Raw genomic sequence first — 44661 nt, forward strand, 5'->3', positions numbered from 1 at the left:
CTCCACCCTCGAACGCGGCATCCGCCGAGACGACGACCTCGCCCACGCCTACCGCGACTGGCTCCAAGCCGCTTGACAGGCAATAGGAGCATCAGTGCCGAACCCCGATCCGCGCTTTGTGTCGGTGTTGCAACACTCCGCGCACGTACCGGGGTCCGGGACAGCCGACGGCGGGTTCAGGCCAGCCCCGCCTCTCTCATCTGGCGCAGCTCCTTCTTCATCTCGGAGACCTCGTCGCGCAGCCGGGCCGCGATCTCGAACTGCAGGTCAGCGGCGGCGGCACGCATGCGCTCCGTCATCTCCTCGATCTGCCCGGAGAGTTCGGCCGCCGGGTGGTCCGTCGGCACCACGTCCTTGGCCTTGGCCTTGCCCTTGGCGGGCTTGGCGGACTTCGCGCCCTTGGCCGCCTTGTCACCGAGCGACGGGACCGGGGCCTTGGCGCCCTTGCCGTCCTTCAACTTGCGGTATCCGGTGCCGAGAAGCTGCTCGGTGTCGACCTCCTCGCGGGCGATCTGCGCGACGATGTCGTTGATCTTCTTGCGCAGCGGCTGTGGGTCGATGCCGTTGGCCTTGTTGAAGGCGACCTGCTTCTCGCGGCGCCGGTTGGTCTCGTCGATGGCCCGCTCCATCGCCGGGGTGATCTTGTCGGCGTACATGTGGACCTGACCGGAGACATTGCGCGCCGCGCGGCCGATGGTCTGGATCAGGGATGTCCCCGAGCGCAGGAAGCCCTCCTTGTCGGCGTCGAGGATCGCCACGAGGGAGACCTCGGGCAGGTCCAGGCCCTCGCGCAGGAGGTTGATGCCGACCAGGACGTCGAACTCGCCGGAGCGCAGTTCGCGCAGCAGCTCGACGCGGCGCAGGGTGTCGACGTCGCTGTGCAGATAGCGGACCTGGATGCCGAGTTCCAGGAAGTAGTCCGTAAGGTCCTCGGCCATCTTCTTGGTGAGCGTCGTCACCAGGACACGCTCGTCCTTCTCGGTTCGCTTGCGGATCTCGTGCACGAGGTCGTCGATCTGGCCCTCGGTGGGCTTGACCACGACCTCCGGGTCGACCAGGCCGGTGGGGCGGATGATCTGCTCCACGACCCCGTCGGAGCGGGACAGCTCGTAGGCGCCCGGAGTGGCGGACAGGTAGACGGTCTGCCCGATGCGCTCCTGGAACTCCTCCCACTTCAGCGGGCGGTTGTCCAGCGCGGAGGGCAGGCGGAAGCCGTGCTCCACGAGGGTGCGCTTGCGGGAGGCGTCGCCCTCGTACATGGCGCCGATCTGCGGGACGGTGACATGCGACTCGTCGATCACGAGCAGGAAGTCGTCCGGGAAGTAGTCCAGCAGGGTGTTGGGCGGGGAGCCGGGCAAGCGGCCGTCGAAGTGCATCGAGTAGTTCTCCACGCCGGAGCAGGTGCCGATCTGGCGGAGCATTTCGATGTCGTACGTGGTGCGCATCCGCAGCCGCTGGGCCTCCAGGAGCTTGCCCTGCTTCTCCAGCTCGGCCAGACGCTCCGCCAGCTCCTTCTCGATGTCGTTGACGGCCCGCTCCATGCGCTCGGGACCGGCGATGTAGTGCGAGGCGGGGAAGACGTACAGCTGCTGGTCGTCGCTGATGATCTCGCCGGTGAGCGGATGGAGCGTGGACAGCGCCTCGATCTCGTCGCCGAACATCTCGATGCGGACGGCCAGTTCCTCGTACACCGGGAAGATCTCGATGGTGTCGCCTCGGACCCGGAAGGTGCCGCGGGCGAACGCCATGTCGTTGCGCGTGTACTGGATGTCCACGAAGCGGCGCAGCAGATCGTCGCGGTCGATCTCGTCGCCCACCCGGAGGGGGACCATCCGGTCCACGTACTCCTGTGGCGTGCCGAGGCCGTAGATGCAGGAGACCGAGGCGACCACGACGACGTCGCGGCGGGTGAGCAGGGAGTTGGTCGCGGAGTGCCGCAGGCGCTCCACCTCCTCGTTGATCGAGGAGTCCTTCTCGATGTAGGTGTCCGACTGCGGGACGTAGGCCTCGGGCTGGTAGTAGTCGTAGTACGAGACGAAGTACTCGACCGCGTTGTTCGGGAGCAGTTCACGGAACTCGTTGGCCAGCTGGGCGGCCAGTGTCTTGTTCGGCGCCATCACGAGTGTGGGGCGCTGAAGCTGCTCGATCATCCACGCCGTGGTGGCGGACTTGCCGGTGCCGGTCGCGCCCAGCAGGACGACGTCCTTCTCACCGGCCCCGATGCGCTTGGCCAGGTCGGCGATGGCCGTCGGCTGGTCGCCGCTGGGCTGGTAGGGGCTGACGACCTCGAAGGGCGCCACCGTGCGTTCGATGTGGGAAACGGGCCGCATGCCATCCACGGTACGACCCCGCACTGACAACGGGCTCCGGTCAGCGGTTCTGCGGGGTGCGTGAGCTGTGGTGTCCCGGCTGTTCGGCCCTCTGGTGGATGCGCTGCGGGCCGGCCGGGACCTCCGGGCGGCGGCGCGGATGCGGGGCGACCGCACCAGCGGGGACACCGGGTTTGCGCTCCTGCGGGGGCCGGGCGGGCCTGCCCGCGATCATCAGCGGGTCGACCATCACGACGACGCCCGCGAGCAGGAGGAAGGCGAGAGGTCCGATCAGCATGGGCGCGAGCAGGACCGCGGACGAGGAATCCCCGGAGGCCGTGGCGGAGCCGTGCAGGTGGACGGTGAGGGCGGCCATGCCGGTGTAGTGCATGCCGCTGACCGCGAGTCCCATGACGAGGCTGGCGCCCACGCTCCACAGGAAGCCGCGGACCTGTCCCGCGGCCCACAGGGCGGTGGTAGCGGCCACGACCGCTATCACGACGGAGGCGGCTACGGTGACGGTGTTGTACTCCAGTCTCCCGTGCAGGCGCAGGCCCGCCATGCCGAGGTAGTGCATCGAGGCGATGCCCAGGCCGGTGATCGTTCCGCCGGTGAACAGTGCCGTTCCGGTGGCGCCGCGGTAGCCGACGATGAAGATCCCGACGCCCACCATGACGATGGCGATGCCGAGGCTGGCGTATGTGATCGGTCTGTCGAAGCGGACCGGGGTCTCCGCGACGCTGAATCCCATCATGGCGACGAAGTGCATGGTCCAGATGCCGGAGCCGATGGCGGCGGCGCCCAGGGCGAGCCAGGCGGGGCGCCTGGAGTGGGACACCAGCAGGGACCGGGTCGTGCAGCGCAGGCCGAGGGCGCCGCCGAGGCAGGCCATCAGGAAGGCCACCAACGGGGTGACGGCCCCGTAACTGAAGTCGTCGACCGTGCCCTGCATGCGCGGCTGCCCTTCCGCCTTCTCGCGTCCCGGATGATCTGCTCTGCGCCCCCGTCCCAGGACCGCTCGGGCGGTCAGGGTTGTCGCAGAGAGTATGACCCCCACCGGAACGGACGAACGATTTTCCGGCAAAGAAACACGCCCTTGCCCCACTTGTGCGGCACCGGTGAGCAGCCACGGGCATCTCGGTCCAAACTGTGCTCATCCTGTATCGCGCCGCTGTCCGCTCTCTGCTGTCACCCTAGTGCTGTCCGTATTCGCCCGTCGCGAGGAGCACGTATGCACGCGCGCGTCATTGCCGTCACGGCCGTCGCGCTCCTGGGGGCCGCCGCCCTGGTGACGCCCACGCGCGACGCCCGGGCCGGCGGCGCCGGCGGCCAGATCACGATCGTCGCCCACCGGGGCGCCTCGGCCCACGCCCCGGAGAACACGCTGCCCGCCGTCGACGAGGCGGCCCGCAGAGGCCTCACCTGGGTCGAGAACGATGTGCAGCGGACGAAGGACGGCGAACTGGTCGTCATCCACGACGACAGCCTGGCCCGCACCACGAACGCGGAGGAGGTGTTCCCGGACCGCGCGCCCTGGAAGGTGAAGGACTTCACCGCGGCCGAAATCGCCCGCCTGGACGCGGGCAGCTGGTTCGGACCCGCGTACGCGGGCACGCGCGTGCCGACGCTCAAGGAGTACATGCGCCGGGTCGACCGCCACCACGAGAAGCTGCTCCTGGAGATCAAGAGTCCGCAGCTGTATCCGGGCATCGAGCGGGAGACCCTGAAGCTCCTCGGCAACGAGGGCTGGCTGGACCGGCAGCACCTCGGCCGGCTCGTCGTGCAGAGCTTCAGCGCGGACAGCCTGAGGATCGTGCACGACCTGAAGCCGGGCCTCACGACCGGCTACCTCGGCACGCCACCGGCGGCGGCCCTGGGCGCCTACGCCGGCTTCACGGACCTGATCAACCCGTCCTACGCGTCCGTCTCCAGGAAATACGTCGCCACCGTGCACTCCTACGACGGGCCGCACGGCAGGCCGCTCGGGGTGTTCGCCTGGACCGTCGACGACGCGCCGACCGCGCGGAAAGTCGCCGGGTACGGCGTCGACGGCGTCATCACGAACCAGCCCGAGGTGGTGCGGCAGGCGCTGAGCGCGCCCTGAGTCCGCTCGGCGGAACGGCCCGGACGGACCGATGGCGGGGCGTTGTCAGTGGCGGGTCGTACGGTGGGGCGCATGGACAGCCATGGGCAGGACGAGCAGCGGGTGGTGTGGGCCGTCGTGGGCACCGACATCGGTCCGCTGCTGCTGGCGGCGACCGGAAACGGCCTGGTCAACGTCGTGTTCCATGCGACCGACGGGGTGCGCGACCGGGCACTGGAGCGGCTGGCGGCCCGGCTGGGCACCGAGCCCGTCGAGGCACCCGGTTCCCCGCTGCTGGCCGAGGCGATACGCCAGATCGAGGCGTACTTCGCGGGGAGACGGCATGACTTCGAGCTGCCGCTGGACTGGTCGCTGATCTCCGGCTTCAACCGGCAGGTGCTGCGCGAACTGGCGTCCGGCGTCCCGTACGGCACGGTGGTCGGATACGGCGATCTGGCCGGGCGGGTCGGCCAGCCGGGGGCGGCGCAGGCGGTGGGCATGGCCATGGGCTCCAATCCGCTGCCGGTCGTCGTGCCCTGTCACCGTGTCGTGGAGAGCGACGGCGGGATCGGCGGGTTCGGAGGCGGTCTGGAGACCAAGCGGAGGCTGCTCGCCCTGGAGGGCGTGCTGCCCGAGCCCCTGTTCTGACGGTCCTGCGCCACGGTCGGTGCGCCCTTGTGCGGGCACAGCGAGGGGCGGCCGGGGCCGGCGCGGTGCCGTCCTCTCCAGCACGCCGGGGGTTCCGGAAGCAGAAGGTGCGCCGAGCCTTGCCGCGAGCGCCGTCGAAGTCGTGTCTCTCCAGACTCGTGGCGGCCCTCGCAGGGCCGCGAGCGTTTAGCCCGCCGCGCGGCTCGCCAGGGATGAGGCAGGGACCGAGTGACAGGAGGCAGGCGCGTGGTGCTGGTGGTGGCGGAAGAAGTACGGGAGGCGATCGCCGCGCGTCGTCCCGTGGTGGCCCTGGAGTCCACGATCATCGCGCACGGGCTGCCGCGCCCACGCAATCTCCGGGTGGCGCGGGAGCTGGAGGAGGTGGTACGGCGAGAGGGTGCCGTGCCCGCCACGATCGCCGTGCTGGACGGGCGTCCCCATGTGGGGCTGGACAAGGAGCAGTTGGAGCGGATCGCGAACGAGGAGGGCCTGCGCAAGCTGGGCCATCGCGACCTGTCGCTGGCCGTGGCGGCGGGGGCGAGCGGGGCGACCACGGTGTCGGCGACCGCGCTGCTGGCGGCACATGCCGGCGTCCGGGTGTTCGCGACGGGCGGGCTGGGCGGCGTACACCGGCAGTGGACGGTGACGCAGGACGAATCCGCGGACCTGGGCCTGCTGGCGCGTACCCGGATCACGGTGGTGTGCGCGGGGGTGAAGTCGATCCTGGACGTGCCGGCCACCCTGCAGCGGCTGGAGACGCTGGGGGTCGCGGTCGCCGGGTACGGCACGGACCGGTTCCCCGGCTTCTATCTGTCCGACTCCGGACACCCCGTCGACTGGACGGTGCGCAGCCCGCAGGAGGTGGCGCGGGTCATGCGCGCCCAGGACGCGCTGGACGGTCCGGAGTCGGCGTTGATCGTCGCGAATCCCGTGCCGGAGACGGAGCAACTGGATCCCGCGACGCACGCGCGGGTGCTCGCCGACGCGCTGCGCGCCTGCGAGCTGGAGGGGATCACCGGCCAGGCGGTCACGCCGTTCCTGCTGGACTACCTGGTCCGGCACACCGACGGCGCCTCGCTGAGCGCCAATCTGGCGGCCGTCCGCGGCAATGTGCGGCTGGCGGCACGGATCGCGGCGGCGTGGGCCCGGGGGTGACGGCGGGGCGGACGGGGGCGCTGCTGGTCGTCGGGGACGTCGTCACCGATGTCGTCGCCCGGCACCGGGGCCCGCTCGCGGCCGGCACCGACACGGCGGCGGCGATCCGGACGCTGCCCGGCGGGGCGGGCGCCAATGTGGCCTGCTGGGCCGCTGCGGAGGGCTGCGCCGATGTGCGGCTGCTGGGACGGGTGGGTGCGGACGCCGCGGCATGGCACGAGCGGGAGCTGGTGTCGGCCGGAGTGCGTCCGCGGCTCGTGCTCGACGCGGAGGCGGCGACCGCGACGGTGATCTGTCTCGTGGACGCGGGCGCCGCGGCCGAGCGCACCTTCCTCACGGACAGCGGCGCGTCGCTGCGGCTCGAACCGGCCGACTGGTCGGACGCGCTGCTCGACGGGGTGGCCCGGCTCCATCTGTCCGGCTATCTGCTGTTCTCCGAGCCGAGCCGGGCGCTGGCGGCGGTGGCCCTGCGGGCGGCACGCGCGCGCGGGGTGCCGGTGAGCCTGGATCCGGCATCGGCGGGGTTCCTCCGGGACCTGGGGGTGGACCGCTTCCTGGCGTTCGCCGAGGGGCTGGACGTCCTGCTGCCCAGCCGGGACGAGGCGTGTCTGCTGACGGGCCTGTCCGATCCGGCGGACGCCGCGGCCAAGCTGAGCCGTCTCATCCCGCTGGTGGTGGCCAAGCTCGGTGCCGACGGGGCGTTGGTGGCCCGGTACGGCGAGGTGCTGGCCCGGGTTCCGGCCGCGCCGGTGACGCCCCGGGACACGACGGGCGCGGGTGACGCGTTCACCGGCGCCTTCCTGGCCGCTCTCCTCGCGGGTTCGGGTGCCGAGGACGCGGTGGCGCGGGGCTGCCGGGCGGGCGCCCGTGCGGTGGAGCGGGTGGGCGGCCGGCCACCGGCACGTGAATGACCGCGACGCGGTCTTGAGCGCGGCAGGTTCCTGGCGGCGGCGCGGACCGGCCGTGGCGCGGTGGTGTATGCGAAACGACGAACCCGCCGGACCCCCCTGCGGCTCGGGGCGAGATCAGTGACCGGCGGGAGAGGCGCGACAGCGCGGGGGCGTGGGGCACGGAGGGCCATGCCGTCGGCGCGGCGCGGCAGGCGTGCGTTTCGTGCGGCGCGGCAGACACCGACGGCGGCTCAGGGCGGTTCGGTGTCGCGGACGGGCGGATACAGCGGTCGTCGGGTGCGGCAGGGCGGGTCGGTTCCGTCTATGCCTTGCTCTGTGCCTTGCGTCCCCACGCCGAGATCATCGGTGCCGTGGCCAGGTCCATGCCGCCCGCGGCGACGTTGGCGAGGTGCTGGTCGATGTCCTCGTCGGTGGCCAGTCCCGTGGCGACGAGCCGGTCCCGGATCTGCCGCACGGTGGCGGACTCCAGCGCCGCGCAGGCGGGCGAGGTGAGCGGAAAGTACGCGTCGGCCTGCACGTCGCGCAGACCGGCCTCGCGCAGCAGGCGCGGGAGCCTGCGGCCGTAGGACAGGTCGGCGCCGCGCTCGGCGAGCAAGCGGCGAAAGCCCTTGCGCAGCCGGTTGGCGAGCTGCTGCTCGGGTGCGTACTCGTCCGGGCAGATGAGGGGCTGGAGCGCCGGGTCGGCGTCCTCGATCAGGAGCCGTCCGCCGGGCCGCAGCGCCTGGATCATCGAGCGCAGCGCCCGGTCCCGGTCCGGGACATGTACGAGGACCAGACGGGCGTGCACCAGGTCGAACCCCTCCCCCGGCGGCTCCTGTGCGCCGACGTCGTGCACGCGCACCTCGACGGGCGGACGGGCGGCCGGCAGGAGCAGCGAGGTGTCGATGTCGGTGGCGACGACCTTGCCGGTCGGGCCGACCGTCTTGGCCAGCCAGGACACCACCGAGGTACCGCCGGCGCCGACCTCCCAGCAGCGCTGGCCTGGCCCCAGCCCGAGGTCGGTCAGGTGCCGGAACGTGGTGGGGTCGAAGAGGGTGGCGAAGGCGTCGAAGCGCTGCCCCGCCTCGTTCTGCCGGTTGTCGAGGAGATAACCGTCGGATTGTGTCATGCTGCGATCATCCCAGCCGGCCCGCCGGTCGAGGATGGTGGACGCTCCGGCGCGACGACCGGCCCGCCACGGCCGTGACGGCTTGTCCACAGGCGGGAACCAAGCGGAATGCATCGTTCCCACAGGCTTGCCCGCGTATCGCGCCGGGCTGGCAGACTTTCTGGTCACGGCGCAACAGCACGGCGCGAGGAGTACCAGGCAGGGGGATCCGGATGTCCATGGCAGGGAATCTGCGCAAGGTCAGGGACCTGGGCGGGATGGGCCGCCTGCGCAAGGTCGCGCGGCTGGCCCGGAGACGACCGCGCGTCGATCTGAGCCATCCCGCCCGGTCGCCCCTGGGCTCCTCGGTGGTCAACTGCGTGACATACCGGGACGGCACCCGGCTCTCCGGCGGCGGCGACCTGGTCGACACCGTGGAGCGGATGCGCAAGAGCGGCGACGGATTCGTCTGGCTCGGGCTGCACGAGCCGACGGACGCCGAGTTCGCCGGCATCGCCGAACTGTTCGACCTGCATCCGCTGGCGGTCGAGGACGCGGTGGAGGCCCACCAGCGCCCGAAGCTGGAGCGGTACGGGGAGACGCTGTTCGTGGTGTTCAAGACGGTCTGCTACGTCGAGCACGAGGAGCTGACGGCGACGAGCGAGGTGGTGGACACCGGCGAGATCATGGTGTTCCTCGGCCAGGACTTCGTGATCACGGTGCGGCACGGCCGGCATGGCTCGCTGGGACCGCTGCGCGAGGAACTGGAGTCGCAGCCCCGGCAGCTGGCCAAGGGCCCGGCGGCGGTGCTGCACGCCATCGCGGACCATGTGGTGGACGAGTATCTGACCGTGACGGACGCGCTGCAGTCCGACATCGACCAGGTCGAGACGGATGTGTTCGCGGAGAACGGGGCGCGGGTCGACCCCGGCCGTATCTACCAGCTGAAGCGTGAACTCCTCGAACTGAAGCGGGCGGTGGTGCCGCTCGCCCGTCCGGTCGAGGACCTGGCCACACGGCCGATCCGGGTGGTCGACCTGGAGATACAGGCCTACTTCCGGGACGTCCTCGACCACTTGATACGGGCGAAGGAGCAGATCGCCTCCTTCGACGAACTGCTCAACTCGATCCTCCAGGCCCATCTGGCACAGGTGACGGTCGCGCAGAACGAGGACATGCGGAAGATCACGGCCTGGGCCGCGATCATCGCCGTACCGACGATGGTGTGCGGGGTCTACGGCATGAACTTCGACCACATGCCGGAGCTGCGCTGGCGATTCGGCTATCCGCTGGTCATCGGGGTGATATCCATCGCGTGTCTGACGCTGTACCGAGGGTTCAGGCGCAACGGCTGGCTGTGACCGGCCCGGGGCCGGATCCGGGCGTCAGTGACCGGGCGGCGTGGTCCGGGCGTAGACGCTCTCGGTGAAGGCGGCGATCTGGTCCTCCCCCAGGTGTTCGGCGAGGTCGGCCTCGCTGATCATGCCGACCAGACGCTTGTTCTCGATGACGGGCAGGCGGCGGATCTGGTGCCCCCGCATCTCCTGGAGCACTTCACCGACGTCGGCGCTCGCCTCGATCCAGCGGGGCGTGCCGTGGGCCATCTGCCCTGCGGTGATCTCGGCGGGGTCGTGGCCCATGGCCACACAGCCGACCACGATGTCGCGGTCGGTGAGAATGCCGCAGAGCCGTTCGTTCTCGTCGCTGATGGGCAGCGCCCCGACGTTCAGCTCGCGCATCAACTGGGCGGCGCGGTCCAGGGTCTCGTGGGCGGGGATCCACTGGGCGCCATGGTGCATGATGTCTCCGGCGGTGGTCATGGTGCACCTCCCGGTACCGGACTGGCCGGCGCGGCGCGGGAAACACCGCTGGTCCCGGCGGCCTTCATTCTCCCGCGCACGGCCCGGTCTCCGCACCCGCAGACGCGAGCCGCGCTCTCCCTCGGCCCGGAGCGCGGGCCGCGCCCGCCGCGGGAGAAGGTCCACGCGGGGAGGCCGTACGCGAAAGGGCCGTACCCGGCGGTGCGCGCCGGGGCCGGGCGGCGGGATGTCCAGCCGTGCGGGAAGGCCCGTGCGGGGAAGGCCGTACGCGGAAGGGCCGTGCGGGAAGGCCCACACGAGGAAAGCCGTGGGCAGAAGGCCCACGCGCGGAAGGTCCATGCAGGGCAGGCTCGTGCCCGGAAGGCCCGTGTGCGGGGTGGTTCAGCCGTTCCAGGCGGGGTGCCGGGGGTCGTCGGCGCGGACCAGGACGTCGGCCGTCGTGGCGGGGTCGGTCTCGTCCGCGTACCGCTCGAAGGCGGGCAGCGTCCAGTGGTCCGCCTCGGGGGTGCGGCGGCGCAGGGCGCCCGGTGAGAGGAGGACATGGACGGTCAGGTCGAAGGGAAACCAGTGCCGCAGAAGGAGCGGACCGTGCAGCAACAGCAGCCCGCCGGGCGGGAGTCGGACGTAGGAACTACGGGTGGCCCGGTCGGTGGCCGGGTCCCACAGGTCGGGCAGGACGCGGCCGTCGCCGCCGGGTTCGAGCGGGCCGAAGACCTCGCGCCACAGTGCCGCGGTGTCGAACCAGCCGCTGTAGTAGGACTCCAGGTCCCGGTGACCGTGTTCCAGCCGGACGGAGGCGGGGCGCAGGAATCCTTCGGCGCCCACGACGAGCGAGGGACGGCCGCGTACCCGCAGCGCCTGCGCGACCCGCTCCGCGAGGTCGCCCGGGCGGGCGGCCGAGGCGCCGTCGAAGGCGACGCGCGGCCAGGCACCGCCGTCCGCGGGCCGGACGTCGAGCAGCCGCTCGGCCAGCCGTTCGGCGAGCCGGTCCCAGGTGATCGCTTCGAGTCGCACGGGCCCATGATGCCTCGCCGGGCCGACCGCACCGGCACGGGATCGACCGGGGCCGGTCCGGCAGCCGCCCCGGGTTCCGCGGCCCGGCGGCGGAGCGGACGCCGGTGCCGGGTCCCGCGGCAGCCGCGCTCGCCGGTCGGTCCTGGCGTCCTGTCGCGAGGTCCGGCGGGCCGGGTGGGGGCCGGTGACGGTCAGGAGAGCCGTTCGTGGGCGCGTCGGGCGGCGAGGAGGGCCGGCAGATGCGCCTCGCTCCAGGCGCGGGCGGCATCGAGAAGGGGGATCAGGGTGCGACCGAGAGGAGTGAGGGCGTATTCGACACGAGGCGGGTTCTCGTCGTATGTGGTGCGGGTGAGCAGACCGTCGCGTTCCATCGCGCGCAGGGTCTCGCTGAGGACCTTGGGGGTGATCGCCCGGAGTGGGACACGGAGTTCGCCGAAGCGGCGCGGGCCGCCTTCGAGACAGCGGATCACCATGCCGGACCATTTGTCGCCGACCCGGAACGGCATCACCGAGGACGGGCAGACGGGGTCGAACATGTCGGGATCGAGCGGGACGTGGTCGAGCGGGGTGTGGTCGAGCGGGGCCGGCCGCTCGCGGTCCGTCGCTTCGGTCATCCGTCGAGGGTAGCGCCGATACCGTTGAAGTAACCGGGGTCCTGGTCCCTAACGTCCAGGTCAGCACGCGAAACCGCGGTGCGGACAGGGAGGTTGGGCATGGGCGGGAGCAGGGGCGGGATCGTCGTCTTCGGAGCCGGCGGGCGGGCCGGGCGGGCGGTCACGGCGGAGGCGCGCGGGCGCGGGTACGAGGTGACGGCGGTGGTGCGGGATCCGGCGCGGTATCCGGATCTCGCCGTGGACGGGGTGACCGTCGTGCGCGGGGATGTCACCGATCGCGGTTCGGTGGCCGGCGTCGTGGGCGGGCCGGTCGCCGCCGTGCACGCGGTGTCCCCGTTCAGCGGTCCCGAGCAGGGGTTCGACACGCTCGACCCGGAGTTCTTCGTGAAGGCGGCGGACGCGCTGCTCGGTGGCCTCGCCGCCACCGGGGTGGGCCGCCTGGTGGCCATCGGGCTGGGCGCCAATCTGCTCGGCGCGGACGGCCGACCGGTGATGGATGATCCCGGGGCGTTCCCGGCGGAGATACGGCCGTTCGCGCTGGCGCACACCGCGGGGCTCGAACGACTCCGTGAGTACCGTGCCGGGGCGGTCGACTGGGTGATGCTCACGCCGGCCGGGCACCTGGAGCACGGCGGGGTGCGGACCGGGCGGTACCGGGTCGGCGGGGAGCGGCTGCCCGACGGTGACGCCTGGTTGTCGTACGCGGACCTCGCGGTGGCGGTCGTCGACGAGATCGAGGCCCCGGCGCGGCACCGCACCCGTGTCTCGGTGTTCAACCTCCGCACCGACACCGGATCCGGCCTTGGCGGCGATGCGGGATGACGCCTCCGCACGGACCCGGACCCCGCGTTCGCCGGGGCACGGGCTCACGTCTCCACCCAGACTCGGGAGCCCACTTCCCCCGGAACGCGGGGCCACCTCTCCGCGCGGACGCGGGAGCCCACCTCCCCCGGTACACGGGGGCTCGCTGAGGCGCGGGAGAAGCGGGGGTGGGAGGGGAAGGTAGCGGGTATGGCGCGTCTTGCAGCTCAGCCAACTGACCCGTCGTCCAAGGGACTTCTCGTGATCCAGCCGCTGCGGCGGAAGCAGTGCGCCGCATGCCGTCGCGGACCGTTGTCGCTGCTCGTGTCCGAGGACGGGGCGCCACGATGCCTCGACTGTGCCGACCTCGGTCATCTGGTGTTCCTGCCGCGCGGCGACACCGCGCTGACGCGCAGGTCGCGGGAGGAGAGCGGGCTGTCGGCGGTGGTGGTGCGGTTCAACCGGCGCAGGAGCCGGTACGAGCGGCAGGGCGTGTCGTCGAGGAGGCGGCCCTGGCCCGGGCGGAGGAGCGGTGCCTGGCCGACGCGGAGGCGCGAAGACGGCGCCGGGCGCGGGACGCGCGGCGCCGGGCGGCGCAGGACGCCCGGTTCGCGCGGGCGTTCGCGGCGGAGATCCGGCGGCTGTTTCCCGGGTGCCCGGCCGAGAGGGCGGAGGCGATAGCCGGGCACGCGTCCGTGCGGGGCAGCGGGCGGGTGGGGCGTAGCGCGGCGGGGCGGTCGCTGTCCGAGGGTGCGGTGGTCTCGGCGGTCGTGGCGGCCGTGCGGCACCTGGACACGCCGTACGACCGGCTGCTGATGAGCGGGGTGCCGCGGCACGAGGCGCGGCGGCGGATCGCGGCGGCCGTGGAGACGGTGCTGCGCGGGTGGCGGGGGGCCGGGGCGGACGTGGGGTGAGTCCGAGCGGCCCTGGGCGGCTGGACGCTCGCGCATGGGCTCGCGCGTCACGGCGATGGTCGGGGTTTCGCAGGGGGAATTCACTGGGGCGACGGCGGGTGCCGGGTGGACCCGGTTCGAGGCGGGGAGTGGATGAGGACGTGATCGACGGGCCGTACTTCGTGCTGATCGTGCTGGGGGTGCTCGGTACCGGGCTGGTGGCCGGGGTGTTCTGCGGGTTCTCCACGTTCGTCATGCGCGGGCTGGGCGCGTTGCCTCCTGCGCAGGGCGTGGCCGCGATGAACGCGATCAACGTGGCCGCGGTGACGCCCGCGTTCATGCTGGTGTTCGCGGGGTCCGCGGTGCTGTGCGCGATGATCGCCGTGGTGACGTTCGTGCTGTGGCCGGACGACGGCAAGGTGGAGTTGCTGCTGGGCAGCGCGCTGTTCCTGTTCGGTTCGTTCGGGCTGACCCTGGCCGCGAACGTGCCCCGCAACGACACCCTGGCCGGGATGGAGCCGGGCAGCCCGGAGGCCGCCGCGTACTGGCCGACGTATGTGCGCGAGTGGACCATGTGGAACCACGTCCGCACGGTCGCCTCGGCCGCCGCCGCTGTGGTGTATGTGCTGGCGCTCACCTGAGTGCGTCCGGGGGCCGCCTGCGTGGGTCCGGGGGCGGGCAGGCTGCGTGGGAAGGGGCCGTCGGCGGCCCTGCGGCGGCGGCCGCAGGGACGTATCGTGGCGGCAGGAGTGCCGCCCGACGACGCTTGGCCCGTCGTACGCGTAGGCAAGGAAGACGACCATGGCCGACCCCAAGGGTTTCATGACCACGCCGCGCGAGGAGTGGCCGCGGCGGCCCGTCGAGGAACGGGTCAGGGACTGGGACGAGGTGTACGTCCCGGGGGCGCTGCTGCCCATCATCAGCAAGCAGGCCGACCGGTGCATGGACTGCGGCATACCGTTCTGCCACGAGGCCTGTCCGCTGGGGAACCTGATCCCCGAGTGGAACGACCTGGTGGCGCGCGAGGACTGGCGGGTGGCCGCCGACCGGCTGCACGCCACGAACAACTTCCCCGAGTTCACGGGCCGGTTGTGTCCGGCGCCGTGCGAGGCGGGGTGCGTGCTGGCGATCAACCAGCCGGCGGTGACCATCAAGAACGTCGAGTGCGCCATCGCCGACCGGGCCTGGCAGGAGGGCTTCACCCCGCCCCGGCCGCCGGACCGGCTGTCCGGGCGGACGGTCGCGGTGATCGGATCGGGCCCCACGGGGCTCGCCGCGGCACAGCAGCTGACCCGGGCCGGGCACACCGTCGCCGTGTATGAGCGGGACGACCGGGCGGGCGGGCTGCTGCGGTACGGCATCCCGTCCTTCAAGATGGAGAAACGCCACCTGGAGCGGCGGCTTGAGCAGATGCGCGCCGAGGGCACCAGGTTCCGTACGTCGACGCTGGTCGGGCGGGACATCGGGGCGGACGAGCTGCGGGCGCGCTACGACGCCGTGGTGATCGCCACGGGGGCCACGGCGTGGCGGGAACTTGCCGTGCCGGGGCGGGAGTTGGCGGGGATCCACCAGGCGATGGAGTATCTGCCGCTGTCCAACCGGGTGGGCGAGGGCGATCTGACGGTCTCGCCGCTGTGCGCGGCGGGGAAGCACGTCGTCATCGTGGGCGGCGGCGACACCGGTGCGGACTGTCTGGGCACGGCGGTCCGGGACGGCGCCGCGTCCGTGACCCAGCTGGACATCTACGCCCAGCCGGGCGCCGAGCGGGACGCGGACGCCGAGCCCTGGCCGACGTATCCGAAGATCTACCGGCTGTCGGCCGCGCACGAGGAGGCGCGCGACCTGGTGACGGCGCCGGCGGCCGACGCGGACGCGCGGCTGTTCGCGGCGTCGACGCTGCGCTTCACCGGGGACGAGAGCGGGCATGTGCGGTCGCTGCACCTGGTGGAGGTGGACGCGGCGCGCCGGCCGCTGCCGGGCACCGGGCGGAGGCTGCCCGCGGACCTGGTGCTGCTCGCGCTCGGTTTCTCCGGGCCCGACCGTACGGACGGGCTGATCGACCAGCTGGGGCTGGCGATGGACGCGCGCGGCACGATCGCCCGGGACGCCGGTTTCGCGACCGGCGTCCCCGGCGTGTTCGCCGCCGGGGACGCCGCGCGCGGACAGTCGCTGATCGTGTGGGCGATCGCGGAGGGCCGGGCGGTGGCCGCGGCGGTGGACCGGTATCTGACGGGGAGTTCGCGGCTGCCCGCGCCGATATCGGCGTACGACCGGCCGATGGCCGTGTGAGGGCCGGCGTGCGTCGGCCCTCACACGCTGCCTCACCGGTGCGGGCGGTACCCCCGTTCGTCGGCGGTGTGGTCGTGTTTGCCGTGGCGGTCGGGGGCACTCCGTAAGGGGCGGACGCGGTGGGTGATCAAGTCAGTGCCAGAAAAGGGAAGTCGAGTTAGCAACATCAACGTGCGGGGAGTCAGGACAGCAGGAAGTCCGCGTCACCCGCCTTCGCGCCCTGTATGAAGGCGGTCATCTCGTCCGTGGTGTAGATGAGCGCCGGCCCGTCCGGGTCGGTCGACTGACGGACGGCGATCCGGCCGTCGGAGAGCTTCATGGCCTCCAGGCAGTTACCTCCGTTGCCACCGCTCCACGGCTTGTGCCAGCCCTCGCTGCCCAGTTCGCGCGCGGGCATGCCGTTGTAGATCCGCTGGGCGCGGAGCAGCGGCTTGGCGTGGGTCTTGCTGCGTTCCATTCACAACTCCTTGCGAAGATCCCAGAGGATCTCCTTGGTGCGATGTGCCGTGGCGGCCTGAGCCGCCATGCGGTCCATGACCTCAAGGTGGGTCGCCACCTCTGAGCGCGCGTCCAGGTAGACGGCGCCGGTCAGGTACTCGCTGTAAACCATGTCCGGCAGTTCCGACACGGCGAATCGGAACAGCACGAAGGGCCCGTACGTGCCCGGATGCGGCCCGCTGGCGAACGGGGCGATCTGGAGGGTCACGTTGGGCAGCTTTGCGGCCTCAAGCAGCTTGTCGATCTGCGCGCGCATCACCTTCGGGCCGCCGACCTGGCGCAGCAGGACGGTCTCGTCCATCACCACCCAGAAACGGGGCGCGTCGGCGCGGGTGAGCAGATCCTGGCGCTGCATACGCAGCGCGACATGGCGCTCGATGTCGTCGGGCTGGGTCTGGCCTATGGCGCCGGATTCCAGGACGCCGCGCGCGTAGTCCTCGGTCTGCAGCAGGCCGGGTACGAAGTGCGGTTCGTACGAGCGGATCAGGCTGGCCGCGCCTTCGAGGCTGACGTACATCGAGAACCAGCCAGGCAGGATGTCGTGGAAGCGCTGCCACCAGCCGGGCTTGTTGGCGTCCTCGGCGAGCTGCACGAAGAGGTCGGCCTCGTCGTCGGAGACGCCGTAGGCCTTCAGGAGCAGCTGGAGGTACGGGATCTTGAGGGCGACTTCGGCCATCTCCATGCGGCGGACGGTGGCGGGGGCCACACGGAGGATGCGGGCGGCCTCCTCGCGCTTGAGCCCGGCGCGTTCCCGCAGGTCCAGCAGGCGCCGACCGAGGACGACCTGGCCCACGGTCGGCGCGGACCGCGGTTCGCTCACGCTCCACCTCCACCTCTTGAACGCGCTGGACACGCATGGATCCGGACAGCCCTGCGGCGCCGTTCGAAGGAGTCATCGGTGATCAGCTGGATCGCCGGTGATTCGAACTGGCGCCGCCGGACGTGCTGTTGCGAGCAGTGTGCCATGGCCCCCGACCGAGTCACACAGCACTCTGCAATTTTCAGAGTGACACTTGCCAAGTGTTCACGGCGGGGCGATAGTGGCAAGCGTGATTCCGTCCGCGCCCTTAGGAACAGAGGCCGCCGCAGACCGACCGGGTCTCGGCGCCGCCGCGGGAGCAGCCGCAGGTCAGGCCGCTGCCGAGCGTCGGTTCCGGTTCGAGCTGACCGCACATCCGGGCTCACCCGCCCAGGCGAGACGCCTGACACGGGCCCGGCTGTCCGGCTGGTCGGTGTGCGCGGACACCTGCGACACCGCGGCCCTGGTCATCTCGGAGCTGGTCACCAACGCGGTCGTGCACACGGCCAGCAGCCGGGTGGTGTGCGAGCTGCACGACCGCGACGACGTGCTGCGGATAGCCGTGCGTGACGAGGGGTGCGCGCCCGGTGAACCCCGGCCCTCCCCGCAGCGGGCCGAGGAGGAGCACGGGAGGGGATTGCTTCTCGTGGATGCCATGTGCCGGGCCTGGGGCGCCCAGGAGCACGGGCCTGGCCTGCTGGTCTGGGCCGAGCTGCCGCGGCAGAGCGATACCGCCCCGGAGGCCGCAGAACCGCACAGCGACCTGGGCTGGGGCACCCGCCCCAAGCCCGGCACCGGCCGGGGCACCGGCGAGGAGGAGCGGGTGCAGAAGCAGTACCGCAGGACGTCCGAGACGGAGACACGACGGTCCGGGAGGGCTGAATGGCTGTGAGCGGCGCCCCCCACGGCCCGGTGCGCGGGCTCGACACCCTGGTGCGGCTGCAGCGCGAGCAGCGTTCGCCGGGCACGACCGGGCGGCTCACGCTGCCCGATGGCATGACGACACCGCTGGGCTGCGACGCCGTCGCGGTGCCCGCCCGCTTCGGGCCGCTCGTCGTCCCCCGGCTGCCGCGGGTGGGCTGTGTGTACGCCGACGGATCGCACTGGTGGTGGATCGTCCCGTCGGACTCCGACTACGCGCTCGCATGGCCGACCCCGGCGCACTACGCGCCCGGCGCCCGGCTGCCCGCGGCCAGCCGTCTCATCCACCGGCCGGACGGCACCGTTCCGTACACCCCGCCGATTCCGCTCTATCTGGCCCTGTGCCGGGTGACGGGGACCACACCGGACTGGTCCCGGCAGCTCAGCGCGTAACCGCCGGCGGAAGGACGCGTCAGCCGGGGCCGGCCAAACGTCTCGTTGCCGGACCGCCGGTTCACGACGAGACCGCACACACGAAGCCGCCGCTTCGGCACCCTGCCGCCGTCCGCACCGTGTCGCTCGGTGCGCTACGTCCGTGTCAGGTGTCGTACTCGTCGTGGCGGCGGACCCGGTCGCTGCCCTCGGGGGTGCGGCCGAGCGCCGTCAGGTCCAGCAGGCTGGGGACGGAGCCCAGTGCGTCCAGCCCGTCCTCGTAGGCCGAGTAGGTGTGGAAGACCCGGTCGTGCTCACGCAGGAAGCAGCTGATCCCGGGCCGGTCGGCGAGCGTCCCGTCCCGTTCCAGGGTCACCTCGAAGTCCCGGTTGAAGTCGTTGCCGTGCGAAGAGAACCAGGGCAGTGCCCAGCCCATCCGCGCCTTGAACGGCAGGATCCGGGTGAACGGCGCCCGGGAGACGACCGCGAACGACGTCCCGCGCGCGTGGAGGTGCGCCAGATGCCCGATCTGGTCGAGGAACGCGGAGCAGTCGGGGCAGCCCGCGTCCCATTCGGGCGCGAACATGAAGTGGTAGACGACGAGCTGGCGCCGCCCCTCGAACAGATCGAGGAGCGTCGCCTTGCCGTCGCCGCCCTCGAACACGTACTCCGTGTCGATCTCGACCACGGGCAGCCGGCGCCGCTCGGCGTTCAGCACGTCGCGTGCGCGCCGGACCGCCTCCTCCTTGGCCAGCAACTCCGCGCGCGCCGCGCGCCACTGCTCGCGCGAGACGATCTCCGGTAACCGCATGGAGCCTCCTGTACGACGGTCACGACCCTGCGCTCTGGATGGTGACCCGCGGGCCGGGCGGAACTCATCGCCCCACGGGGGATTTTCCTCCATGTGGGGCACGGGCGCCGCAATCAGTAGGTCACAGGCAACGCGACAAGCCCCCGCGCGCGCAGCGACCGGCGCCACCGCAACCCGCCGTCGGCGAGGGCCAGATCAGGGAACCGCTCCAGCAGGGCGGTCAGGGCGATCTCGGTCTCCGCGCGGGCCAGCGGAGCGCCGAGGCAGTAGTGGATGCCGTGGCCGAGGGCGAGGTGTCCGCCGGCGTCACGGCCGAGGTCGAGGCGGTCGGGGTCGGGGAAGCGGGCGGGGTCGCGGTTGGCGGCCGCCGGTGACACCCAGACCGTCTCGCCCGCTGGCACGGTCACCCCGCCGATCGTGACGTCCTCGACCGGGAAGCGCCGGATGGCGAGCAGCGCGGGTCCCTCGTAGCGGGCGAACTCCTCGACGGCGCCCGGCAGCAGGCCCAGGTCGCGGCGCAGCGCGGCGAGCTGGTCGGGGTGGCTGAGCAGGGCGAGCACGGAGTTGCCGATGAGCTGCACCGCGTTCTCGTAGCCGGCGAACAGGATGAGGAAGGCGAGGGACATCAGTTCGTCCTCGCCGAGCCGGTCGCCGTCGTCGCGCACGGCGATCAGGTCGGAGAGCAGGTCGTCGCCCGGCTCGGCGCGCTTGTCGCGCAGCAGCCGGGTGAAGTACCCCAGCATCGCCGCCACGGCCTCCTTGCCGGCCTCGGGCCGTGCCGGGTCGGGGGCGACGAGGCTGTCCGTCCAGACCCTGAAGTCGAACCGGTGCTCGTCCGGAATGCCGAGCAGGTCGCAGATCACGGTGATCGGCAGGGGTGCGGCGTAGGCGGCTACGAGGTCGGCGCTGCCGTGCGGGCCGAGCGCGTCGAGCAGCGAGTCGGCGGTGCGCCGGATCGGCGCGCGCAACCGCTGCACGCGGCGCGGTGTGAAGGCACGGCCGACCAGGCGGCGCACGCGCGTGTGGTCGGGCGGGTCCATGTTGAGCAGGTTGGCGTCGAGGGCGAGTGGCAGCGGGAAACCCTTGTAGGTGCCCGCCGAGGCGTGCCGTTTGTCGAGCGCGAGCCGGGGGTCGGCGAGGGCTTCACGCACGTCGTCGTAGCGGGTGACGAGCCAGGCCGGGGCGCCGTCGGGGCTGGTGATGCGGTGCACCGGTGCGCTGTCGCGCAGCCGCCGGTACACGTCGTACGGGTGGTCCAGGAGGCCGTCCGCGAGATCCATGGGGCACAGCCTAGAAAGAAGCGGGTGCCTCGGGTGGCGTACTCCTGAAGGCGGCACCGTCGACAACCGGTCGGGACGGACCGGTGGGGCGGTGAAGCGGGGTGGCCGGCGGGTCAGGCGCGCGGGCGTTGATGACCTGCCACGTACGACGGTCAGGCTGTGCGTGGCAGTTCTGGGGCCGTCAGCCCGAGTTGCCGTCCGCCGCGCTCCAGTTCCGTGAGCAGTGCGTCGAGTTGCTCGGTGTGGCGCGGGCTGAGCCGTCCGGTGTCGTCGAGGTGCACGGCGCAGGCCGTGGTCGTGTCGACGAGCCGTTCCAGGACGGCCGCCACCGCGTCCGTGCCCTCGGTGTGCCGGGCGAGGGCGGGCAGTTCGGCGGCGGCGAGGGCGATGGCGGTACGGGCCGCGGCGAGGGTGCGGTAGGCCTCGCGGCGCAGCGCCCACCGCTCGGGGCGGTCCTCGGACCCGGCGAGTACATGGGTGAGGTAGGCGTGCGCGGCGCTCCCGGCCGCGGCGAGCCGGGACCGTACGCCCGCGCCCCGCTCCCCCGGCATCGGCAGATGCCCGACGACCAGGACGAGCGCGCAGGCCAGCAGCGTCTCGCCGATCCGACTGACGGACGCTTGGGGCTCTCCACCGACCATGACGAGGGCGAGCACGAGCACGGTGACGACGGCGGTCTGCGCGGCGAAGTGCCGGGTGGCGACCGGGATGAGGGCCCCGCTGACGGCGACCAGCGCGACGAGCCCCGCGGGCCGGGGCAGTACGGCGGCGAGTCCGGCGAAGACAAGGGCACCGAGAACGGTCCCGGCGGCCCGGCACAGCACCCGCGAGGCCAGCGGGCCGAGATCGGGCTTGACGAGGAAGACGGCGGTGGCGGGCAGCCAGTACCAGTGCTGGTGCTGCCCGTACCAGCGGGCGTGGTGCAGGGACTGGGCGATGGCCGCGCTCGCCCCGAAGCACAGGGCGACGCGCAGTCCGTACTCCCGTCCGCCGGTGCCCAGCGCCGTGCGGAGCGCATCCCGCGTCCGCCGCCTGCGGGTGTGCAGGTCGCCGTCCTCGCCCCGGTCGAAGACGTCGGCGGCGTGCAGGAGTGCGTCGTCGAGGGCGCGCAGGGCCGGCGCGCGGCGGCTGGGCGCGGGCAGCGGCCCGGTGGGGCGGTTGCCGCGGACGGCGGCGGCGAGCCCGCGGGGCCCTTCGCAGGCCCGGCCGGACACCGTTTCCCCGGCCCAGGCGAGCGCGGTCGCGGCCTCGGCGAGCGGCAGCGCGGCGGCGTACTGGGCGCGCAGCCGCCGCTCGGCCGCGGAGCCGACGTAGCGGCGCAGCCGGGGCCCGGCGAGGGCGTCCTGCGCGTGGTCGAGGGCGGCGGTGAGCGCGGCCCGGCGCCGGACGGCCGCGCCGGTGCCGGCGGCGTCGAGCAGGTCCGCTATGGCGTCGTACACGTCGGCCACCGCCGTCCGTTCGCCGTCGAACCGGTAGTCGCCGGTGAGGGCGCCGGGCGTGGGCAGGGCGAGCCGCAGCGCGAGCAGCCAGCCGGCTCCGGCGAGGAAGGCGAGGGCGCGCAGCCAGCCCGGTTCGGGCAGCGGCATGCCGGCCCCGATCGCGGCGGTGACGAGCAACTGCGTGCCGGCACCGGATGCGACGGGCCCGACCGCGCTCATGCCGCCGGCGACGAGTCCGAGGCCCGTCAGCAGCAGGGTCAGCGGGACGGCGCCGAGGTACCGGCCCGTGTACGTCCCGACGAGCAGCCCCGCCGCCCCGGCGAGCGCGGGCACGCCGAGCCGTGTGACCGCCGCCCGTCGGCTGCCGGGCCGGTCGTTGATCCCGGCGAGCATGGCGGCGATGGCGGCGACGACACCGAGGGAGGCGTGGCCGCCGAGGACGGCGCCGAGCAGCAGGGGGCCGGCGGCGAGCGCCCCGCGCGCGACGGCGCTCCAGGGGACGGGCCCGCGCTGGGCGCTGAGGGCGTGGGCGAGCCAGGGCGGGGCTGCGGGGAGGGCGCGGGTCACCGGGGCTCCTGTCCGAACGAGGGCGGGGTGTGCCTTCGGGCGACGGCGGCCGTGGCGGATGGGCTGTGGGTCCACGGTAGATCGCGGGACCGTACGCGATGGAGCGGTGGTGTTTCCGCCGTGTGACGGTTGACCGGAGGGGGCGTTCTTTATGAACACAACGGCGCGGCCGGACCACCGCACATCGAGCTGTGCGGACCGGACTTGACCGGCATCTCGACGCCCTGGGGCCTGGGGCCGGTCGATCCGGCGATCGACGGCCAATGCTGGGTCCGGAGCGAGAGTCTGACCTTCTCGACCCGGTCGAGGAGTTCGTTGACGCGGCGGGCCGGGTCGACTCGGGCGGGAGTTTCGCCACGGGAAGACGCCAGCAGCGTCAACTCAGCCCGTCTCGAACGGTTATTCGGCGGGCCGGGCGTCATCGGTGGCCGGGCCGGCGGTCGTGGCGCGGGCCGCGGCGACCGACTCCTCGAAAAGGGCCTCCGCGCGCTCGATCCCGGCCACCGGTCCGGCGCCGCGCAGAGCGGTCACGATGCCGTCGACGGCGCGCAGCCCCGCCCGCTCCAGCAGCCGTTTCTCGTTGGTCACCCATTCCCCGCGGGCCGCGAGCACCGCGTGGGCGGTCTGGGCGGCGGCCACGGCGAGGGCGCCGGCGACCTCGGTGAGGCGGCCGTGCGGCGCGTGATTGGCCTTGGCGTAGGCGAGGGTGGCGCGGGCGTTGCCGTGCCAGTGTTCGGGGGCGGTACGGCGCAGCTTCGGCGGGTAGCCCGCGGGGCGCGGCAGTTCTCCCCGCAGCACCCTGTTGACCGCGAGTTCCGCGACGACCAGGTAGCTGGGGATGCCGGCGAGGTGGAAGAGCAGCGGCTCCACCCGGAAGCGGCCCTCCCGCGCCTCCGCCAGTTCGTGCTCGACGACGTCCAGGTCGCGGTAGTGCACGTCGACGCGACGGCCGTCGACGGTCAGCCAGGCGCCGCCGTTGAAGACGCCGCCGCCCCAGCCGCCGATCTCGGACACCTCACCCGGCCAGCCGAGGGCGCGCAGCTCCGCGGGGTCGAAGCGGCCCCGGTAGTAGACGGCGAGGTCCCAGTCGCTGTCCGGGCGGTGGGTGCCCTGGGCCCGGGAGCCGCCGAGCGCCACGGCCCGGACGGCGGTGAGCGCGGCGAGGCGGTCGGCGGTGGTGTCCAGGAACGTCTGGTCGGGATCGGACGGCATGGGCGGCTCCGGCGAATGAACGGGATGTCGGGTGCGGTGCGGTGTGTTTCCGACGGGGATCGGCGGGAGGCGGGGATCGGCGGGATCTTATGTGCGGTGGGCCGGTCGCGCGAACCGAATAATTCGGATGCGGACACGGGACCGTGCCCCGGATGATCGGCAGCCGGACCGCCACCCGCACCAGGAGCCACCGTGATCCAGCACATCACCGCCCCCGTTCTCTTCGTCGGCCGGGGCGCCCCCGCCACGGCCGTCGTCCCCGGAGGGGTGGGCTTGTGAGGGGCGGTGGGGGTGTGGTTCTGCGGCGTGCTGCCGTGGCCGACGCGGGGGACGTCGCCGATGTCTGGCTGCGTTCGTACGATGCCGCGCTGCCGACGGTCACCCGGCCGCGGTCCGACGACGCCGTACGGGACTACTTCCGTGACGTCGTCGTACCGCTCAGGGAGACCTGGGTCGCCGAGCCGGCCGGCGGGGGCGGGATCGTGGGGATGATGGTGCTCGACGGCGCGACGCTCTCCCAGCTCTACCTCGACCCCCGGTGGCGGGGCCGCGGCATCGGTGACCGGTTCGTCGGCCTGGCCAAGGAACGCAGCCCCGAGGGCCTCACCCTGTGGACCTTCCAGGTCAACGGGCCCGCCCACCGCTTCTACGAGCGGCACGGCTTTGTCGCCGTCGAGTTCACGGACGGCGGCGCGAACGAGGAGCGGGAGCCGGACGTTCGCTATGTGTGGCGGCCCTGATCAGCCGGCGGCCGCCGCGTACTTGTCGGTCGCCGCCACCACCGCGTCCACGATGCCCGGCGCGCCCGCGTTGTGGCCGGCCTCGTCCACGACCACCAACTCGCTGCCGGGCCAGGCGTGATGGAGCCGCCAGACCATCCCGACGAGGTTGGCGAGGTCGAGGCTGCCCTGGACGAGGGTCCCCGGGATCCCCTTCAACAGGTGCGCGTCGCGCAGCACGACGCCCGTGTCGTTGCCCTCGCCCAGGAAGTGGTCGTTTCCCCAGTAGTGGGTGACCGTGCGGGCGAAGCCCATCCGGAACTCCAGGTCCTCGTACCGCTCGACCGACCGCGGCGGCGCAGGGACGATCGCCGTCTCCCAGTCGGTCCAGGCGCGCGCCGCCCGCTCCCGCACGGCCTGGTCGGGCGACTCCAGCAACCGGTGGTAGGCGGCGGCGAGGTTGCCGTCCCGCTCGCCCTCGGGCAGCCCGGCCAGGAACCGCTCGAACGCCTCGGGGAAGATCTTCCCCAACCCCCTGGTCAGCAGCGCCACTTCGGCGTCGGAGCCGGTCGCCACCCCGGCCAGCACCAGCTCGGACACGGCCTCCGGATGCGTCTGCGCGTACCGCAGTCCCAGCACCGAGCCCCACGAGATGCCCCACACCAGCCACCGCTCGATCCCGAGGTGCCTGCGCAGCAGTTCCAGGTCGGCGATCAGATGGGCCGTCGTGTTGACGCTCATGTCGGTGCCGTACGCGCTCGCCCTCGGCGTCGAGCGGCCGCTGCCGCGCTGGTCGAGCAGCACGATGCGGTACGCGGCCGGGTCGCAGTAGCGGCGCAGCTGCGGGCTGCTGCCGGAGCCCGGGCCGCCGTGCAGCATGACCGCGGGCTTGCCGTGCGGATTGCCGCAGGTCTCCCAGTGGACGAGGTTGCCGTCGCCGACGTCGAGCATGCCCTGGTCGTACGGTTCGATCTCCGGATAGAGGCCCATCGGGGCACCGTAACGACCCGGCGGCGGGCCTGTCCTGTCATTTCCGGCCCGGCAGCCCGGCGGCGTCGGCCGCCGTGCGCAGCACCTCCCGCAGCATCTCGGGCGTGAGCCGCCCGGTGAAGGTGTTGCGCTGGCTGACGTGGAAGCAACCGAAGAGGTCGAGCCCGTCGAGGGACACCCGGGCGCCGTGCGCGAAGGCCGGCCGGGGACGCGGGATCGTCCAGCCCGCCGCGGCGAAGGCGGGCAGCGCGGCCTGCCAGCCGAAGGCGCCCAGCACGACCGCGGCCCGCAGGGTGGGCCGCAGCAGCCCCAGCTCCCGCACCAGCCAGGGGCGGCAGGTGTCGCGTTCGGCGGGCGTCGGCCGGTTGGCGGGCGGGGCGCAGTGCACGGGCGAGGTGACGCGCACGCCGTACAGTTCCAGACCGTCGTCGGCGCTCACGGACGTGGGCTGCGAGGCCAGCCCGATGTCGTACAGGGCCCGGTACAGCACGTCGCCCGAGCGGTCGCCGGTGAACATGCGGCCGGTCCGGTTCCCGCCGTGCGCGGCGGGCGCCAGCCCGAGGATCAGCAGCTGGGCGTCGGGCGGTCCGTAGCCGGGCACCGGGCGGCCCCAGTACGTCCAGTCGGCGAAGGCGGCGCGCTTGGTCCGGGCCACCTCCTCGCGCCATGCCACCAGCCGCGGGCAGGCCCGGCAGCCGGCGATACGCCGGTCGAGAGCGTCGAGACCACTGCCGTCCATGCCCCCACGGTATGCCCGACCACCGGCACCCCCGCCGCCACGGACGGAAACGGCGGACGACACAGACAGCGAGCAGCCATGCGGCGGGCAGCGGGCGTGCGGCCGGGCAGACGCCCTGGGCAACGGGCGCCGCGCGGCGGGCAGCCCACGGTGGGGCACCCGACGGTGGGCAGCAGACGGCGTACGGCGGCCAACCAGCACTGGGCAGCAGGCGCCCGCGGCGGGCAGGAGGCGCTGGGCAACGGCCTCCACGCGGCGGGCAGCCGGCGGCATACCGCGGCCAACCGGTGCTGGGCAGCAGGCGCCCGCGGCGGGCAGGCGAGCGCGGGTGGGAAAACGCTGCCGTGTTCCCCGGGCCGGGGAGCTAAGGTCGGGGCATGGCTTCCGAGGATGCGGACGTGAACGCCGGCCATGGGACCGAGCCGACCGGCTCCCCGACGGGCCCCCGGACGGGTGCCCGGACCGATGCCACGGCCGAGGGCGTTCCCGCGCGGGCCGACGCCCAGTCGGGGGGCTCCTCGGACGCGCCCGCCGGCGACACCATGGACCCGAAGGTCGCCGCGGCGGTGGCCGCCGCCCAGGCGGCCGGTCCGGGGAAGGGCGAGACCGTCCGCATCGACAGCTGGATCTGGGCCGTCCGTCTGATCAAGACCCGCTCGCTCGGGGCCGCCGCCTGCCGTGGCGGGCACGTCCACGTCAACGGCGAGCGTGTGAAGCCCGCGTACTCCGTGCGCGTCGGCGACGAGGTGCGACTGCGGCACGAGGGCCGGGAGCGGATCGTCGTCGTCAAGCGCCTGATCCGCAAGCGGGTCGGCGCCCCCGTGGCGGTTCAGTGCTATGTCGACAACTCGCCGCCTCCCCCGCCTCGGGATGCCGTCGCCCCCGCGGGCGTGCGCGACCGTGGCGCCGGCCGCCCCACCAAGCGGGACCGCCGCGAACTGGAACGGCTGCGGGCCCTGCGCGGCCTCGGCAACCGCCCCCCGGGATCCCGGTGACCCAGGTCATGCCCGCCGGTGCACCAGTCGCAGCAGGTCCGTGTTGCGCCCGCGTCGGGCCCAGGCGATGAGGGTCAGGGGCACGATCAGGATGAGCGGGGTCGCCGCGTTCTCTCCGTCGAAGGCAGTGAGCTGAACGACGAACGCACCCGCCATGAGCGCGCCGAGTGCCATGGCCGCCACCGACTGCAGGACCGGTATCAGCAAGGCCACCGCCCCGGCCAGTTCGAGCGCGCCGATGATGTACATGCCGGTGGTGCCCCAGCCGATCTGATCGAAGGACTCGACGGCCGACGAGTGCGCGATCAGCTTGGGCAGGGCGCTGGCGATCGCGTAGAAGAGCGCAAGCAGCACCTGCAGGCCGAACAGGGCGGCTCGGGCGCGCCGGCCACGCGGGGTCGCGGACTCGGCGATGACCGTACCGGAGGCGGTGTCGGTGGCGGACGTGCCGGATGCACTGATCTCGGACATGGATTCTCCCGTTGAAGCGTCCTGGTCGCTGTCATGGAGGCAGACCCCCTTTCGGCGGGGAACTCATCGCCGCCCGGCGAACCCGGTGCGGTCACAAGGCAATACACCTAGGCCGTCCGGACCGCCCTGACCCACACCCGGTCCGGTGTCAGATACTCGTCCACCTCCAGTCCGGCCTCCGCCAGTGCCCCCTCGAACTGTTCCCTCGTCAGTGGCCGGGCCAGGAACGTCTGGGTCCAGACGGCGTCCGGGAACACATACTCCGCGTGCACCGAGTTCACCCCGTCGCCGACCGGCTCGGCCGAGACCATGCGCACGGTGTAGCCGCTCGGGTCGACCCGCTCCCTCGGGAGATTCGTGTGGTAGTCCTCGCCCTCCCGCTGGATCAGCACGCAGCCGCCCTCCGCGACATGCCGGGCGCAGGTGTGCAGCAGGCCGCGCCGCACCTCTGGGTCCCCGGCGTGCACCAGGAACGAGGCGAGCATCACCACGTCGAACGTCTCGCCCAGGTCCAGGTCCTCGATGGGGCTGCATATGGTGCGCGCCCCGCGGACGCGCTCCAGCATCTCCGCTGACTCGTCGACCGCGGTGACCGTGAACCCGCGCTCCAGCAGGGGGTGGGTCATGCGTCCGACGCCGCTGCCCAGCTCCAGGATGCTCGCCCCGGCCGGCACGGCCGCGGCGATGATGTCCGGCTCGTCACCGACCGACAGGCGCGAGTAGAGCTCCACCGCGCAGCCGTCCGGGGTGATCGCACCGGGTCCCGTTCCCTCGTATCCCTCTCGCATTTCAGCCGTCATGCCCGAACAACGGCCCGGCGCCGCACACCCGTTCCCATGCCGCAGCAGTTCACCCGTTCGAGTGGACGGGCCGGTGCGCTGCCCGCACCCCTGCCGGTCGGAGGGGCGGGTCGCCGCCGGTCGGCGTCCGCTGGGCGTCCCAGCCGTTGCGCCTGGTCGGCGTCCGCATCGAGGAGTACGTTGCAGAAAGGAGTGGTGATCCGATGCGTACGGGCAGTGAGCCGGCGACCGCGCGCAGTGCTCTGCGGGCGCGGTTCTGGCTGAGCGTGTGGGGAGTGGCCTGGGCGATCTTCGGAACGGCGGTGTTCGCGCTGGTGGGCCGCACGGGCTGGGCCATCGCCTGCGGGCTGCTGTGGCTGGTGGCCAGCATCGACCTCGTCATGATCGTCCGGCACATCCGGCAGGGGCCGCACTACCAGCCGGGCCGCGATGTACCGCCGTACGCTCCGCCGACGAACCCGCCGTTCTACCGCCGTCCCTCGCAGCGCCGGCCGTGGTACCGCCGTCCGCCCCAGCACCGGCACCCGTGACCGTCCGGTGGCGCCGGCGTTCGCGGCCCCGCCGGGCTCAGGAATCGAACCGCGCCGCCTTCAGATACTGCGGGTTCGGGTCGAGCGCCGCCGCCAGCCGGAAGTGCCGCTTGGCCTGGTCGCGGCGGCCCTGGCGCTCATAGGTGCGGGCGAGGGCGAAGTGCGCGAACGCGTTGTCCGGCTCTCGTTCCAGGACGATGGTGAACTCCAGCTCGGCGGGCCGTAGTTGCGCGGCGGCAAAGAAGGCACGCGCGCGGAGCAGCCGGGCGGCCGTGTTCTCGGGGTGCGCGGCGATGACTCCGTCGAGCAGTTTCACCGCGCCCCGCGGATCCCGTGCGTTGAGCAGATGCTCGGCGGCACGGAAGTCGATGACATGCGTTTCCGGAGTACGTCCGGGCGATCCGCTGGTCTCGGGCACGGCACACTCCTTCCCTCGCAGACACAGTTCAACGCCCCGTCGGGCGCATGCTATTCCCCGGCCGCCCCCGCGGTGTCCGCGCGGTGTGCCTGTTCCCTGCGGACCAGGTCGGCCCACACCTCGGCGACGCGCCGCCGCAGGGCGTCGAGGGACACGTCATTGTCGATGACGACGTCCGCGATCTCCAGGCGTTTGTCCCGGGTCGCCTGCGCCGCCATACGCGCGCGTGCGTCCTCCTCGCTCATGCCGCGCCGCCGTACGAGCCGGTCGAGCTGGGTCTCGGGGCTGGCGTCGACGACGACCACGACGTCGTAGAGGGGCGCGAGGCTGTTCTCGGCGAGGAGCGGCACGTCGTGCACGACGACGGCGTCGGCGGGCGCCGTGCTCTCCAGTTCGCGGGAGCGGGCGCCCACCAGGGGGTGCACGATCGAGTTCAGCACGGCCAGCTTCTCGGGGTCGGCGAAGACGATCGCGCCGAGCCCTGGCCGGTCCAGGCCGCCGTCGGCGGCGAGGACCCGCTCGCCGAAGGCGTCGACCACCGCCGCGAGTCCGGGGGTGCCGGGCGCGACGACCTCGCGGGCGATGCGGTCGGCGTCGATCAGCACGGCACCGTGCTGCACCAGCAGCCGCGACACCTCGCTCTTTCCGGCGCCGATGCCGCCGGTCAGGCCAACTTTCAGCATGCTCGGAAGCCTAGACGCTGCGCTTGGCCGGCGGGTGGGAGGGGCGGACGGTGGACCGGAGCCGCCCCGGTGACCCCGCCCATGGGCCTCACGACCCCTCGGACAGCTGAGGCACCCGAGCCTGGGGCGGCTCGCGTGCGGGCGGTTCGGTCAGCTCGGTCCGGGTCCGGGTCCGGGTCCGGGTCCGGGTCCGGACCCGTCTGAGCCTGGGCCTGCTTGAGCCCGGGGGGCGTGAGACCCGGCTGTCTGAGTCCGGGGCCGTGCGTGTCCGGGGCGATCCGGGTCAGGTTCGTCCGGGTTCTGGGCTGATCGAGTCCGCGGGTGTTTGGGTACGGGGATGGACCGGGCACTGGGCGGTCTGTGTCCGCAGCCGTTCGAGTCAGGGCCGTTTACCGCCGGGGCTGTCCGAGCTCGAGACCGTCTGTGTGCGGGGCCGTCTGTGTGCGGGGCCGTTTGCGTACGGGGGCGCTCGGGACCCGGCCAGCCAGGGTGAGGGCCTTCGAGTCTGGCGCCATTGGTGTGCGGAGGGCTCGGGCTTGTACTCCGTACGTCACCTGCGCGATACCCGTGGGCGCTCCGCGCGGGGCCGTGAGCGGCCCGGGGCGGCCGGGCGGCCGCCTGCCGCTTGTCCGCTGGAGAGCGGTCCGGCCTGCACTTCGTGCATCCGCTACGCAAAGGGGCCGTGAGACCGTGGGCGCTCCGCGCGGGGCTGTGAGCGGCCCGGGGCAGTCGTCTGCCGGCGCGTCCGCTGCGGCGCGCTCGGGCTTGCGCGCCGGGCGTCAGCTGCGCAAAGGGGGCAGCGATGCCCGTGGACGCTCCGCGCGGGACCGTGGGCGGCCGGGCGGATGCCTGCCGGCGCGTCCGCTGCAGCGCGCTTGGGTCTGTGCTCCGGGCACACCCGGACGTGGGCCGTCCAGGCTCCCTCGGAGTGGGAGCCGGTTCGCTTCGGGGGCTTCAGCCCTCGCCCTCCCGTTCTGCCAGGAAGCGTTCGAATTCCTGGCCGATCTCGTCCGCCGACGGGATCTCGACCGGTTCGGCGAGCATGTTGCCCCGGGTCTCGGCACCCGCCGCGGCGTCGTACTGGTGCTCAAGGCCCTGGACGAGGGCCGTCAGTTCCTCGTCGCCCTCCTGGATCTGCCGGTCGATCTCGGTCTGCGTGCGGTACGCGTCCGTGCGCAGCGCGTGTGCGATGCCCGGCAGGACCAGGCCGGTGGCGGCCGTGATGGCCTCCAGGACGGTCAGCGCCGCGTCCGGGTACGCGGAACGGGCGATGTAGTGCGGAACGTGCGCGGCGACGCCCAGAACGTCATGTCCGGCCTCCATGAGGCGGTACTCCAGAAGCGACTCGGCGCTGCCGGGCACCTGGGCCTCTTCGAAGGGGCTGCGGCCAGGTACGAGGTCGGTGCGGTTGCCGTGCGGCGTGACGCCCACGGGGCGGGTGTGCGGGACGCCCATGGGGATGCCGTGGAAGTTCACGGACAGGCGGACGCCGAGCCGTTCCACGATCTGCCGTACGGCGGTGGCGAAGCGCTCCCACTCCACGTCGGGCTCAGGGCCGGACAGCAGCAGGAAGGGCGCTCCGGTGGCGTCCTGGACGAGGCGGACCTCGATGGCCGGGACCTCGTAGTCGGTCCAGCGGTCCCGTTTGAACGTCAGTAGCGGGCGCCGGGCCCGGTAGTCCACGAGCCGGTCGTGGTCGAAACGGGCCACGAGTTGGTGGGGCAGCGAGTCGAGCAGCCGGTCGACGATCTGGTCGCCGGTCTCGCCCGCGTCGATGTATCCGTCGAAGTGGTAGAGCATGACAAGGCCGGCCGACTCCTGGGCGAGCGCCATGTCGACGACGGCCAGCCCCTTCGGCTCCCATGCGTACAAACCCTGCGGATCAAGCACTGTGACCGCTCCTCCTCTGTTCCCAACGGATCAACGTCCGCGGGGACGCGGGCATTCCCGCATCCCCGGACCGGTCGCGGCGGCGCCGCGCGGTGCCGGGACCGCGTGGAGCCGCCGCGCCGGACGGGGTCAGGAGGCGAGGACGCGCCGGTGCAGCTCGGTGACGACCTTGCGGGCGGAGGTGATCGCGCCGTGCTGCCAGGCGTCCAGGTAGCTGAGGTAGTCGCCGGCGAAGTACACGTTGCCCTGCGCCCGGTTGAGCGGCGCGTACGCCGGGGCGTCGGGGCCGCCGGGCATGGAGTGCCAGGCGCCTTCCAGGTAGGGGGCGAGCTTCCACTGGTGCGAGAACGACGCGGCCAGTTCGGTGCGGTACTTCTCGCCGTGGATCCGGACGCCCTGGGCCACGGCGCGCTCCAGGCGCCCGGCGGGGGTGAGCGCCGAGTACGCCTCGGAGTGTGCGCCGGTGTTGTAGTAGCCGATGATCACCCCTCGGTCGCCGAGGTGGCCGTAGGACGGGTACCAGATGTGGTCCAGGTCCAGGTCGGTCTCGGTGATGCCGCCGAAGATCCTGAAGTCCCGCTCCCACCAACGGCTCCTGTACTCAAGGCCGATCTTGGACGCGTGGGAGGGCCGCACGGCGAGGAGCGCGGTCTGCACCGCGGAGCCGAGGTTGTGCGCGGTCTTCGCGAGGATGTGCGGTGCCAGTGTGGCGATGCAGTAGTCGGCCTCGATGGTGCGGGTGCGGCCGTGCTGGGTGTAGGTGACGACGACGCCGTCGCCGGTGTTCTTGATGTCGGTGACGGGCGCGCCGGTGCGGATCCGCTTCTCCCCTATGGCGCGTGCGAACGCTGCGGGTATCCGGTCCATGCCGCCGACCGGCTGGAACATCAGCATCGCCTGGTCGTAGCCGAACTCGAAGGAGAAGTAGCGGCCGACGTTGGAGGCGAAGACCTCGGAGAGCGAGGGTACGTCGCCGAGTTCGTTCCCGGGTGTGCCCGAGGCGCCGGGGTCGACGGTGAAGCCGCGGTGCTCGGTGCCGGTGTAGGTGTAGTCGGCGCCGAGGGAGCCGTAGCCCTTGAGGAAGGCGAGCAGCCGTTCCCTGTCGTCGGCGGTCAGTTCGGCGTCGAGGGCGCCGGTGTTGGTGGCCTTCGCGAGCAGTTCGGAGACGTAGCCGTAGACGTCGGCCTTCGCGGTCCGGTACTGGACCGGCGCTTTCATGCCGGCGCCCGGGTTGTAGATGAGCGCGCCGGCGTTGGAGTTGGTGAAGACCTCTATGGGGACGCCGAGTTCGCGACAGTAGTCGAGGGTGACCATCCACTGGGCGAGGCGTGCGGGGCCGGCGTTCATGTACTGGCCCTTGCTGAATCCGGCCGTCTGCCGCACACCGTTGATGTCCGTGAGCGTGTCGCCGCCGCGGACGGTGAGGTTGCGGCCGCCGACGCGGTCGCGGGCTTCCAGGACGGTGCAGTCGTAGCCGGCCTTGCCCAGTTCGTACGCGGAGGTGAGGCCGGCGATGCCGGCTCCGATGACGACGACCTTGGCAGGTTTGCCGGTGCGGCCCTGGAGGGTGAAGTCGCTGCGGCGGGGCGGCTGGAACGGCGTCTCCTTCTCGGCCGCGTAGGCGGCGGTGGGGGCGAGGCCGAGCGCCCCCATGGTGGCGAACATCGCTCCCGCTCCGCCGGCGACGCCGACGCTGCGCAGGAATGTACGGCGGCTCGTTCCCGACCCGGGCTGAGGCAGTGCCATGGCGGAGGCTCCCATCTCGATCATGAACGACCGAGGAAGCCTCCCAATGGCCGGTTACGGGCCATCGGCTCTTGGTGTGTCCCGCACGTTTCTACAAGGCCGAGGGCAACTCGCAACTCCCCCGAGGCGGGGCGGCCAACCGCACGAGCGACACGGACGCCCCCGCGGACCGACGGGCTACCGGTGGCTCACGGGACTGCGCGGGGGCTCACACGACTGCCGGTCGCCCGCAGGGCTGGGCTGGGGCCACACTCGGCCACCGGCCGCCCCCGAACCGCACCCGGCTCCTTAAAGGGGGCCGTGACTCTCGGGGCGGCGCAGGGCTCGCAAGGCTGCCAGCGACTCGCAGGGCTACGCGGAGCGCGCTCGGCTACCGGCCGCCCCCGAACTGCACGTGGCCCACACGACTGCCGACCGCTCGCGGTCCGGCGGGCAACTGCCTGTCGCCCGCCGGACCGCACGAGGCCCACACGACTACCGGCCGCCCCCCGAACCGCACCCGGCTCCTTAAGGCTGCCGTGACTCGCAGGGCTGCGCGGAGCGCACTCGACTACCGGCCGCCCGCCGAACCGCACGCTGTTCCTAAGACTGCCAGTGGCTCGCGGGGCGGCGCGCGGCCCCGATCGCCCACCGAACGGCACGCGGCCCACACGGCTACCGGCCGCCCGCCGGACCGCACACGGCCCACACGACTACCAGCCGCCCCCGGACCGCACCCGGCTCCTCAAGGCTGCCGTGGCTCGCAGGGCTGCACGCGGCCCACACGACTACCGACCGCCCGCCGGACCGCACGACTACCGACCGCCCACCGAACCGCACGCGGCCCACACGGCTGCCGGCGCACGCCGAAGCGCGCACAAGGCGGAGGGGCCGCACCCGGGAAGGTGCGGCCCCTCTGTTGGTTGCCAAGCCTCAGCGGCTAGCGATCAGCTCTGGCCACCGGCGAGCTTCTCGCGCAGCGCGGCCAGCGCCTCGTCCGAGGCCAGCGCGCCGGAGTTGTCCGCGCCCTCGGAGGAGTACGAACCGCCACCGGACGCGGCCGGAGCGGCGGCCTCGCCACCCTCGGCGGCAGCGGCAGCGTCGGCCTCACGCGACTTGATGACCTGCTGCTGGTGCTGCTCGAAGCGCTGCTGCGCCTCGGCGTACTGGCGCTCCCACTCCTCGCGCTGCTTCTCGTAGCCCTCGAGCCAGTCGTTGGTCTCGGGGTCGAAGCCCTCGGGGTAGATGTAGTTGCCCTGGTCGTCGTAGGACGCGGCCATGCCGTACAGGGTCGGGTCGAACTCGACCGCGGCCGGGTCGGCACCGAAGGACTCGTTGGCCTGCTTGAGGGACAGCGAGATCCGGCGGCGCTCCAGGTCGATGTCGATGACCTTGACGAAGATCTCGTCGTTGACCTGGACGACCTGCTCCGGGATCTCCACGTGGCGCTCGGCCAGCTCGGAGATGTGGACCAGACCCTCGATGCCCTCGTCGACGCGGACGAACGCACCGAACGGAACCAGCTTCGTGACCTTGCCGGGCACGACCTGGCCGATCTGGTGGGTGCGGGCGAACTGCTGCCACGGGTCTTCCTGGGTCGCCTTCAGCGACAGGGAGACACGCTCGCGGTCCATGTCGACGTCGAGGACCTCGACGGTGACCTCCTGGCCGACCTCGACGACCTCGGACGGGTGGTCGATGTGCTTCCAGGACAGCTCGGAGACGTGGACCAGACCGTCGACGCCACCCAGGTCCACGAAGGCACCGAAGTTGACGATCGAGGAGACCACACCGGAGCGGACCTGACCCTTCTGGAGGGTCGTGAGGAACGTCTGGCGGACCTCGGACTGGGTCTGCTCCAGCCAGGCACGGCGGGACAGGACCACGTTGTTGCGGTTCTTGTCCAGCTCGATGATCTTGGCCTCCAGCTCCTTGCCGACGTACGGCTGGAGGTCGCGGACCCGGCGCATCTCGACGAGGGACGCGGGCAGGAAGCCACGGAGGCCGATGTCGAGGATGAGACCACCCTTGACGACCTCGATGACGGTACCGGTGACGATGCCGTCCTCTTCCTTGATCTTCTCGATGGTGCCCCAGGCACGCTCGTACTGGGCACGCTTCTTCGAGAGGATCAGGCGGCCTTCCTTGTCCTCCTTCTGGAGAACGAGGGCCTCGATCTCGTCGCCGACGGCGACGACCTCGTTCGGGTCGACGTCGTGCTTGATCGAGAGTTCGCGGCTCGGGATGACACCTTCGGTCTTGTAACCGATGTCGAGCAGGACCTCGTCCCGGTCGACCTTCACGATGACGCCGTCGACGATGTCGCCGTCGTTGAAGTACTTGATCGTCTCGTCGATCGCTGCGAGGAACGCGTCCTCGTTACCGATGTCGTTGACCGCTACCTGCGGGGTGGTGGCGGTGGTCTCGGTGCTGCTCGTCATGTGGGAAAGGGCTCCGGTACGGACATTGAAGTCGTAGGTACTGCTTACGCCGGGAGCCCGTTTCGCTCTGCAGAAGCCGGACAGCCTAGGAAGCGCCCCACCGGGAATCCGGCGACGGCGCCTCGACAACCGAGGGGACATACAACAGATGCGAGCGCAGCCTGCTACGTCTGAGGAGCGCAGGCCCGCAGCGCAACTTGTAGCATACGGGGGCAGCCGGACAGGGTCAATGCACGAAGGCGCACAGCCGGGGCGGATCGCCGCATACCCGGCACAAGAACCGTCCAGCCAGGCCACGCTGTCCCCGGGACCCCTTGCGTGACACGCCGTGCGTGCACGCCCCGCGGAATGCAGGGAAGAGTACGACGAGGGAGCCGATCATCCAAGAGTCCGAAGCGTTCGAGCCGGAGGCCACCCGGCGTGCGGCCGGTGTCGCGGAGAGCGCACGCGCCAATCGCGGCTGGTGGGACCGGAACGCGGACGAGTACCAGGTCGAGCACGGCACGTTCCTCGGGGACGACCGTTTCGTGTGGGGGCCGGAGGGCCTCGACGAGGTGGAGGCCGAACTGCTCGGCCCGCCCGAGGAGCTGAAGGGCAGGGCCGTCCTGGAGATCGGGGCGGGCGCGGCGCAGTGCGCGCGCTGGCTGGCCGCGCAGGGCGCGCGTCCGGTGGCCCTGGATCTCTCGCACCGGCAGCTGCAGCACGCGCTGCGCATCGGCGGATCGTTTCCCCTGGTGTGCGCCGACGCCGCCGCGCTGCCGTTCGTGGACGCCTCCTTCGACCTTGCGTGCTCGGCGTACGGGGCGCTGCCGTTCGTGGCGGACCCGCGGCTGGTGCTGCGGGAGGTGCGCCGGGTGCTGCGTCCGGGCGGCCGGTTCGTCTTCTCCGTCACGCATCCGATCCGCTGGGCGTTCCCGGACGAGCCGGGGCCGGAGGGCCTGACGGTCTCGGCGTCGTACTTCGACCGCACGCCCTACGTGGAGCAGGACGACGAGGGCCGGGCCGTGTACGTCGAGCACCACAGGACGCTCGGGGACCGGGTCCGTGACATCGCCTCCTCCGGTTTCCGGCTGGTGGACCTGGTCGAGCCGGAGTGGCCGGCGTGGAACACGTCCGAGTGGGGCGGCTGGTCCCCGCTGCGCGGCGCCCTCGTCCCGGGTACGGCGATCTTCGTCTGCGAGCGGGACTGACGCACACGCGCGTGAGACCGGACTGACGCACACGCGCGTGGGGGACGGTTTGGCGGGCGTACGACACTGGGGGCGTGATCCGTTACGACGCCCTGGACGCCCTGCCCGTACGCGCCGCCCTGCCCGCGCTGGACGACGCCCTGGCGGGGCACGGCACCGCCGTCCTGGTGGCGCCGCCCGGCACCGGCAAGACCACGCTGGTGCCGCTCGCGCTGGCCGGGCTGCTGGGCGAGGGCCCGGCACGGCGGGTGGTCGTGGCCGAGCCGCGGCGGATCGCGGCACGCGCGGCGGCCCGCCGGATGGCGTGGCTGCTGGGCGAGGAGGTCGGACGCTCCGTCGGCTACACGGTGCGCGGCGAGCGGATCGTGGGGCGCCACGCGCGCGTGGAGGTGGTCACGACCGGTGTGCTGTTGCAGCGGCTCCAGCGGGACCAGGAGTCGGCCGGTGTCGACGTCGTCGTGCTCGACGAGTGCCACGAACGGCATCTGGACGCGGACACGGCGGCGGCGTTCCTGTGGGACGTGCGCGAGACGCTGCGGCCGGACCTGCGGCTGGTGGCGGCGTCGGCGACCACGGACGCGCAGGGCTGGGCTCGGCTGCTGGGCGGTGCGCCGGTGGTGGAGGCGCGGGGCGCCGCGTACGACGTCGAGGTGGTGTGGGCGCCCCCGGCGCGTCCCGTGCGGCCGCCGCACGGCCTGTGGGTCGATCCGGCGCTGACGGCGCATGTGGCGTCGGTGGTGCGGCGGGCGCTGGCGGAGCGCTCGGGTGACGTGCTGTGCTTCCTGCCGGGTGTCGGCGAGATCGCCCGGGTCGCCGGTCAGTTGGGGGATCCGCGTGGCCTCGGTGACGTCGAGGTGCTTCAGGTGCACGGGCGGGCGCCTGCGGCGGTGCAGGACGCGGTGCTGGCGCCCGGGGAGCGCCGTCGGGTGGTGCTGGCCACGTCCGTTGCGGAGTCCTCGCTGACGGTTCCCGGGGTGCGGGTGGTGGTCGATTCGGGGCTCGCGCGTGAGCCGCGGGTGGACCACGCGCGCGGGTTGAGCGCGCTGACGACGGTACGGGCGTCGCAGGCGGCGGGGCGGCAGCGGGCGGGCCGTGCCGGGCGCGAGGCTCCGGGCACGGTGTACCGGTGCTGGGCGCAGGCCGAGGACGCGCGGCTGCCGCGTTTCCCGGCCCCGGAGATCAGGGTGGCGGATCTGACGGCGTTCGCCCTTCAGGCGGCCTGCTGGGGCGATCCGGACGCCTCCGGCCTCGCGCTGCTGGATCCTCCGCCGGGCGGGGCGATGGCGGCGGCGCGCGAGGTGCTGACGGCGATCGGCGCGGTGGACGCGGCCGGCCGGGCGACGCAGCGGGGGCTGCGGCTGGCCCGGCTGGGGCTGCACCCCCGGCTGGGGCGTGCGCTGCTCGACGCGGCGCCGCTGGTGGGCGCGGAGCGGGCGGCTGAAGTGGTCGCGCTGCTGAGCGAGGAGGCGCCGCGGGCGTACGGCGACGATCTCGCGGGCGCGGTGCGGGCCGCGGGCCGCGGCGGCGACGCCTACGCGGGTCGCTGGCGGGCGGAGGTGCGACGGCTGCGGGCCGTCGCCGCCGAGTCCGGCCGCCCGTCCGGCCGCCCGATCCCGGCGACGACGCGGACCGCCGCGGACGGCGCTGCCGCGCCGCCCCCGGCGCCGCCGGCCTCCTCGGCCGGGTCGGCGGGGTACGGCGCGGACCGGGCCGCGGGTGTCGTCGCCGCTCTCGCGTTTCCCGAGCGGGTGGGGAAGTGGGCCGGCGGGTCATGGCTCATGGTGTCGGGGACGCGGGCGGAGGCCGCTGAGGGTTCGGCGCTGCGCGGCTGCGCATGGCTCGCCGTCGCCGCCGCGGACCGCCCCGTCGGCAAGGGCCACGCGCGCGTGCGGCTCGGGGCCGTCGTGGACGAGGACGTGGCCCGGTTCGCGGGCGGGGCGCTGCTGGACGGGCGCGACGAGGTGCGCTGGGCCGACGGGGACGTCGTGGCGCGCAGGGTCGAGCGGCTGGGGGCGGTCGAACTGGCCGTGCGGGCGCTGCCGGACGCCGCGCCCGCCCTGGTGCGCAAGGCGCTGCTGGACGGGCTGCGCCAGGAGGGGTTCGGGCTGCTGAAGTGGTCCGCGGAGGCGGGCGTGCTGCGGCAGCGGCTGGCCTTCTTGCGGCGGCAGCTCGGCGAGCCCTGGCCGGACGTGTCGGACGATGCTCTGCACGCGCGCGTGCAGGAGTGGCTGGAGCCGGAGCTGGGGCGGGCCCGGCGCCGTGCCGACCTCGCGCGGATCGACGCCGGGCAGGCGCTCGCGCGGCTGCTGCCGTGGGCGGACGGCACGGCCGGGCGCCTGGACGAGCTGGCCCCGGAACGGATCACCGTGCCCAGCGGGTCCCGGATCCGGATCGACTACGGCGACCCGGAACAGCCCGTCCTCGCGGTGAAGCTGCAGGAGATGTTCGGATTGAACGCGTCGCCCGCCGTCGCCGGGGTGCCGTTGCTCGTGCATCTCCTCTCCCCCGCCGGGCGGCCCGCCGCGGTCACCGCCGATCTGGCCTCCTTCTGGAAGGACGGCTACCGGGGCGTGCGGGCGGAGCTGCGCGGCCGGTATCCGAAGCATCCGTGGCCCGAGGACCCGGCCACGGCCGAGCCGACCCGGCACACCAACGCCCGCCTCAGGCGCTGACCGGCCCCGAGACCGACCGGCTCAGGAACCTTCCGGCTCGGGATCCGCCCGGCTCGGGCGCTGACCGGTTCAGAGCTGCCGGCCTCAGGCGCCGACCGGCTCCGGTGCGGACGTGTCGGCCCGCGCGGGTTCTCCCGGTCGGCGGCCGCGTGCCTCCAGGCAGAGGGAGAGGACCAGCAACGCGATGCCGAGGGACAGCAATCCCCAGGGCAGGTAGGACGTGAGCAGCAGGACGACGGTGCGGTTCTGCTTGACCAGGGACACCGTGTGCGCGATGTAGTCCTCGCGCATCTTCACATGGCCGGCGAACGCCGTCACCCGGTCCCGGCCGCCGAGCAGGGTGCCGCCGCGCAGCTCCTCCTTGTGGATCTCCTCGCCGTAGACGGGCGCGCCGGTGACGGGCTCGACCCAGAACTTGCGGACCGTGGTGTACCAGCGGGTCGTGCCTGTCTTGGCGACCGACTCCGGGGTGATGCCCTCGACGGGCATGGCCTTGGGGAAGGGGACCTTGGTCCAGGGGACGGTCTGTTCGAAGTAGTAGACGGTCAGCCCGCGGAAGTTGCGGGTGCCCTGGTAGTGGATGGGGCTGGTGGTGCGCGTCTGCGCGTCGAAGTACTCGTAGTCCCGCTTCTCGGTGAGGAAGGGCCACTTGAACTCGATGCCGTCCCGGCGGACCGGGTCTCCGTCGACCATCTCGCCGGTGGCGTGGACGGGTTCCTGGGAGTGGGCGTCGAAGATGTAGCGCTCGGGGATCTCGGAGACCATCTTGCCGTCGGGGCCCTGGACGTAGGACAGGCCGTCCCAGACGACCACGTCCCGGCCCGCCGTCCGCTCGACCTTCCTCGATGCCTCCACATTGCCCTTGAGCGTCTGCACGATGGTGACCTTGGAGACCTTCCGCGCCCGCATCGTGCCGTAGTCGAGGAGGGTGGCGCCCTTGGCCTCCAGGACCATGTCCTGGTACTGGTTCGGCGGGATCTTGGCCAGGCGCGGGAAGGCGTACCAGCGCACCAGCGGGGACAGCGCCGCGAAGAACACGGCGAGGGCGAGCAGGACCAGGCCGGCCTTGCGGCGCATCTCGGCCTCCCAAAGGGGCGGTTACGGGTGTGCGGGCACGGTCGTCAGCAGCGGCTTCGGGGACGTCCTGCCGTCCGGCAGGCCCATGGCGGTGATGGCGAGGACCAGGGCGAGCGCGAGGACGAGACCGCTCGCGGCGGCGATCAGGGCACGCATGCGGAGCCTCCCCGTACGGTCGGAACAGCCGGGCACGGAGCGGGGCACCTGGCGCGGCCCCGGCCCGGACGTCGCGAACTGATGGTTCGTCAGGTCCGGCACCGTAGCAACGGCAGGGCGAGATGAGAACACGTCGCACACCAACGAGGGCGCCCCTCCGCGCAGGCGGAGGGGCGCCCTCTCAGGGAGCGTGCTGTCGGCGGCCGTTACGGCGTCGCGGAGGCGGTCGGCGACGGGGCCGGGCTCTCGGCCGCCGCGGTCACCGTCAGCTCGACGGTCAGCGTGGCGCCGCCGGTGGTGGTGATCCGCAGCAGGAACGTGCCCTCGGTGTCGTCCGCGTACAGCTTGGGCAGCGTGATCTGGCCCTTCGCGTCGGTCACCAGGCCACTCAGGGTGCGCACCGCGTTGCCGTCGGCGTCCTTGAAGTAGGGGCCCTTGTCGTTGACGGAGGTGTCGTCCACCGACCTGACCAGGGTCGCGGTGGCCGCGACGCCGTCCGCGACCGCGCCACGGTACGTGGCCTTCACGGTGACCTGGTCGGTGAACTCGCCGCCCGCCGTGCAGGTCAGCGGGGCTGTTCCGGTGCGGGCGAGGGCATCGGCGGCGCGCGCGGTGACCGTCGCCGTGTAGTCCAGGGCCTTGACCGTCGGGCGGCCCACCACGGCGGCCCGTACCCTGAAGTCGCCCGTCTTCTGGCCCGCCTTGAGCGCCGGCGCGACGGCCACGCCCTTGCTGTCGGTGGCGACCGTGGCGACGCGCTCGCCACCGGCGAAGGTGGCGTCGATGTCACCGACCAGGGTGAACCGGACGCGAACCTTGCCGACGGACGTGCCGGCCTTGGTCTCGGCGCGCGTGCTGATCTTCTCGGCGAAGGTGTCGCCCGCCATCGCGGAGAGCCGGGCGGTGCCCGCGTCGGCCAGATGGTCCACCGTGTCGGTGGGCGTGGCCGGCGCGGACGGCGTGCCAGGCGTGCTCGGCGGGGACGGTTCCTGGGGTTTCGGGGTGTCGCTCGGCTTCTCCGGCTTCGGCGTCGACCCGCCCGGCTTCCGGGTCGACGGCGAGCGGTCGGTGCGGTCCGGTCCGTCGCTGCGGCTGCCGGGCAGCCGGCCGGTGCCGTCCGGGATCGAGTGGATGCCCTTGCGGTAGTACTCCAGCCACGACAGGACGGTGTTGAGGTAGTCCTGCGAGTTGTTGTAGCTGAGGATCGCCCGGTCGAGGTCGGCCTGCACCGACAGGTCCCAGCCGTAGCGGCACAGGTAGTGGCCGGCCGCGAGCGCCGCGTCGTAGATGTTGTTGGGGTCCTTCTTGCCGTCGCCGTTGCCGTCGCGGCCCGCCCAGGCCCAGGTGGACGGGATGAACTGCATGGGGCCCACGGCCTGGTCGTACAGGCTGTTGCCGTCGTACGCGCCGTTGTCGGTGTCCTTGATGAGCGCGAAGCCGTTGCCGTCGAGCTGCGGGCCGAGGATCGGGCTCAGGGTGGTGCCGTCCGCGTCGACCCGACCGCCGCGTGCCTGGCCGGATTCGACCTTGCCGATGGCGGCGAGGAGTTCCCAGGGCAGGTTGCAGCCCGGCTTGGCGGAGCGCAGCTTCGCCGCGGCCTTCTTGTAGGCGTCCAGCACGGTGGCCGGTATGCCCGCCTCGGTATCGCCCTGGGCGACCGGGGTGCCGGCGCTCGACGACGGGCTGGGGCTGGGGCTGGGGCTGTTGAGGGGCGGCAGGTCGGTGTAGTACGGCGAGTTGCCGGTGGCGTTGTGCTCGGTGTCCTCCTCCGGTGCGGAGGCACTGGTGCCCGTGGCGGCCCGCTGGTCGGGGTCGGCCGTACCGCCCGGAGCCTGGGACGCCGAGAGGGCCGCGACCGCCGCCGCGGCCGCAGCGGTCGTCGCCGCCCCCTTGCGCAGCCTCCTGCCGAAATGCGCCGCCATAGAGTGAACCCCTCCCGTGGACGCCCCCGGCGCCCGTCTCCGACTGCCTGCTCGCTCTGTTGTGACGGTTGACCCGGGGCAGTGGTTGCCCCGCCGCGCCGTTCCCGTACGCACGGTGATCCCTCCGGCCGTGCGTCACCGGCGGCGACCCAGGTGACCCTACGGCAACTTTCTTTGCTCGGGCACCCGTTGCAGCCCGGTTTTCACCGGTTGGCCATATGCCGTTGCGGTGGCGGAAGTCCCCCATACTTGACGGACGCGATCACCGGGTCGGCGCAGCGGCCGACGACCGCTTCAGGGGGCCCTCGTTGCCGTTCACTCTCAGCCACGCCGCCGCCGTGCTGCCCGCGGTGCGCACGGACGGAACCGGGCGGGGCCGGCTGGTGCCCGCGGTGCTCGTCGCGGGGTCCTTCGCCCCCGACATGACCTTCTACGCGGCGAGCGTCCTGCCGGGCGCGATGCGGTTCGGGACGGTCACGCACTCGCCGGTCGGCGTCCTCGGCGTCGACGTGCTGACCGCGTGGGCGCTCGTCGGGCTGTGGCTGCTGGTGCGCGAGCCGCTGGTGGCGCTGCTGCCGCAGTCCCGCCGGGCACAGGCCGCGGCGCTGCTGCGGTGCGGGGCGCCACGCGCGCGCGTGCGGCCGGCCACGGTGGCGTGGTGGTACGTGTCCGCCGTCCTCGGTGCGCTCACCCACGTGGGGTGGGACGCGTTCACGCACCACGGCCGGTGGGGCACACGGCTGGTCCCGGTGCTGGACCGGGACCTGGCGGGCGCGCCCCTGTACTGGTACCTGCAGTACGGCGGCTCGGCGCTGGCCGCGCTCGTGATCGCCGCGTTCGTCCTGCGTGCGGTACGGCGGGCTCCCGCGCGCGAACCGGTGGGGGTGCCGGTGCTGTCCGCAGGGGACCGGTGGCGGGCCGGTGCCGTGATCGGTGGCTGCGCGGTGGTCGCGGCGGTGGAGCGTGCGGTCCGCTGGTGGACGTACTGGGGCGCCGCGGCGCGGCCCTGGGAGCTGGTGCCTGCGGTGTGTTTCGGGGCGGGCGCGGGGCTTGTGCCGGGGCTCGTGGTGTACGCCCTCGGGGTCAGGGCGTGGCGTCCGGCCCCGACTCCGGTCCTTGCCGGTCCCGGAGGGGGCGGGGCGGAGCGGAGCCGGCCCGTCGCTCGGTGACGGTGGCCACGAACACGGTGATGGTGCGGGGCGGGCGTGGGCGCGGGCGTGGGAGCAGGGTGAGCAGCAGCGCGAGGTAGCTGCGGGCCAGCTCGGTCCGGTGGCGCCAGCGCGGTGTCGGATCGCGGCGAGGGGTGTGCCCGCCGAGTCGCCGCCCGATGTCCGTCACGGCCTTGCGTGCCGTGGTCGCCGGGGCGGTGGGGATGCGGGCGGTGCTTGCGTCGGCCGCGAGGGCCGGGACCTGCGGGGGCGGCAAGGACGGGGCCGTGGCGGTGTCCGCCCTGGCCGTGATCCACGCCTGTGCCGTCCGGCGGTGGAGCATGCGTATACCCATGCCCGCATCCTTACGGGCGGGCGTGGCGGGGGCGTTCTGGCGGGGGCCACGTGAGTGACACGCCCTGCGGGGCTTGGGCGGGGGGGTTGTGCGGGTGCCTGGCGGCGCCGAGGCGTGCGGGTCGGCTGATGACACCGGGTTGTGCGGGTTGCCTGCCGGCGCCGGGTTGTGCGGGTTGGCTGGTGAGGTGGGTGCGGTGAGTTCGGCACCGCCGTCG

The 44661-nt window shown here is 72.8% G+C and carries 41 protein-coding genes and 1 pseudogene; 17 read left to right on the forward strand and 25 right to left on the reverse strand.

Annotated features, from left to right (window positions below; all coding sequences use genetic code 11):
* Positions 1-176: 176 nt before the first annotated feature.
* On the reverse strand, positions 177-2330 hold the full coding sequence (uvrB, locus tag ACIRFL_RS10350; RefSeq protein WP_404026177.1) for an excinuclease ABC subunit UvrB: 2154 nt from the start codon (positions 2328-2330) through the stop codon (positions 177-179).
* A gap of 40 nt (positions 2331-2370) precedes the next feature.
* On the reverse strand, positions 2371-3261 hold the full coding sequence (locus ACIRFL_RS10355) for an MHYT domain-containing protein (RefSeq protein ID WP_404026179.1): 891 nt from the start codon (positions 3259-3261) through the stop codon (positions 2371-2373).
* A 279-nt stretch (positions 3262-3540) separates the two neighbouring features.
* Here ACIRFL_RS10355 and ACIRFL_RS10360 point away from each other — a divergent pair, with 279 nt between their 5' ends.
* The 4 genes from ACIRFL_RS10360 to ACIRFL_RS10375 all read left to right on the forward strand — a co-directional run bounded on the left by ACIRFL_RS10360 (position 3541) and on the right by ACIRFL_RS10375 (position 7106).
* Positions 3541-4413 carry a glycerophosphodiester phosphodiesterase gene (locus ACIRFL_RS10360; protein WP_404026180.1) on the forward strand — a complete coding sequence of 291 codons (873 nt, stop codon included), beginning with the start codon at positions 3541-3543 and terminating at the stop codon, positions 4411-4413.
* 72 nt (positions 4414-4485) lie between these two features.
* Positions 4486-5040: a methylated-DNA--[protein]-cysteine S-methyltransferase gene (locus ACIRFL_RS10365; protein WP_404026183.1), complete on the forward strand. Its 555-nt coding sequence runs from the start codon at positions 4486-4488 to the stop codon at positions 5038-5040.
* A 246-nt stretch (positions 5041-5286) separates the two neighbouring features.
* A complete protein-coding gene (locus tag ACIRFL_RS10370) occupies positions 5287-6195 on the forward strand; it encodes a pseudouridine-5'-phosphate glycosidase (protein ID WP_404026186.1) in 909 nt (302 codons plus the stop codon).
* Positions 6180-7106, forward strand: coding sequence for a carbohydrate kinase family protein (locus ACIRFL_RS10375; RefSeq protein ID WP_404026188.1), 927 nt, complete (start codon positions 6180-6182; stop codon positions 7104-7106). Before ACIRFL_RS10370 ends, ACIRFL_RS10375 begins: the two co-directional genes overlap by 16 nt.
* Before the next feature lie 301 nt (positions 7107-7407).
* Here the strand turns inward: ACIRFL_RS10375 and ACIRFL_RS10380 are convergent, their stop codons facing one another.
* Positions 7408-8214: a methyltransferase gene (locus ACIRFL_RS10380; RefSeq protein WP_404026191.1), complete on the reverse strand. Its 807-nt coding sequence runs from the start codon at positions 8212-8214 to the stop codon at positions 7408-7410.
* A gap of 212 nt (positions 8215-8426) precedes the next feature.
* Between ACIRFL_RS10380 and ACIRFL_RS10385 the strand changes: the two genes are divergently transcribed.
* Positions 8427-9554 carry a magnesium and cobalt transport protein CorA gene (locus ACIRFL_RS10385; RefSeq protein ID WP_404026193.1) on the forward strand — a complete coding sequence of 376 codons (1128 nt, stop codon included), beginning with the start codon at positions 8427-8429 and terminating at the stop codon, positions 9552-9554.
* Between the two features lie 24 nt (positions 9555-9578).
* Here ACIRFL_RS10385 and ACIRFL_RS10390 read toward each other — a convergent pair whose 3' ends face one another.
* From ACIRFL_RS10390 to ACIRFL_RS10400, 3 genes are all read right to left on the reverse strand, one after another.
* Positions 9579-10013 carry a CBS domain-containing protein gene (locus tag ACIRFL_RS10390; protein ID WP_404026194.1) on the reverse strand — a complete coding sequence of 145 codons (435 nt, stop codon included), beginning with the start codon at positions 10011-10013 and terminating at the stop codon, positions 9579-9581.
* A 381-nt stretch (positions 10014-10394) separates the two neighbouring features.
* Positions 10395-11027: a uridine kinase gene (locus ACIRFL_RS10395; protein WP_404026197.1), complete on the reverse strand. Its 633-nt coding sequence runs from the start codon at positions 11025-11027 to the stop codon at positions 10395-10397.
* Positions 11028-11218: 191 nt separating this feature from the next.
* Positions 11219-11641: a winged helix-turn-helix transcriptional regulator gene (locus ACIRFL_RS10400; RefSeq protein ID WP_404026200.1), complete on the reverse strand. Its 423-nt coding sequence runs from the start codon at positions 11639-11641 to the stop codon at positions 11219-11221.
* A 99-nt stretch (positions 11642-11740) separates the two neighbouring features.
* On the opposite strand from ACIRFL_RS10400, the gene ACIRFL_RS10405 reads away from it, so the two are divergent.
* The 4 genes and pseudogenes from ACIRFL_RS10405 to ACIRFL_RS10420 all read left to right on the forward strand — a co-directional run bounded on the left by ACIRFL_RS10405 (position 11741) and on the right by ACIRFL_RS10420 (position 15624).
* Positions 11741-12463 carry an NAD(P)-dependent oxidoreductase gene (locus tag ACIRFL_RS10405; RefSeq protein ID WP_404026201.1) on the forward strand — a complete coding sequence of 241 codons (723 nt, stop codon included), beginning with the start codon at positions 11741-11743 and terminating at the stop codon, positions 12461-12463.
* Positions 12464-12652: 189 nt separating this feature from the next.
* Positions 12653-13356, forward strand: a pseudogene (locus ACIRFL_RS10410) (DUF2293 domain-containing protein).
* A gap of 140 nt (positions 13357-13496) precedes the next feature.
* Positions 13497-13976 carry a DUF1772 domain-containing protein gene (locus ACIRFL_RS10415; RefSeq protein WP_404026588.1) on the forward strand — a complete coding sequence of 160 codons (480 nt, stop codon included), beginning with the start codon at positions 13497-13499 and terminating at the stop codon, positions 13974-13976.
* A gap of 160 nt (positions 13977-14136) precedes the next feature.
* Positions 14137-15624, forward strand: a complete 1488-nt coding sequence (locus ACIRFL_RS10420) for a glutamate synthase subunit beta (RefSeq protein WP_404026204.1) — start codon at positions 14137-14139, stop codon at positions 15622-15624.
* 181 nt (positions 15625-15805) lie between these two features.
* Here the strand turns inward: ACIRFL_RS10420 and ACIRFL_RS10425 are convergent, their stop codons facing one another.
* Both ACIRFL_RS10425 and ACIRFL_RS10430 read right to left on the reverse strand, forming a co-directional pair.
* Entirely contained in the window at positions 15806-16081 is a 276-nt protein-coding gene (locus ACIRFL_RS10425) for a DUF397 domain-containing protein (RefSeq protein ID WP_404026207.1), read from the reverse strand.
* Complete coding sequence (locus ACIRFL_RS10430) at positions 16082-16942, reverse strand: helix-turn-helix transcriptional regulator (protein ID WP_404026210.1); 861 nt, start codon at positions 16940-16942, stop codon at positions 16082-16084.
* A gap of 220 nt (positions 16943-17162) precedes the next feature.
* Between ACIRFL_RS10430 and ACIRFL_RS10435 the strand changes: the two genes are divergently transcribed.
* Positions 17163-17813, forward strand: coding sequence for an ATP-binding protein (locus tag ACIRFL_RS10435; RefSeq protein ID WP_404026212.1), 651 nt, complete (start codon positions 17163-17165; stop codon positions 17811-17813).
* Complete coding sequence (locus ACIRFL_RS10440) at positions 17804-18235, forward strand: hypothetical protein (RefSeq protein WP_404026214.1); 432 nt, start codon at positions 17804-17806, stop codon at positions 18233-18235. Before ACIRFL_RS10435 ends, ACIRFL_RS10440 begins: the two co-directional genes overlap by 10 nt.
* Positions 18236-18380: 145 nt before the next feature.
* Here ACIRFL_RS10440 and ACIRFL_RS10445 read toward each other — a convergent pair whose 3' ends face one another.
* From ACIRFL_RS10445 to ACIRFL_RS10460, 4 genes are all read right to left on the reverse strand, one after another.
* A complete protein-coding gene (locus ACIRFL_RS10445; RefSeq protein ID WP_404026215.1) occupies positions 18381-19025 on the reverse strand; it encodes a DUF899 domain-containing protein in 645 nt (214 codons plus the stop codon).
* 113 nt (positions 19026-19138) lie between these two features.
* Complete coding sequence (locus ACIRFL_RS10450; protein ID WP_404026216.1) at positions 19139-20305, reverse strand: cytochrome P450; 1167 nt, start codon at positions 20303-20305, stop codon at positions 19139-19141.
* A 152-nt stretch (positions 20306-20457) separates the two neighbouring features.
* Positions 20458-22311 (reverse strand): FUSC family protein, encoded by a 1854-nt coding sequence (locus ACIRFL_RS10455; protein ID WP_404026217.1) that lies wholly within the window; start codon positions 22309-22311, stop codon positions 20458-20460.
* Positions 22312-22710: 399 nt separating this feature from the next.
* Complete coding sequence (locus ACIRFL_RS10460) at positions 22711-23523, reverse strand: nucleotidyltransferase domain-containing protein (protein ID WP_404026219.1); 813 nt, start codon at positions 23521-23523, stop codon at positions 22711-22713.
* Positions 23524-23816: 293 nt separating this feature from the next.
* On the opposite strand from ACIRFL_RS10460, the gene ACIRFL_RS10465 reads away from it, so the two are divergent.
* A complete protein-coding gene (locus ACIRFL_RS10465; protein WP_404026220.1) occupies positions 23817-24263 on the forward strand; it encodes a GNAT family N-acetyltransferase in 447 nt (148 codons plus the stop codon).
* On the opposite strand, the gene pip is transcribed toward ACIRFL_RS10465, so the two are convergent.
* Both pip and ACIRFL_RS10475 read right to left on the reverse strand, forming a co-directional pair.
* On the reverse strand, positions 24264-25232 hold the full coding sequence (gene pip, locus ACIRFL_RS10470) for a prolyl aminopeptidase (protein WP_404026221.1): 969 nt from the start codon (positions 25230-25232) through the stop codon (positions 24264-24266). It abuts the gene before it with no gap.
* Between the two features lie 37 nt (positions 25233-25269).
* Positions 25270-25971 (reverse strand): uracil-DNA glycosylase, encoded by a 702-nt coding sequence (locus ACIRFL_RS10475; RefSeq protein ID WP_404026224.1) that lies wholly within the window; start codon positions 25969-25971, stop codon positions 25270-25272.
* A gap of 377 nt (positions 25972-26348) precedes the next feature.
* On the opposite strand from ACIRFL_RS10475, the gene ACIRFL_RS10480 reads away from it, so the two are divergent.
* Complete coding sequence (locus ACIRFL_RS10480; RefSeq protein WP_404026226.1) at positions 26349-26966, forward strand: RNA-binding S4 domain-containing protein; 618 nt, start codon at positions 26349-26351, stop codon at positions 26964-26966.
* Between the two features lie 6 nt (positions 26967-26972).
* Here the strand turns inward: ACIRFL_RS10480 and ACIRFL_RS10485 are convergent, their stop codons facing one another.
* Together ACIRFL_RS10485 and ACIRFL_RS10490 are read right to left on the reverse strand one after the other, a co-directional pair.
* On the reverse strand, positions 26973-27437 hold the full coding sequence (locus ACIRFL_RS10485) for a DoxX family protein (protein WP_404026229.1): 465 nt from the start codon (positions 27435-27437) through the stop codon (positions 26973-26975).
* A gap of 107 nt (positions 27438-27544) precedes the next feature.
* A complete protein-coding gene (locus ACIRFL_RS10490; protein WP_404026232.1) occupies positions 27545-28225 on the reverse strand; it encodes a class I SAM-dependent methyltransferase in 681 nt (226 codons plus the stop codon).
* Positions 28226-28440: 215 nt separating this feature from the next.
* On the opposite strand from ACIRFL_RS10490, the gene ACIRFL_RS10495 reads away from it, so the two are divergent.
* Complete coding sequence (locus tag ACIRFL_RS10495; protein WP_404026234.1) at positions 28441-28767, forward strand: DUF6343 family protein; 327 nt, start codon at positions 28441-28443, stop codon at positions 28765-28767.
* A gap of 37 nt (positions 28768-28804) precedes the next feature.
* Here the strand turns inward: ACIRFL_RS10495 and ACIRFL_RS10500 are convergent, their stop codons facing one another.
* The 5 genes from ACIRFL_RS10500 to rpsA all read right to left on the reverse strand — a co-directional run bounded on the left by ACIRFL_RS10500 (position 28805) and on the right by rpsA (position 35924).
* Positions 28805-29185, reverse strand: coding sequence for a tetratricopeptide repeat protein (locus ACIRFL_RS10500; RefSeq protein WP_404026237.1), 381 nt, complete (start codon positions 29183-29185; stop codon positions 28805-28807).
* 50 nt (positions 29186-29235) lie between these two features.
* Positions 29236-29868, reverse strand: a complete 633-nt coding sequence (gene coaE, locus ACIRFL_RS10505) for a dephospho-CoA kinase (RefSeq protein ID WP_404026239.1) — start codon at positions 29866-29868, stop codon at positions 29236-29238.
* A 954-nt stretch (positions 29869-30822) separates the two neighbouring features.
* Complete coding sequence (locus tag ACIRFL_RS10510; protein WP_404026242.1) at positions 30823-31758, reverse strand: PAC2 family protein; 936 nt, start codon at positions 31756-31758, stop codon at positions 30823-30825.
* Positions 31759-31887: 129 nt separating this feature from the next.
* Complete coding sequence (locus ACIRFL_RS10515) at positions 31888-33504, reverse strand: flavin monoamine oxidase family protein (protein WP_404026244.1); 1617 nt, start codon at positions 33502-33504, stop codon at positions 31888-31890.
* Between the two features lie 926 nt (positions 33505-34430).
* Positions 34431-35924, reverse strand: a complete 1494-nt coding sequence (rpsA, locus tag ACIRFL_RS10520) for a 30S ribosomal protein S1 (RefSeq protein WP_351735057.1) — start codon at positions 35922-35924, stop codon at positions 34431-34433.
* Positions 35925-36256: 332 nt separating this feature from the next.
* On the opposite strand from rpsA, the gene ACIRFL_RS10525 reads away from it, so the two are divergent.
* Positions 36257-37114 (forward strand): class I SAM-dependent methyltransferase, encoded by an 858-nt coding sequence (locus ACIRFL_RS10525; RefSeq protein WP_404026247.1) that lies wholly within the window; start codon positions 36257-36259, stop codon positions 37112-37114.
* A gap of 74 nt (positions 37115-37188) precedes the next feature.
* Positions 37189-39786, forward strand: coding sequence for an ATP-dependent helicase HrpB (hrpB, locus tag ACIRFL_RS10530; RefSeq protein WP_404026250.1), 2598 nt, complete (start codon positions 37189-37191; stop codon positions 39784-39786).
* An 84-nt stretch (positions 39787-39870) separates the two neighbouring features.
* Here hrpB and ACIRFL_RS10535 read toward each other — a convergent pair whose 3' ends face one another.
* The 3 genes from ACIRFL_RS10535 to ACIRFL_RS10545 form a co-directional block, all read right to left on the reverse strand.
* Complete coding sequence (locus tag ACIRFL_RS10535) at positions 39871-40863, reverse strand: DUF3068 domain-containing protein (RefSeq protein ID WP_404026252.1); 993 nt, start codon at positions 40861-40863, stop codon at positions 39871-39873.
* A gap of 21 nt (positions 40864-40884) precedes the next feature.
* On the reverse strand, positions 40885-41019 hold the full coding sequence (locus tag ACIRFL_RS10540) for an SPW_0924 family protein (RefSeq protein WP_404026255.1): 135 nt from the start codon (positions 41017-41019) through the stop codon (positions 40885-40887).
* Between the two features lie 206 nt (positions 41020-41225).
* Positions 41226-42941, reverse strand: coding sequence for a lytic murein transglycosylase (locus tag ACIRFL_RS10545; RefSeq protein ID WP_404026256.1), 1716 nt, complete (start codon positions 42939-42941; stop codon positions 41226-41228).
* Positions 42942-43249: 308 nt separating this feature from the next.
* Here ACIRFL_RS10545 and ACIRFL_RS10550 point away from each other — a divergent pair, with 308 nt between their 5' ends.
* Entirely contained in the window at positions 43250-44110 is an 861-nt protein-coding gene (locus ACIRFL_RS10550) for a DUF4184 family protein (RefSeq protein ID WP_404026257.1), read from the forward strand.
* On the opposite strand, the gene ACIRFL_RS10555 is transcribed toward ACIRFL_RS10550, so the two are convergent.
* Positions 44025-44444, reverse strand: coding sequence for a hypothetical protein (locus ACIRFL_RS10555; protein ID WP_404026259.1), 420 nt, complete (start codon positions 44442-44444; stop codon positions 44025-44027). The two genes, ACIRFL_RS10550 and ACIRFL_RS10555, sit on opposite strands and share 86 nt — an antisense overlap.
* Positions 44445-44661 lie beyond the last annotated feature (217 nt).

It is taken from the genome of Streptomyces sp. NPDC102462, assembly GCF_044765425.1.
Classification (GTDB): Bacteria; Actinomycetota; Actinomycetes; order Streptomycetales; family Streptomycetaceae; genus Streptomyces.

Bases quoted from the DNA above. Each gene is read 5' to 3' on its own strand.
- ACIRFL_RS10405 (WP_404026201.1), top strand. From the start codon at position 11,741: ATGGGCGGGAGCAGGGGCGGGATCGTCGTCTTCGGAGCCGGCGGGCGG.
- ACIRFL_RS10360 (WP_404026180.1), top strand. From the start codon at position 3,541: ATGCACGCGCGCGTCATTGCCGTCACGGCCGTCGCGCTCCTGGGGGCC.
- ACIRFL_RS10445 (WP_404026215.1), bottom strand. From the start codon at position 19,025: ATGCGGTTACCGGAGATCGTCTCGCGCGAGCAGTGGCGCGCGGCGCGC.
- ACIRFL_RS10440 (WP_404026214.1), top strand. From the start codon at position 17,804: ATGGCTGTGAGCGGCGCCCCCCACGGCCCGGTGCGCGGGCTCGACACC.
- ACIRFL_RS10425 (WP_404026207.1), bottom strand. From the start codon at position 16,081: ATGGAACGCAGCAAGACCCACGCCAAGCCGCTGCTCCGCGCCCAGCGG.
- ACIRFL_RS10365 (WP_404026183.1), top strand. From the start codon at position 4,486: ATGGACAGCCATGGGCAGGACGAGCAGCGGGTGGTGTGGGCCGTCGTG.
- ACIRFL_RS10420 (WP_404026204.1), top strand. From the start codon at position 14,137: ATGGCCGACCCCAAGGGTTTCATGACCACGCCGCGCGAGGAGTGGCCG.
- ACIRFL_RS10400 (WP_404026200.1), bottom strand. From the start codon at position 11,641: ATGACCGAAGCGACGGACCGCGAGCGGCCGGCCCCGCTCGACCACACC.
- ACIRFL_RS10480 (WP_404026226.1), top strand. From the start codon at position 26,349: ATGGCTTCCGAGGATGCGGACGTGAACGCCGGCCATGGGACCGAGCCG.
- ACIRFL_RS10495 (WP_404026234.1), top strand. From the start codon at position 28,441: ATGCGTACGGGCAGTGAGCCGGCGACCGCGCGCAGTGCTCTGCGGGCG.
- ACIRFL_RS10460 (WP_404026219.1), bottom strand. From the start codon at position 23,523: ATGCCGTCCGATCCCGACCAGACGTTCCTGGACACCACCGCCGACCGC.
- pip (WP_404026221.1), bottom strand. From the start codon at position 25,232: ATGGGCCTCTATCCGGAGATCGAACCGTACGACCAGGGCATGCTCGAC.
- ACIRFL_RS10385 (WP_404026193.1), top strand. From the start codon at position 8,427: ATGTCCATGGCAGGGAATCTGCGCAAGGTCAGGGACCTGGGCGGGATG.
- rpsA (WP_351735057.1), bottom strand. From the start codon at position 35,924: ATGACGAGCAGCACCGAGACCACCGCCACCACCCCGCAGGTAGCGGTC.
- ACIRFL_RS10490 (WP_404026232.1), bottom strand. From the start codon at position 28,225: ATGCGAGAGGGATACGAGGGAACGGGACCCGGTGCGATCACCCCGGAC.
- ACIRFL_RS10355 (WP_404026179.1), bottom strand. From the start codon at position 3,261: ATGCAGGGCACGGTCGACGACTTCAGTTACGGGGCCGTCACCCCGTTG.
- coaE (WP_404026239.1), bottom strand. From the start codon at position 29,868: ATGCTGAAAGTTGGCCTGACCGGCGGCATCGGCGCCGGAAAGAGCGAG.
- ACIRFL_RS10485 (WP_404026229.1), bottom strand. From the start codon at position 27,437: ATGTCCGAGATCAGTGCATCCGGCACGTCCGCCACCGACACCGCCTCC.
- ACIRFL_RS10555 (WP_404026259.1), bottom strand. From the start codon at position 44,444: ATGGGTATACGCATGCTCCACCGCCGGACGGCACAGGCGTGGATCACG.
- ACIRFL_RS10540 (WP_404026255.1), bottom strand. From the start codon at position 41,019: ATGCGTGCCCTGATCGCCGCCGCGAGCGGTCTCGTCCTCGCGCTCGCC.
- ACIRFL_RS10545 (WP_404026256.1), bottom strand. From the start codon at position 42,941: ATGGCGGCGCATTTCGGCAGGAGGCTGCGCAAGGGGGCGGCGACGACC.
- ACIRFL_RS10390 (WP_404026194.1), bottom strand. From the start codon at position 10,013: ATGACCACCGCCGGAGACATCATGCACCATGGCGCCCAGTGGATCCCC.
- ACIRFL_RS10515 (WP_404026244.1), bottom strand. From the start codon at position 33,504: ATGGCACTGCCTCAGCCCGGGTCGGGAACGAGCCGCCGTACATTCCTG.
- ACIRFL_RS10475 (WP_404026224.1), bottom strand. From the start codon at position 25,971: ATGGACGGCAGTGGTCTCGACGCTCTCGACCGGCGTATCGCCGGCTGC.
- ACIRFL_RS10535 (WP_404026252.1), bottom strand. From the start codon at position 40,863: ATGCGCCGCAAGGCCGGCCTGGTCCTGCTCGCCCTCGCCGTGTTCTTC.
- uvrB (WP_404026177.1), bottom strand. From the start codon at position 2,330: ATGCGGCCCGTTTCCCACATCGAACGCACGGTGGCGCCCTTCGAGGTC.
- ACIRFL_RS10450 (WP_404026216.1), bottom strand. From the start codon at position 20,305: ATGGATCTCGCGGACGGCCTCCTGGACCACCCGTACGACGTGTACCGG.
- ACIRFL_RS10380 (WP_404026191.1), bottom strand. From the start codon at position 8,214: ATGACACAATCCGACGGTTATCTCCTCGACAACCGGCAGAACGAGGCG.